The 56,817-nt window shown below is 71.6% G+C and carries 55 protein-coding genes (2 of these 55 running past the window's edge); 20 read left to right on the top strand and 35 right to left on the bottom strand.

Features of this window, described 5'->3' with window-relative positions:
• The 3 genes from ITJ55_RS08125 to rpoB all read right to left on the bottom strand — a co-directional run.
• A protein-coding gene (locus ITJ55_RS08125; RefSeq protein WP_194594966.1) for an ATPase, T2SS/T4P/T4SS family crosses the window boundary here: on the bottom strand, positions 1-1,103 show its 5' portion. It extends 559 nt beyond the left edge of the window; only the first 1,103 of its 1,662 coding nucleotides appear in the window; the start codon lies at positions 1,101-1,103; its stop codon lies off the left edge, out of view.
• 265 nt (positions 1,104-1,368) lie between these two features.
• A complete protein-coding gene (locus tag ITJ55_RS08120; RefSeq protein ID WP_194594965.1) occupies positions 1,369-5,250 on the bottom strand; it encodes a DNA-directed RNA polymerase subunit beta' in 3,882 nt (1,293 codons plus the stop codon).
• Positions 5,251-5,299: 49 nt separating this feature from the next.
• Positions 5,300-8,791 (bottom strand): DNA-directed RNA polymerase subunit beta, encoded by a 3,492-nt coding sequence (gene rpoB, locus ITJ55_RS08115; protein ID WP_194594964.1) that lies wholly within the window; start codon positions 8,789-8,791, stop codon positions 5,300-5,302.
• 320 nt (positions 8,792-9,111) lie between these two features.
• Here rpoB and ITJ55_RS08110 point away from each other — a divergent pair, with 320 nt between their 5' ends.
• Positions 9,112-9,969, top strand: a complete 858-nt coding sequence (locus tag ITJ55_RS08110) for a spermidine synthase (protein ID WP_194594963.1) — start codon at positions 9,112-9,114, stop codon at positions 9,967-9,969.
• Between the two features lie 203 nt (positions 9,970-10,172).
• Here the strand turns inward: ITJ55_RS08110 and csrA are convergent, their stop codons facing one another.
• The 13 genes from csrA to ITJ55_RS16500 form a co-directional block, all read right to left on the bottom strand.
• Entirely contained in the window at positions 10,173-10,421 is a 249-nt protein-coding gene (csrA, locus tag ITJ55_RS08105; protein ID WP_194594962.1) for a carbon storage regulator CsrA, read from the bottom strand.
• A 128-nt stretch (positions 10,422-10,549) separates the two neighbouring features.
• On the bottom strand, positions 10,550-11,821 hold the full coding sequence (locus ITJ55_RS08100; RefSeq protein WP_194594961.1) for a hypothetical protein: 1,272 nt from the start codon (positions 11,819-11,821) through the stop codon (positions 10,550-10,552).
• Between the two features lies 1 nt (position 11,822).
• Positions 11,823-13,874, bottom strand: a complete 2,052-nt coding sequence (locus tag ITJ55_RS08095; protein ID WP_194594960.1) for a flagellar biosynthesis protein FlhA — start codon at positions 13,872-13,874, stop codon at positions 11,823-11,825.
• Positions 13,871-15,163 carry an EscU/YscU/HrcU family type III secretion system export apparatus switch protein gene (locus ITJ55_RS08090; RefSeq protein WP_194594959.1) on the bottom strand — a complete coding sequence of 431 codons (1,293 nt, stop codon included), beginning with the start codon at positions 15,161-15,163 and terminating at the stop codon, positions 13,871-13,873. The genes ITJ55_RS08095 and ITJ55_RS08090 overlap by 4 nt, the downstream gene beginning before the upstream one ends.
• A gap of 1 nt (position 15,164) precedes the next feature.
• Complete coding sequence (locus tag ITJ55_RS08085) at positions 15,165-15,917, bottom strand: flagellar biosynthetic protein FliR (protein WP_255354550.1); 753 nt, start codon at positions 15,915-15,917, stop codon at positions 15,165-15,167.
• A gap of 8 nt (positions 15,918-15,925) precedes the next feature.
• The gene (fliQ, locus tag ITJ55_RS08080; RefSeq protein ID WP_056259768.1) at positions 15,926-16,201 is read right to left on the bottom strand and encodes a flagellar biosynthesis protein FliQ; all 276 of its coding nucleotides are present in this window, start codon (positions 16,199-16,201) and stop codon (positions 15,926-15,928) included.
• Complete coding sequence (gene fliP, locus ITJ55_RS08075; protein WP_370544078.1) at positions 16,201-17,247, bottom strand: flagellar type III secretion system pore protein FliP; 1,047 nt, start codon at positions 17,245-17,247, stop codon at positions 16,201-16,203. Before fliP ends, fliQ begins: the two co-directional genes overlap by 1 nt.
• Positions 17,244-17,876, bottom strand: a complete 633-nt coding sequence (locus tag ITJ55_RS16365) for a flagellar biosynthetic protein FliO (protein WP_194594958.1) — start codon at positions 17,874-17,876, stop codon at positions 17,244-17,246. The genes fliP and ITJ55_RS16365 overlap by 4 nt, the downstream gene beginning before the upstream one ends.
• 2 nt (positions 17,877-17,878) lie before the next feature.
• Entirely contained in the window at positions 17,879-18,604 is a 726-nt protein-coding gene (gene fliN, locus ITJ55_RS08065; protein WP_194594957.1) for a flagellar motor switch protein FliN, read from the bottom strand.
• Positions 18,601-19,548: a FliM/FliN family flagellar motor switch protein gene (locus ITJ55_RS16505; RefSeq protein ID WP_235491442.1), complete on the bottom strand. Its 948-nt coding sequence runs from the start codon at positions 19,546-19,548 to the stop codon at positions 18,601-18,603. Before ITJ55_RS16505 ends, fliN begins: the two co-directional genes overlap by 4 nt.
• 75 nt (positions 19,549-19,623) lie before the next feature.
• Entirely contained in the window at positions 19,624-20,646 is a 1,023-nt protein-coding gene (locus ITJ55_RS08055) for a flagellar motor protein MotB (protein ID WP_194594956.1), read from the bottom strand.
• Positions 20,643-21,470, bottom strand: a complete 828-nt coding sequence (locus ITJ55_RS08050) for a MotA/TolQ/ExbB proton channel family protein (protein ID WP_194594955.1) — start codon at positions 21,468-21,470, stop codon at positions 20,643-20,645. Before ITJ55_RS08050 ends, ITJ55_RS08055 begins: the two co-directional genes overlap by 4 nt.
• 2 nt (positions 21,471-21,472) lie before the next feature.
• Positions 21,473-21,892 carry a flagellar FlbD family protein gene (locus tag ITJ55_RS16500; RefSeq protein ID WP_194594954.1) on the bottom strand — a complete coding sequence of 140 codons (420 nt, stop codon included), beginning with the start codon at positions 21,890-21,892 and terminating at the stop codon, positions 21,473-21,475.
• 213 nt (positions 21,893-22,105) lie between these two features.
• Between ITJ55_RS16500 and ITJ55_RS08040 the strand changes: the two genes are divergently transcribed.
• From ITJ55_RS08040 to ITJ55_RS07990, 12 genes are all read left to right on the top strand, one after another.
• A complete protein-coding gene (locus ITJ55_RS08040; RefSeq protein ID WP_056259776.1) occupies positions 22,106-22,405 on the top strand; it encodes a hypothetical protein in 300 nt (99 codons plus the stop codon).
• Positions 22,402-23,658 carry a hypothetical protein gene (locus ITJ55_RS08035; protein WP_194594953.1) on the top strand — a complete coding sequence of 419 codons (1,257 nt, stop codon included), beginning with the start codon at positions 22,402-22,404 and terminating at the stop codon, positions 23,656-23,658. Before ITJ55_RS08040 ends, ITJ55_RS08035 begins: the two co-directional genes overlap by 4 nt.
• Positions 23,655-24,296 (top strand): hypothetical protein, encoded by a 642-nt coding sequence (locus ITJ55_RS08030; protein ID WP_194594952.1) that lies wholly within the window; start codon positions 23,655-23,657, stop codon positions 24,294-24,296. The genes ITJ55_RS08035 and ITJ55_RS08030 overlap by 4 nt, the downstream gene beginning before the upstream one ends.
• Before the next feature lie 314 nt (positions 24,297-24,610).
• The gene (locus ITJ55_RS08025; protein WP_194594951.1) at positions 24,611-25,621 is read left to right on the top strand and encodes a hypothetical protein; all 1,011 of its coding nucleotides are present in this window, start codon (positions 24,611-24,613) and stop codon (positions 25,619-25,621) included.
• Entirely contained in the window at positions 25,618-26,139 is a 522-nt protein-coding gene (locus tag ITJ55_RS08020) for a hypothetical protein (protein ID WP_194594950.1), read from the top strand. Before ITJ55_RS08025 ends, ITJ55_RS08020 begins: the two co-directional genes overlap by 4 nt.
• Before the next feature lie 80 nt (positions 26,140-26,219).
• A complete protein-coding gene (locus ITJ55_RS08015; RefSeq protein ID WP_194594949.1) occupies positions 26,220-26,765 on the top strand; it encodes a hypothetical protein in 546 nt (181 codons plus the stop codon).
• A gap of 100 nt (positions 26,766-26,865) precedes the next feature.
• Entirely contained in the window at positions 26,866-27,453 is a 588-nt protein-coding gene (locus ITJ55_RS08010; RefSeq protein ID WP_194594948.1) for a hypothetical protein, read from the top strand.
• A gap of 33 nt (positions 27,454-27,486) precedes the next feature.
• Positions 27,487-27,612: a hypothetical protein gene (locus tag ITJ55_RS16265; protein ID WP_255521254.1), complete on the top strand. Its 126-nt coding sequence runs from the start codon at positions 27,487-27,489 to the stop codon at positions 27,610-27,612.
• Between the two features lies 1 nt (position 27,613).
• Complete coding sequence (locus ITJ55_RS08005; RefSeq protein ID WP_194594947.1) at positions 27,614-27,793, top strand: hypothetical protein; 180 nt, start codon at positions 27,614-27,616, stop codon at positions 27,791-27,793.
• 370 nt (positions 27,794-28,163) lie between these two features.
• Positions 28,164-28,787: a YitT family protein gene (locus tag ITJ55_RS08000; RefSeq protein WP_228498213.1), complete on the top strand. Its 624-nt coding sequence runs from the start codon at positions 28,164-28,166 to the stop codon at positions 28,785-28,787.
• A gap of 116 nt (positions 28,788-28,903) precedes the next feature.
• Complete coding sequence (locus ITJ55_RS07995) at positions 28,904-29,173, top strand: DUF4190 domain-containing protein (protein WP_194594946.1); 270 nt, start codon at positions 28,904-28,906, stop codon at positions 29,171-29,173.
• 454 nt (positions 29,174-29,627) lie between these two features.
• Positions 29,628-30,998 carry a reverse transcriptase family protein gene (locus ITJ55_RS07990; RefSeq protein ID WP_370544077.1) on the top strand — a complete coding sequence of 457 codons (1,371 nt, stop codon included), beginning with the start codon at positions 29,628-29,630 and terminating at the stop codon, positions 30,996-30,998.
• Between the two features lie 146 nt (positions 30,999-31,144).
• Here the strand turns inward: ITJ55_RS07990 and ITJ55_RS07985 are convergent, their stop codons facing one another.
• From ITJ55_RS07985 to ITJ55_RS07930, 12 genes are all read right to left on the bottom strand, one after another.
• Complete coding sequence (locus tag ITJ55_RS07985) at positions 31,145-32,314, bottom strand: flagellar hook protein FlgE (RefSeq protein ID WP_194594945.1); 1,170 nt, start codon at positions 32,312-32,314, stop codon at positions 31,145-31,147.
• 164 nt (positions 32,315-32,478) lie between these two features.
• Positions 32,479-32,925, bottom strand: a complete 447-nt coding sequence (locus ITJ55_RS07980) for a flagellar hook assembly protein FlgD (protein WP_194594944.1) — start codon at positions 32,923-32,925, stop codon at positions 32,479-32,481.
• Between the two features lie 12 nt (positions 32,926-32,937).
• A complete protein-coding gene (locus tag ITJ55_RS16360) occupies positions 32,938-34,968 on the bottom strand; it encodes a flagellar hook-length control protein FliK (protein WP_194594943.1) in 2,031 nt (676 codons plus the stop codon).
• Positions 34,965-35,774 (bottom strand): C40 family peptidase, encoded by an 810-nt coding sequence (locus ITJ55_RS07970; protein WP_370544076.1) that lies wholly within the window; start codon positions 35,772-35,774, stop codon positions 34,965-34,967. Before ITJ55_RS07970 ends, ITJ55_RS16360 begins: the two co-directional genes overlap by 4 nt.
• The gene (locus ITJ55_RS07965) at positions 35,771-36,229 is read right to left on the bottom strand and encodes a flagellar FliJ family protein (protein ID WP_194594942.1); all 459 of its coding nucleotides are present in this window, start codon (positions 36,227-36,229) and stop codon (positions 35,771-35,773) included. Before ITJ55_RS07965 ends, ITJ55_RS07970 begins: the two co-directional genes overlap by 4 nt.
• Positions 36,229-37,569: a FliI/YscN family ATPase gene (locus ITJ55_RS07960; RefSeq protein WP_194595570.1), complete on the bottom strand. Its 1,341-nt coding sequence runs from the start codon at positions 37,567-37,569 to the stop codon at positions 36,229-36,231. The genes ITJ55_RS07965 and ITJ55_RS07960 overlap by 1 nt, the downstream gene beginning before the upstream one ends.
• Positions 37,570-37,655: 86 nt before the next feature.
• Positions 37,656-38,426: a hypothetical protein gene (locus tag ITJ55_RS15985; RefSeq protein WP_228498077.1), complete on the bottom strand. Its 771-nt coding sequence runs from the start codon at positions 38,424-38,426 to the stop codon at positions 37,656-37,658.
• Positions 38,427-38,596: 170 nt separating this feature from the next.
• Complete coding sequence (gene fliG, locus ITJ55_RS07950) at positions 38,597-39,652, bottom strand: flagellar motor switch protein FliG (protein WP_194594941.1); 1,056 nt, start codon at positions 39,650-39,652, stop codon at positions 38,597-38,599.
• Positions 39,649-41,334: a flagellar basal-body MS-ring/collar protein FliF gene (fliF, locus tag ITJ55_RS07945; RefSeq protein WP_194594940.1), complete on the bottom strand. Its 1,686-nt coding sequence runs from the start codon at positions 41,332-41,334 to the stop codon at positions 39,649-39,651. The genes fliG and fliF overlap by 4 nt, the downstream gene beginning before the upstream one ends.
• Complete coding sequence (gene fliE / locus ITJ55_RS07940) at positions 41,334-41,690, bottom strand: flagellar hook-basal body complex protein FliE (RefSeq protein WP_056259807.1); 357 nt, start codon at positions 41,688-41,690, stop codon at positions 41,334-41,336. Before fliE ends, fliF begins: the two co-directional genes overlap by 1 nt.
• Positions 41,690-42,085: a flagellar basal body rod protein FlgC gene (locus ITJ55_RS07935; RefSeq protein ID WP_043596823.1), complete on the bottom strand. Its 396-nt coding sequence runs from the start codon at positions 42,083-42,085 to the stop codon at positions 41,690-41,692. Before ITJ55_RS07935 ends, fliE begins: the two co-directional genes overlap by 1 nt.
• On the bottom strand, positions 42,085-42,429 hold the full coding sequence (locus ITJ55_RS07930; protein ID WP_054145348.1) for a flagellar basal body protein: 345 nt from the start codon (positions 42,427-42,429) through the stop codon (positions 42,085-42,087). Before ITJ55_RS07930 ends, ITJ55_RS07935 begins: the two co-directional genes overlap by 1 nt.
• Before the next feature lie 194 nt (positions 42,430-42,623).
• Here ITJ55_RS07930 and ITJ55_RS07925 point away from each other — a divergent pair, with 194 nt between their 5' ends.
• Positions 42,624-42,908: a hypothetical protein gene (locus ITJ55_RS07925; RefSeq protein WP_194594939.1), complete on the top strand. Its 285-nt coding sequence runs from the start codon at positions 42,624-42,626 to the stop codon at positions 42,906-42,908.
• Positions 42,901-43,866 (top strand): hypothetical protein, encoded by a 966-nt coding sequence (locus tag ITJ55_RS07920; protein WP_194594938.1) that lies wholly within the window; start codon positions 42,901-42,903, stop codon positions 43,864-43,866. The genes ITJ55_RS07925 and ITJ55_RS07920 overlap by 8 nt, the downstream gene beginning before the upstream one ends.
• A gap of 155 nt (positions 43,867-44,021) precedes the next feature.
• Here the strand turns inward: ITJ55_RS07920 and ITJ55_RS07915 are convergent, their stop codons facing one another.
• Both ITJ55_RS07915 and ITJ55_RS07910 read right to left on the bottom strand, forming a co-directional pair.
• Complete coding sequence (locus tag ITJ55_RS07915; RefSeq protein ID WP_194594937.1) at positions 44,022-44,732, bottom strand: response regulator; 711 nt, start codon at positions 44,730-44,732, stop codon at positions 44,022-44,024.
• Entirely contained in the window at positions 44,729-46,795 is a 2,067-nt protein-coding gene (locus ITJ55_RS07910; RefSeq protein ID WP_370544075.1) for an ATP-binding protein, read from the bottom strand. The genes ITJ55_RS07915 and ITJ55_RS07910 overlap by 4 nt, the downstream gene beginning before the upstream one ends.
• A 196-nt stretch (positions 46,796-46,991) precedes the next feature.
• Here ITJ55_RS07910 and ITJ55_RS07905 point away from each other — a divergent pair, with 196 nt between their 5' ends.
• Positions 46,992-47,474 (top strand): hypothetical protein, encoded by a 483-nt coding sequence (locus ITJ55_RS07905; protein WP_194594936.1) that lies wholly within the window; start codon positions 46,992-46,994, stop codon positions 47,472-47,474.
• Between the two features lie 262 nt (positions 47,475-47,736).
• On the top strand, positions 47,737-49,263 hold the full coding sequence (locus ITJ55_RS07900; protein WP_194594935.1) for a CitMHS family transporter: 1,527 nt from the start codon (positions 47,737-47,739) through the stop codon (positions 49,261-49,263).
• Positions 49,264-49,318: 55 nt separating this feature from the next.
• On the opposite strand, the gene ITJ55_RS07895 is transcribed toward ITJ55_RS07900, so the two are convergent.
• The 5 genes from ITJ55_RS07895 to ITJ55_RS07875 all read right to left on the bottom strand — a co-directional run bounded on the left by ITJ55_RS07895 (position 49,319) and on the right by ITJ55_RS07875 (position 53,824).
• Positions 49,319-49,660: a hypothetical protein gene (locus ITJ55_RS07895; protein ID WP_194594934.1), complete on the bottom strand. Its 342-nt coding sequence runs from the start codon at positions 49,658-49,660 to the stop codon at positions 49,319-49,321.
• The gene (fliS, locus tag ITJ55_RS07890) at positions 49,650-50,111 is read right to left on the bottom strand and encodes a flagellar export chaperone FliS (protein ID WP_194594933.1); all 462 of its coding nucleotides are present in this window, start codon (positions 50,109-50,111) and stop codon (positions 49,650-49,652) included. The genes ITJ55_RS07895 and fliS overlap by 11 nt, the downstream gene beginning before the upstream one ends.
• Before the next feature lie 2 nt (positions 50,112-50,113).
• Positions 50,114-51,508 (bottom strand): flagellar filament capping protein FliD, encoded by a 1,395-nt coding sequence (gene fliD / locus ITJ55_RS07885; RefSeq protein ID WP_194594932.1) that lies wholly within the window; start codon positions 51,506-51,508, stop codon positions 50,114-50,116.
• Between the two features lie 203 nt (positions 51,509-51,711).
• Entirely contained in the window at positions 51,712-52,887 is a 1,176-nt protein-coding gene (locus tag ITJ55_RS07880; protein ID WP_194594931.1) for a flagellin, read from the bottom strand.
• A gap of 115 nt (positions 52,888-53,002) precedes the next feature.
• Positions 53,003-53,824 carry a sigma-70 family RNA polymerase sigma factor gene (locus tag ITJ55_RS07875; RefSeq protein WP_194594930.1) on the bottom strand — a complete coding sequence of 274 codons (822 nt, stop codon included), beginning with the start codon at positions 53,822-53,824 and terminating at the stop codon, positions 53,003-53,005.
• Between the two features lie 477 nt (positions 53,825-54,301).
• On the opposite strand from ITJ55_RS07875, the gene ITJ55_RS07870 reads away from it, so the two are divergent.
• The 3 genes in view from ITJ55_RS07870 to flgL are tightly spaced (at most 3 nt apart) and all read left to right on the top strand, a layout consistent with a single transcriptional unit that may run on beyond the window.
• Positions 54,302-54,805 (top strand): flagellar protein FlgN, encoded by a 504-nt coding sequence (locus tag ITJ55_RS07870; protein ID WP_194594929.1) that lies wholly within the window; start codon positions 54,302-54,304, stop codon positions 54,803-54,805.
• A 1-nt stretch (position 54,806) separates the two neighbouring features.
• Positions 54,807-56,231, top strand: a complete 1,425-nt coding sequence (gene flgK / locus ITJ55_RS07865; protein WP_194594928.1) for a flagellar hook-associated protein FlgK — start codon at positions 54,807-54,809, stop codon at positions 56,229-56,231.
• Between the two features lie 3 nt (positions 56,232-56,234).
• Positions 56,235-56,817: the 5' portion of a flagellar hook-associated protein FlgL gene (gene flgL, locus ITJ55_RS07860; protein WP_194594927.1), read on the top strand. Its footprint extends 302 nt past the window's final position; only the first 583 of its 885 coding nucleotides appear in the window; the start codon lies at positions 56,235-56,237; its stop codon lies off the right edge, out of view.

Raw genomic sequence — 56,817 nt, 5'->3', positions numbered from 1 at the left:
AGGGCGCTCGCGAAGGTCAGGCCCGCCTTGGGGTTGACCTGCACCTGGTTGATGCCCCTCATGCGGTACTCGACCGGGTCCTCGACCGTGATGACGTTGATCTCGGGGCGGGCCACGGCGTTCAGCGTCGTGTAGAGCGTCGTCGACTTGCCCGACCCCGTGGGGCCGGTGACGAGGATCATGCCGTACGGCTTCGAGTACGACTCGGCGTAGACGTCGAAGTTGCGCTCGAGCAGGTTGAGGTCGCGCAGGCTCATCGACGTGTTCGAGTTGTCGAGGATGCGCATGACGACCTTCTCGCCCCACACGGTCGGCAGCGTCGCCACGCGCAGGTCGATCTGGCGGCCTCCGTGGCGCACCGACATGCGGCCGTCCTGCGGTTTGCGGCGCTCGGCGATGTCGATCTCGCTCATGATCTTGAGTCGCGAGATGACGCCGTTCTGGATCGCCTTCGGCGCCGGCTGCATCTCGTGCAGCACACCGTCGATGCGGTAGCGGATGCGCACGTCGGTCTCGGACGGCTCGATGTGGATGTCCGAGGCGTGGTCGGTGATCGCCTGGCTGACGAGCAGGTTCACGAAGCGCACGATCGGCACGTCGTCGTCGGGGCCGTCCGTGATGTCGGCCGTCGTCTCGTGCGCCTTCTCCTCTTCGAGGGTCGACGTGAGGTCGTTCAGCTCGTCGTCGGCCCGCAGGTACCGGTCGATCGCGGCGCGCAGGTCGTTCTTCTCGGCGACGACGGGGTCGACGCCCATGCGGAGGCCGGCGCGGACGTCGTCGATGGCGAACACGTCGCCCGGGTCCTCCATGGCGAGGATCAGCGCGCCGTCGCGCACCCCGATCGGCAGCACCTTGTGGCGGCGGCAGACGGCCGCGGGCACCATCGTCACGGCCGACCGGTCCACCGGGTAGTCGATCAGCTCGACGAAGTCGAGGTCGGCTGCCGTCGCCCGCGCACGGGCCACCTGCATCTCGGTGACGACCCCTCGCGACAGCAGGTCGCGGATCGAGGCTTCCTCCTCGGCGGGGCCGCGCGGGATCACGTCGAGCTGCTCGATCGGCAACAGCCCGTGCAAGATCAGGATCTCGGTCATGGAAGCCACGCGTACCTCCTCGGAAGTACAGGGCCTCGGGGGTAGGACGACGAGGCCGTTCGACGCTCGGGGTCGGGACCGAGCTTGCCTCACGCTACGGCCGGGGCGTCGTCGCCGACACGTCCCAGAGCGGGTGCCCCTCGAAGGGGTGCAGGCCTCCCGGGGGCACGACGAAGGGCCCCGGGCCGCACGAGGTGCGGGACGGGGCCCTTCGAGGTGAGGCCTTCGGGAGGCGCGGTGAGGGTCAGACCCTCACCGCGCCTCCTTCAGTCGCTCAGTTGTAGGTGCCGGGCGTGAAGTCGTCCGACGAGAACGAGTCGAAGTCCACGAAGCTCAGGTCGGCTTCGTTGAACGAGGCATCGTCGGTGAAGACGCGGTTGGGGTACCGCTCGGCCTTCGCCTCTTCGGTCGCCTCGACCGACACGTCGCGGTAACGCGACAGGCCGGTGCCCGCGGGGATGAGCTTTCCGATGATGACGTTCTCTTTCAGACCGACCAGCGGGTCGCTCTTGCCTTCCATCGCCGCCTGCGTCAGGACGCGGGTCGTCTCTTGGAAGGACGCGGCCGACAGCCACGACTCGGTCGCCAGCGAGGCCTTCGTGATGCCCATGACCTCTTGACGAGCGGACGCGGTCCGCTTGCCCTCGGTCAGCGCCGCACGGTTGATCTCGTTGTACTTCGACCGGTCGACGAGCTCACCGGGCAGCAGGTCGGTGTCGGCGTGGTCGACGACGGTGACCTTGCGGAGCATCTGACGGACGATGACCTCGATGTGCTTGTCGTGGATCGGCACGCCCTGCGAGCGGTAGACGTCTTGCACGCCACCCACGAGGTGCTGCTGCACCGCGCGGACGCCCTTGACGCGAAGGACCTCTTTCGGGTCGACCGCACCGGCGATGATCTGCTCACCGAGCTCGACGTGCTGACCGTCCTCGACGAGGAGGGTCGAACGCTTGAGCACGGGGTAGATCACTTCTTCGTCGCCGTTGTCGGGCTGCAGGATGACGCGGCGAGCCTTGTCGGTGTCTTCGATCGTGATGCGACCGGCCGAGTCGGCGATCGGGGACGCACCCTTGGGGGTGCGGGCCTCGAACAGCTCGGTCACGCGGGGCAGACCCTGCGTGATGTCGTCGGCCGAGGCCGAACCACCGGTGTGGAAGGTGCGCATGGTCAGCTGCGTGCCGGGCTCACCGATCGACTGGGCCGCGATGATGCCGACGGCCTCACCGATGTCGACCAGGTTGCCGGTGGCCAGCGACCGGCCGTAGCACTGGGCGCAGACGCCGACGGCGGCCTCGCAGGTGAGGACGGATCGGACCTTGATGGTCTCGACGCCGGCCGCCACGAGCTCGTCGATCAGCACGTCTCCGACGTCGGCGCCGGCCTCGGCCAGCACCGTGCCCTTGGCGTCGACCGCGGCAGCCGCGAGCGACCGTGCGAACACGGTGTTCTCGACGGTCGCGTCGCGCACCATGACGCCGTTGGCGTCGGGTGCGGCGATCGGCATCTCGAGGCCACGCGAGGTGCCACAGTCGTCTTCACGGATGATGACGTCCTGCGACACGTCGACGAGACGACGGGTCAGGTACCCCGAGTCGGCCGTACGGAGGGCCGTGTCGGCCAGACCCTTGCGGGCACCGTGCGTCGCGATGAAGTACTCGGCCACCGACAGACCCTCGCGGTACGACGAGATGATCGGGCGGGGGATGATGTCACCCTTCGGGTTGTTCACCAGGCCTCGCATGCCGGCGATGTTGCGCACCTGCAGCCAGTTACCACGAGCACCCGACGTCACCATGCGGTTGATGGTGTTGTCGACCGGGAAGTTCGACCGCATCTCGGCGGCGACCTCGTTCGTGGCCTCCGTCCAGATCTTGATCAGGTCGGCACGACGCTCGGCGTCGGAGATGAGGCCCTTGTCGAACTCGGACTGCACCGCCGCGGCCTGCTTCTCGTAGCCCGCGACGATCTCGGGCTTGCGGGGAGGCGTGAGCACGTCGGACAGCGCCACGGTGACACCCGAACGCGAGGCCCAGTAGAAGCCCGCGTCCTTGATGTTGTCGAGGGCTGCCGCGACGGCGACCTTCGGGTAGCGCTCGGCGAGGTCGTTGACGATCGTCGAGAGCATGCCCTTGTCGGTCACCTGCTGCACGAACGGGTAGTCCGCCGGCAGGTTCTCGTTGAAGAGCGCGCGACCGAGGGTCGTCTCGAGCAGGATGTCCTGCCCGACCTCGTAGCCCTCGGGAGCCTCGCCCTCGGCGAAGTGCACGCCGTTCATGCGGATCTTGACCATCGCGTTGAGGTCGAGCGAGCCCTGGTCTTTCGCGAGGATCGCCTCGGCGACCGACGAGAAGGCACGGCCTTCGCCCTCGGCACCCTCGGTGACCGTCGTGAGGTAGTGCAGGCCGATGATCATGTCCTGTGCGGGCAGGGTCACCGGTCGGCCGTCGGACGGCTTCAGGATGTTGTTCGACGCGAGCATCAGGATGCGCGCCTCGGCCTGGGCCTCGACGGACAGCGGCAGGTGCACGGCCATCTGGTCACCGTCGAAGTCGGCGTTGAACGCCGCGCAGACGAGGGGGTGCAGCTGGATGGCCTTGCCCTCGACCAGCTGGGGCTCGAACGCCTGGATGCCGAGACGGTGCAGGGTGGGTGCACGGTTCAGCAGCACGGGGCGCTCACGGATGATCTCTTCGAGGACGTCCCAGACCTGCGGGCGCGAACGCTCGACCATGCGCTTGGCCGACTTGATGTTCTGAGCGTGGCTCAGGTCGATCAGGCGCTTGATGACGAACGGCTTGAAGAGCTCGAGGGCCATCTGCTTGGGCAGACCGCACTGGTGCAGCTTCAGCGTCGGGCCGACGATGATGACCGAACGACCCGAGTAGTCGACGCGCTTGCCGAGCAGGTTCTGGCGGAAGCGACCCTGCTTTCCCTTGAGCATGTCGCTCAGGGACTTCAGGGCGCGGTTGCCGGTACCGGTGACGGGGCGACCACGACGGCCGTTGTCGAACAGGGCGTCGACGGCCTCTTGCAGCATGCGCTTCTCGTTGTTCACGATGATCTCGGGGGCACCGAGGTCGAGCAGGCGACGGAGGCGGTTGTTGCGGTTGATCACGCGACGGTAGAGGTCGTTCAGGTCGCTGGTCGCGAAGCGGCCACCGTCCAGCTGCACCATCGGGCGCAGCTCGGGCGGGATGACCGGGACGACGTCGAGGACCATGGCGGCCGGCGAGTTGCCGGTGGCCAGGAACGAGCTGACGACGCGCAGGCGCTTGATGGCGCGGATCTTCTTCTGACCCTTGCCCTCGGAGATCTGCAGGTGGAGGTTCTCGGCCTCGGTGGTGAGGTCGAAGGCCTCGAGGCGCTTCTTGATCGCCTCGGCGCCCATGTGGGCCTCGAAGTAGATGCCGAAGCGGTCCTGCAGCTCGTGGAAGACGGCGTCCTCGGGCTTGAGGTCGCCGACCTTGAGGTTGCGGAAGTCCTCCCACACGCGCTCGAGGCGGTTGATGTCCTCGTCGAACGCCTTGCGGGTCTGCGACATCTCTTTCTCGGCGCCGTCCTTCGCACGACGCTTCTGGTCGCTCTTCGCGCCTTCTTCTTCGAGGACGGCCAGGTCGTCCTCGAGCTTCTTCAGGCGGTCGGCGATGCGCGTGTCGCGCTGCGACTCGAGCTGCTTGATCTCGAGGCGGAGCTCGTTCTCGAGCCCGGGCATGTCGGCGTGACGGCCCTCTTCGTCGATCGAGATGACCATGTAGGCCGCGAAGTAGATGACCTTCTCGAGGTCTTTCGGGGCCATGTCGAGCAGGTAGCCCAAGCGCGAGGGGACGCCCTTGAAGTACCAGATGTGCGTGACGGGGGCGGCGAGCTCGATGTGGCCCATGCGCTCACGACGCACGGACGACTTCGTGACCTCGACGCCGCAGCGCTCGCAGACGATGCCCTTGAAGCGGACGCGCTTGTACTTGCCGCACGCGCACTCCCAGTCACGCGAGGGTCCGAAGATCTGCTCTCCGAAGAGGCCGTCCTTCTCGGGCTTCAGCGTGCGGTAGTTGATGGTCTCCGGCTTCTTGACCTCACCGTGCGACCAGGCACGGATGTTCTCGGCAGTGGCGAGGCCGATCCGCAGCTCATCGAAAGTTGTTGCTTCGATCAAAATTTAATCCCTTGTCAGATGTATCGACGTGTCGTTGTGGGAAGGGGGCTTAGATCTCGTCGACGTTCGACGATTCGAAGCGGGAGGAGATGTTGATGCCGAGCTCTTCGGCGGCACGGAAGACCTCGTCGTCCGTGTCGCGCAGGCTGACCGTCTGGCCGTCGGCCGAGAGGACCTCGACGTTCAGGCAGAGCGACTGCATCTCTTTGATGAGGACCTTGAAGCTCTCGGGGATGCCGGGCTCCTGGATGTTCTCGCCCTTGACGATGGCTTCGTACACCTTCACGCGGCCGAGGATGTCGTCCGACTTGATGGTCAGGAGCTCTTGCAGCGCGTACGCGGCGCCGTAGGCCTCGAGGGCCCAGACCTCCATCTCACCGAAGCGCTGGCCACCGAACTGTGCTTTACCACCCAGCGGCTGCTGGGTGATCATCGAGTACGGGCCCGTCGAACGCGCGTGGATCTTGTCGTCGACGAGGTGGTGCAGCTTCAGGATGTACATGTAACCGACCGAGATCGGGTTCGGGAACGGCTCACCCGAACGACCGTCGAACAGGCGCGCCTTGCCGGACGAACCGATCAGACGCTCACCGTCGCGGGTCGGCAGGGTCGAGTCGAGCAGACCCTCGATCTCGCGCTCGGCGGCACCGTCGAACACCGGGGTGGCGACCTTCGTGCCGGGAGCGGCGCTGAGCGCCTCTTCGGGCAGGTTCTTCGCCCACTCCTGGATGCCCTCGACGTTCCAGCCCTGCGCGGCGATCCACCCGAGGTGGATCTCGAGCACCTGGCCGAAGTTCATGCGGCCGGGCACGCCGAGCGGGTTGAGGATGATGTCGACGGGGGTGCCGTCGGCGAGGAAGGGCATGTCCTCGACGGGAAGGATCGTCGAGATGACGCCCTTGTTGCCGTGACGACCGGCGAGCTTGTCACCCGCGGTGATCTTGCGCTTCTGGGCGATGAACACGACCACGCGCTGGTTGACGCCCGAGCCGAGCTCGTCGTCGCCGTCCTGCGAGTCGAACACCTTGACGCCGATGACCGTTCCCTGCTCGCCGTGGGGCACCTTCAGGGACGTGTCGCGGACTTCGCGGCTCTTCTCGTTGAAGATCGCACGCAGCAGGCGCTCTTCGGCGCTGAGCTCGGTCTCGCCCTTGGGCGTGACCTTGCCGACGAGGATGTCGCCGGGGCGCACCTCGGCACCGATGCGGATGATGCCGCGCTCGTCGAGGTCGGCCAGCAGGTCGGGGCTGACGTTGGGGAGGTCACGGGTGATCTCCTCCTTGCCGAGCTTCGTGTCGCGGGCGTCGACTTCGTACTCTTCGATGTGGATCGACGAGAGCGTGTCGTCCTTCACGAGGTTCTGCGACAGGATCATCGCGTCCTCGTAGTTGTAGCCCTCCCACGGCATGAACGCGACGAGCAGGTTCTTGCCGAGCGCGAGCTCGCCGTTCTCGGTCGCGGGACCGTCGGCGATGACCTCGCCGACCTCGACGCGCTGGCCGGCGTCGACGATCACGCGGTGGTTGTAGCTCGCACCCTGGTTCGAGCGGTCGAACTTGCGCAGGTAGTAGTCCTGCGTGCCGCCGTCGTCGAGCTGCACGGTGACGACGTCGGCCGACACCTCGGAGACCACGCCTGCGGCGTCGGCGGTGACGACGTCACCGGCGTCGATCGCGGTGTAGCCCTCCATGCCGGTGCCGACGAGGGGGCTCTCGCTGCGGACGAGCGGGACGGCCTGACGCTGCATGTTGGCACCCATCAGGGCGCGGTTCGCGTCGTCGTGCTCGAGGAACGGGATCAGCGACGTGGCCACCGACACCATCTGGCGCGGCGAGACGTCCATGTAGTCGACCTCGGCCTTGTCGACGAGCTCGACCTCGCCGCCCTTCTTGCGGACGAGCACCTTGTCGTCGACGAAGTCGAAGGCGTCGTTCAGGGGCGCGTTCGCCTGGGCGACGACGTAGTCGTCTTCTTCGGAGGCGGTGAGGTAGTCGATCGTCGTGGTGACGTTGCCCTTCTCCACGCGACGGTACGGCGTCTCGATGAAGCCGAACGAGTTGATGCGGGCGAACGACGCCAGCGAACCGATCAGACCGATGTTCGGGCCTTCAGGGGTCTCGATCGGGCACATGCGGCCGTAGTGCGAGGGGTGGACGTCGCGGACCTCGACGCCGGCACGCTCACGCGACAGACCACCGGGGCCGAGCGCGCTGAGGCGACGCTTGTGCGTCAGACCCGACAGCGGGTTGTTCTGGTCCATGAACTGCGACAGCTGCGAGGTGCCGAAGAACTCCTTGATCGCGGCGACGACGGGGCGCACGTTGATCAGGGTCTGCGGCGTGATCGCCTCGATGTCCTGCGTGGTCATGCGCTCGCGGACGACGCGCTCCATGCGCGACAGACCGGTGCGGACCTGGTTCTGGATCAGCTCGCCGACCGCGCGGATGCGACGGTTGCCGAAGTGGTCGATGTCGTCGACGTCGAGGCGCAGCTGGACGGGCTCGCCGTCGCGCGTGCCGTTCATCGACTTCTCTTCGGCGTGCAGCGACACGAGGTACTTGATCGTCGCGACGATGTCGTCGACGGTCAGGACCGAGTCGCCGAGCGGCGCGTCGATGCCGAGCTTGCGGTTGATCTTGTAGCGACCCACCTTGGCCAGGTCGTAGCGCTTGTGGTTGAAGTAGAAGTTGTCGAGGAGCGCACGCGCGGCCTCGGCAGCGACCTGCTCGCCCGGGCGCAGCTTGCGGTAGATGTCTTTGAGGGCCTCTTCTTTGGTGAGGATGGCGTCCTTCTCGAGGGTCGCCTCGATCGAGGCGAAGCCCTTGAACTCCTCCATGATCTCTTCGCTCGTCAGGCCGAGGGCCTTGAGGAAGACGGTGACGCTCTGCTTGCGCTTGCGGTCGATGCGCACGCCGACCTGGTCGCGCTTGTCGATCTCGAACTCGAGCCAGGCACCACGGCTCGGGATGACGCGAGCCGAGTAGATGTCTTTGTCGCTGGTCTTGTCGGAGGCGCGCTCGAAGTAGACGCCCGGGCTGCGGACGAGCTGCGAGACGACGACACGCTCGGTGCCGTTGATGATGAACGTGCCCCGCTCGGTCATGAGCGGGAAGTCGCCCATGAAGACCGTCTGGGTCTTGATCTCACCCGTGAGGTGGTTCATGAACTCGGCGTTCACGTAGAGGGGCGCGGCGTAGGTCTTGCCACGCTCTTTGCACTCGTCGATCGTGTACTTGGGCTCTTCGAGCTCGGGAGCCGTGAACGAGAGCTGCATGGTCTCGCCGAGGTCTTCGATCGGCGAGATCTCTTCGAAGATCTCTTCCAGGCCCGAGTGGAGGGCCAGGTCGGTGCGACCCTGCTCGGTCGCCTCGGCGAGGCGGTCCTTCCAGATGTCGTTGCCGACGAGCCAGTCGAAGCTCTCGGTCTGCAGCGCCAGAAGGTCGGGGACCGTCAGCGTGTCGGTGATCTTGGCGAACGAGAGCCGCGATGCGTTGCGACCGTTCTTGGGTGAATTGGTGGATGCGTTGTTCGCAGCAGCCAAGGAAGTAACCTCCGTGGACCCCGTCGGGTCATCACTGTCGGACAGTATGTGGTGAGTGTGTGAACGGCCCTACCCGGCGGACACCATCCACCCCGCCGTCATATTCGGGGGTGGGTGTCTCGAGACGTTGTCGACCGCAATATGACGACAGGACGCACGGGGAGCGCAAAGGTCCATACTAGGTCGCCCCGGACACGCCTGGCAAGCCCTGTCGTTGACCTTTCGCTCGAGCTTCGGTATAACCCGGGCGCATGCACAGGCATTCCTCGGGATCGGAGGCCGCGCGCGCCTCCTGGTCCCGGTGATGGGAGGCTGGACGCATGGCCGCACAGCACGACGAACCGCCCGTCGAGATCTCGATCGGAGCGGGCCTCGCCCGAGTGGACGAGGACCGCCACCGGCCGGGCTCGTACACGCTCGTCGTCGACGGCACGCCCCAGTCGCACGTCGACCTCGACGACCCGACGCACCTGGCGTTCGAGTACGTCCGACGCATCGGCCACGCCGTCGACCTGTTGCCCGAGGGCCCGGTGACGGCGTTGCACCTCGGGGCGGGCGCGCTGACCCTGCCGCGCTACGTCGAGGCCACCCGACCGGGCTCGCGCCAACAGGTGATCGAGCTCGAGGCCGACCTCGTGGCCCTGGTGCGCGAGACGCTGCCGCTGCCGCGCGGGGCCTCGATCCGGGTGCGCTACGGCGACGCCCGCGAGGTGATGGTCAAGCTGCCCGCGGGCCTGCGGGGCACGGTCGACCTGCTGATCGTCGACGTGTTCGGGGGCTCGCAGATCCCCGCGCACGTGACGTCGCTCGAGTTCTACACGGCGGCGGCCGAGTTCCTGTCGCCGACCGGCATGCTGATCGTCAACTCGGCCGACGGCGCCGGACTGGCCTTCGCCCGGGGGCAGGCGTCGACCCTGGCCACCGTCTTCGATCACGTCGTCGCCGTCGCCGACCCGGCCACGCTCAAGGGCCGCCGCTTCGGCAACGTCGTGCTGATCGGATCGCCGTCGCCGCTGCCGACCGACCGCATGCCGCGGCTCTACTCGTCGGACCCGCTGCCGGCCAAGGTCGTCCACGGCCGCGAGCTGCGCGACTTCGTCGCCGGGGCGCCCGTCGTCACCGACGCCACGGCCGTGCCGTCGCCCGAGCCGTCGCGGAGCGTGTTCGGGGCGCGGTGACGGGCACCGCAGAGCGGAGACCGCAGGCCGAACGCCGCATCCTGTTTGCCGCATCCCGCCACGATGTGGGCACGACGCCACGAGAAAACGTGGCGGTGTGTCCATTTCGTGGCGGCGTGAGGGCGTGACGGGACGGACTCGCGACGGCACGAGCGCGGCGCGGCACGGGCCAGGCGCGGTGGGGCCGAGCGACGAGCGCGGGCCTAATGGTCGGCGCGGGGCGCGGGGGCGCCGAGGGCGGCGCGCAGGCGGGCCTCGGCGTCGTCGGGGGCCTTCGCCGCCTCGACGTTGGCCTCGGTCACGGCCTTGATGACCTCTTCGCGCTGGATCTTCACGCCGCGGGGCGCGTCGATGCCGATGCGCACGCCGTCGCCACGGGAGTCGAGCACCGTGATGACGATGTCGTCGCCGATCACGATGCGTTCTCCGACCTTGCGTGTCAGCACCAGCATCGGGCCAGCTTACTGAGCGCAGGGCCGTCCGGTCGCGACGACAGGCAGGAGGCGCGGGTCGGCGACCGTGGGACGGCAGCGGCCACGGGGCACCACCGCGGCAGGACGGCGACCGCAGGAGGCGCGGCTCAGCGGGTCGCGCCTCCTTCGCGCCAGCCCACCGGCACGCCGAGCAGGTGCACCGTGCCCGGGGTCGCCGTGTCGTCCTCGCCGACCACCGCGGCCGCCACCACGGGCGCGACCGCGCGGACGGCCTCGACCCAGCGGGCCGTGTCGTCGTGCTTGCGTCCGACGTCGACCGCGACCCAGACCTGGTCGGCGGCGATCGCCTCGAGGGTGGCGGGGGCGGCGGCGTCCCAGGCGAGGGCCGTCACGACGGCCGAGTTCTCGTGCACGCCGGTCGCTCGGGCCAGGATGCCGCTGCGACGGTCGGACACGTCGACCGATCGGAGCCCGAAGGTCGACGCCATCTGGGCGGCCACGCGGAACGCGTCACCGGGGCGACCGACCACGACGACGAGGTCGCCTGCCCCGCGCGACACGTCGGGGGCGGGCGGCACGCCCGGGGTGGCCACGGCCCGGGCCTGCGCGGCGAGGGCGTCGGCGGCGGCCGCGAGCGAGGCGGCCGTGCGGCGGGGAGCGGCCCCGTACGGCGCGTCGGGGTGGGCGGCGTCACCGTCGGCGAGGGCGGCGGGGCCCGCACCCGTGGCACCGGCAGCGGCACCGGCACCGGCGGCAGCAGCGGCAGCACCGGCAGCACCGGCCGCCGGCGCGATGCCGTTGAAGGTGAGGTCGTCCATGATCGAGGCGAAGGCGTCGGTGCGCGTCGACACGTCGGCCGGGGGTGCGACCGGCACCGCACCTCCTGCGGTCGACGCCGAGGGGGTCGACGCCGAGGCCGTCGACGCCGAGGCCGTCGACGCCGAGGCGGTCGACGCCGAGCCAGCTTGCCCGCCCGCCGCGGCGGCCGCCCGGGCGGCCCGACGGGGGCCCACGGGCGTGGCCGACCCGGTCAGCACGTCGTCGAACCCGTCACGCACCGGGGCGCTCGGGGCGACCGCGTCACCGGGGGCCATCGACGCCGACCACGCGGCCCGGGGCACGGGCGTGCCCGACCGCAGGGCGTCCTCGGCCTCGTCGGCCGAGGCCAGCAGCGCCGCGATGCCCGCGCGTTCGGCCGGCACCGGCGTCGTGATGCGCACGCGCGCGACGGGCAGGTCGATCGCGGGGTCGGGCACCTCGACGGTGACCTCGTAGTGCTTGCGGGCGAAGAAGCCGGCGACTCCCCCGACGGTGACCTTCTGGGCCGCGACGATGCGCGCCGAGGCGCCGTGGGTCGCGCGCACCTCGCGGCGCAGCTCGTCGAGCGAGTCGCCGGTCATGACGATCGTGGTCGCCATCTCAGGCCACGATCGAGTCGGTCGCGCGCACGACGCCGACGGTCTCGATGGTCGACCCGGCGGCGGTGGCCTCCTGGTACGAGAGCACGGGCAGGCCGTTCTGCTGGGCCGACACGAGCCGGTGGATCGCCGGTCGCAGCGCCGGCGCGCAGACCAGCACCGCGCCGAGCCCCTGCGCCTCGACCGCCTGCACGGCTTCGCGCAGCGACCCGAGCACCTGCTCGACCCGGTGGCCGTCGAGCAGGATCTGGGTGCCCTGGTCGCTCGGCCGCAACCCCTCGAGCATCGACTGCTCGAGCGTCGGGTCGATCATGATGACCCGCAGCACACGGCCGTCGAGGTACTGCGCCGTCAGCGCGGGGCCCAAGGAGGCGCGGGCCGCCTCGACGAGTCCCTCCGGGTCGGTCGACACCTTGGCCCGCAGCGTCAGCCCCTCGCAGATGCGGGCGAGGTCGTTGATCGGGATGCGCTCGGCGAGCAGCCCCTGCAGGACGCGCTGCAGCTCGGCGAGCGAGAGCATGTTCGGCACGAGGTCGTCGACCGCGGGTGCGTTGACCTGCTTGACGCCCTCGGTGAGCACGCGGACGTCCTCGCGGGTGAGCAGTCGGGCGGCGTTGTCGGCGATGATCGACGACAGGTGGGTGACGAGCACCGAGACGCGGTCGATCACGGTCGCGCCGGTCATCTCGGCGCTGTGCCGCATCTCGGCGGGCACCCACTTGCCGGCGAGGCCGAAGACGGGTTCGACGGTGGCGGTGCCGGGCAGCCCGTCGAGCTGGTCGCCGAGGGCGAGCACCGAACGGGCCGGGGCCTGGCCGCGGCCGGCCTCGACGCCCGCGATGCGGATGGAGTACGTCGCGGGCGGCAGGTCGACGCTGTCGCGGGTGCGGACCGGCGGCACGACGATGCCGAGGTCGACGGCGATCTTGCGGCGCAGCGCCTTGACGCGACCGAGCAGGTCGTCCGAGCCGCCGCCGACCATGTCGACCAGGTCCGGCGCCAGCAGGATCTCGAGGGCGTGGACCCGCATCTGCTCGAGCAGGTCGTCGGTGGTGTCGGTGGGGGCGACGACCGCCGCCTGCTGTTCTGCGAGGGCCGCGCGCGCCTCCTCGGCCTTGGCGGCCACGCCGAGCCGGTAGGCGACGACGAGCAGGGCGCCGCCGATCAGCAGGAAGGCGACGATCGGCATGCCGGGGATGAACCCCATGCCGATCGCGGCGACGCCGGCGACGGCGAGCGCGATGCGCGACTGGCCGAGCTGCGACGCGGCCTGCGCGCCCATCTCGGTGTCGGCGCCCGAGCGGGTGACGATCATGCCGGTCGAGACGGCCATCAAGAGGGCGGGGATCTGCGTGGTCAGGCCGTCGCCGATGGTGAGCAGGCCGTAGTGCGACAGGGCGTCGCCGATGGCCATGCCGTTCTGCAGGGCACCGATCGCGATGCCGCCGACCAGGTTGATGATGATGATGATGATGCCGGCGATGGCGTCACCCTTGACGAACTTCGACGCGCCGTCCATCGCACCGTAGAAGTCGGCCTCGGCGCTGACGTCGGCGCGACGCTGCTTGGCGACCTCGTCGGTGATCAGGCCGGCGTTGAGGTCGGCGTCGATCGCCATCTGCTTGCCGGGCATGGCGTCGAGGGTGAACCGCGCGCCCACCTCGGCGACGCGCTCGGCACCCTTCGTGACGACCACGAACTGGATCACGACCAGGATCAAGAAGATCACCGAGCCGATGATGATCGAGCCGCTCACGGCGACGTGGCCGAACGCGGCGATGACGTCGCCCGCGTAGCCGTCGCCCAGCACGAGCCGCGTCGACGCGACGTTCAGCCCGAGGCGGAACAGCGTCGCGACGAGCAGCAGCGACGGGAACACCGAGAAGTCGAGCGGCTTCTTGACGAACAGGGTGGTCAGCAGGATCACCAGCGCCAACAGGATGTTGAGGATGATCAGCACGTCGAGCAGCGGTGCGGGCACCGGCACGACGAGCAGCAGCACGATGCCGACGATGCCGACCGGGACGGCGAGCTTGGGCAGGGTGGACTTCATCGGGTGCCTCCAGAGGTGGCGGGGCGGACGGAGCGTGGGGGCGCGGGAGGCGCGGTGCGGGAGGTCGCGGTCGTCGCTGAGCCCGAGGCGGTCGCGGAGCCCGAGGCGGTCGCGGCCGTCGCGACCTCGCGGGCGATGCGGATGCGGCGCGGCACGGCGTCGGCCTCGAGCGACTCGGGGGCGAGGACGCCGGCGACCTCGTCGGCCGTCGTGACGCGGGGCGGGGTGTGCGTGCCGGTCAGCGTGCCGCGGGCCTTGAGCGCCATGACGAAGGTGAGCACGCGGGCGACGGGCGTGTAGAGGTCGACCGGGATCTCGTCGCCGAGGCCGCAGGCGGCGTGCAGGGCGCGGGTCAGGGGCACGTCGACGACGAGCGGCACGCCGTCGGCGGTGGCCTGCTCGCGGATGCGGGCCGCGACCGTGCCGGCGCCCTTCGCGACGACGCGGGGGGCCGACTTGCCGGGCTCGTACTTCACTGCGACGGCGTAGTCGGTCGGGTTGACCATGACCACGTCGGCGTCGGCGATGGCCCCGATCATGCGGTTGCGGCTCATCGCGAGCTGACGGGACCGCCGCTGCGACTTGACCAGGGGGTCGCCGTCGCTCGACTTGTTCTCGTCCTTGACCTCTTTCTTGGTCATGCGCGTCTTCTTGCGGTTGCGACGCATGACGACGAAGACGTCGGCGAAGGCGAGCAGCAGGCCGGCCGCGATCGCCGCCTTGATCAGGATGCCAGTGCCTGCCTTGGCCTCCTCGAGCACGGCCGAGACGCTGAGCCCGCCGCCGCTCATCAGCACGGGCATGAGGCCCTGGATCGCGAACCAGAGCACGAGGCCGACGACGGTCGTCTTGATGAGGGCCTTCGCGCCGTTCCAGAGCGCCTGGGTGCCGAAGGTGTTCTTCAGGCCGTTGAGCAGGTTGAACTGCTCGTAGTTGCCGGTCATGCGCTTGATGTGGACGCCGCCCTGCACGATCGCGGTGGCGAGCACGGCCACGCCGACCACGGCGAGCATCGGCCCGATCGTGGCGGCCATCGACCCGGCGCCCTGCATCAGCTCGGTGACGACGGTCGACGAGTCGGGGTGCGCGATCGCCTGACGGATCGAGAAGATCTGGTCGACGCCGGCCGACGAGGCCCGCTCGATGGTCGACGGGATCATGACGGCGGCCGCGCCGACGCCCACCCAGGCGCTGAGGTCCTGCGACCGGGACAGCTGGCCCTTCGAGTGGACCTCTTTCATGCGCTTGTCGGTCGCGGCCTCTGAGCGCTCGCCGGAGTCGTCCGCCATGTCAGCCCACCCCCAGCAGCATGTCGGCGGCGTCGCCGGTGAGCGAGGCCACGACGCCGGGCAGCGCGAGGAACACGCCGCCGGCCAGCATGACCGTCATGAGGATCTTGAGCGGGAACCCCATCGCGTAGGCGTTGAGGGCGGGCGCGACGCGCGAGAGCAGGCCGAGGCCGACGTCGGCGAGGAACAGCACGACGCAGAGCGGCCCGGCGATCTGGATCGTCGAGAGGAAGAGCTGGCTGACGCCCGTGGTGAGCAGTTCGACCGGGCGGGTGAGGTCCATGCCGAGGCCGAGCGGGACGGCGTCGAACGAGCGGGTGAGCCCGCCGATGATCAGCTGGTAGCCGCCGGTCGCGAACATCAGGGCCAGCGCGGTCATCTGGAACAACCGGGTGAACTGCGCGCCGTTGACCATCGACTGCGGGTCGAACGCCTGGGCGAGCGTGAAGCCGCCGAAGAGGTCGATCAGGCTGCCGGCGGCCTGCACCGCCGCGAAGGCGACGAACACGAGGAACCCCAGGACGGCGCCGACGACGATCTCGAGGACGAGCGCCATGACGAATGGGCCCGTCTCGAGCGAGACGTAGCCGGGCGCCACCCGGGGGGCGACGGCGAGCGCCAGGCCGATGCCGAGCATCGCCTTCACCCGCGCCGGGAACGCCCGGTACGAGAAAGGAGGCGCGACCACGATGAACGCGGTCATGCGGACGGCGGCGAGCAGCGTGGCCTCGAGCCAGCTCAGGTCGAACGACACGGTCGCCCCTACCCGCCGCTGAGCAGCTGCGGGATGCGGTCGAAGACGGTCGTCGTGAACGACACCATCTCGCTGATCATCCAGTGCCCGCAGACGACGAGGGCGATGCCCACGGCGACGGCCTTCGGCACGAACGAGAGCGTGACCTCCTGGATCTGGGTGATCGACTGCAGCAGCGAGATGGCGAACCCCACCACGAGCGAGGTGATCAGGACGGGCGCGGCGAGCTTGCCCGTGATGATGAGGGCCTGCATCGAGAGGTCGAGGACGGCGTTGGAATCCATCAGGCACCCACCTGGTAACTCTCGATGAGGCTCTTGATGATGAGTCCCCAGCCGTCGACGAGGACGAACAGCAAGATCTTGAAGGGCAGAGAGATCATCACCGGCGGCAGCATCATCATGCCCATCGACATCAGCGCGGCGCTGACGACGAGGTCGATGACGAGGAAGGGGATGAAGATGACGAAGCCGATGATGAACGCGGCGCGCAGCTCGCTGATCATGAACGACGGGATGAGCGTCAGCATCGGCACGTCGGCCTGGGTGTCGGGGTTGGCCTGCCCGGCCGAGCGGGTCATCAGCGCGAGGTCCTCTTCGCGGGTGTGGGCGAGCATGAACTCGCGCAGCGGCGCGATGCCGGCGTCGATCGCACCCTGCAGGTCGAGGCGGCCGTCGAGGTAGGGCTGCACGGCGTCCGTGTTGATGTGGGTCAGGATCGGAGCCATGATGAACAGGCTCAAGAACAGGGCCAGCCCGGCGAGCACCTGGTTCGGCGGGATCGACGGCAGCGCGAGGGCGTTGCGGGTCATGGCGAGCACCACGAAGATCTTCGTGAACGACGTCATCATGAGCAGCAGCGCGGGGGCGACGCTCAGCAGCGTGATGCCGATCAGGGTGACGACGGCCTGACTGGGGGCACCGTCGGGGCCGTTGATGTCGATGTTCAACCCACCCGAGCCGGTGCCGTCGGACGTCGTCTGGTCGGTGTCGGTGAAGTCGGTGGGGGTCGTGCCGGTGGTGCCCTCGGTGCCGGTGCCCTCCGTGGCCGGGGCCGTGGGGGCGGTGGGGGCCGTCGGGGCGACCGGTGCGGCGTTCGCCTGCTGACCGATCAGCATGACGAGGGCCGACGCCACGACGAGGGCGAGCAGCGTGACGACGACCGCCCGGGCGAAGCGCGTCTCGGCGAAGCGGACCGGGGCCGTGCCGACCACCGGGCGGCCGAGCGGGGCGCCCTGCAGGCCGTCGCGGAGCGTCGGGCGGACGAGCCGACGCAGGGCGACGGCGAAGGAGGGGCGGGTCGAGGGGGCGGACGACCGACGGCCGGTCATCCGGCTCGCCCGCTGCGGATGGCCGCTGCCGCCTGGCGCCACGTGTCGGGGGCCAGGATCGAGCCCTCGATCGACTTCGCGGCACGGCCGCGGCCGCTGCGGCGCTCGGCGAGGTCGCGGGGCCGCGAGGCGGAGGCACGACGGGCGGCACCGCGGGGGCGGAGCAGTTCGGCGGGAACGGTGTCGACGGGGGCGGAGTCGAGGCGGGTCGCGTCGGCGGGACGGGCCGGCAGCTCGTCGCGGGCCGCGGCACCTTCGGCGGACAGGACGGACGCGAAGGCGACGGGCGCGATCGGGGTGACCCGCGCCTCCTGGGCCTCGGGCGCGACATCGTCGGCGCGGGGCTCGGGGACGAGCGTGAGGGCGCCGGCGTCGACCGGACGGTCGGCCGCGGCCAGCACGGTCACCGACGACTCGGTGACGCCGAGCACGAGGCGCTCGCCCTCGACGTCGACGACGACGACGCTCGCCTTCGCCCCGACGCCCTGACGGGCGACGACGGAGACCTGCGACGTGGCGCGGGTGCCCGCACGACCGCCCTTCACCAGGCGCTTCTGCAGCACCCAGAGCAGGGCGAGGACCACGCCCAACGAGAGGATGACCCGCAGGCCGACGACGACGGTGTCCACGATCAGGCGATGCCGTCGGCGACGTCGAGGATCTTGGTGATGCGGACGGCGTAGTCCTGGTCGACGACGACGACCTCGCCGTGCGCGATCAGGCGGCCGTTGAGCAGCACGTCGGCGGGCGCGCCGGCCGAGCGGTCGAGCTCGATGACGGCTCCGGGCTCGAGGCCGAGGACGTCGCGGACCGACATGCGGGTGCGGCCGATCTCGACGGTCAGCGCCATCTCGACGTTGTTGATGCGGCCGAGGTTGCCGGTCGACACCGCGCCCGCGCTCGGCGACGCCGACGACGGGCCGGCGATCGTGCCGGTCTCGCGCAGGCGCAGGGCGAACCACCCGGCGGGCTGGCCCGCGGCCGTGAGTTCGAAGACGACCGTCTCGGGGTCGGCGAGCAGGGCGTCGGCCGACTCGCGGCGGCTCTCGCCGAGCACTCCGGTGCCGAGCACGCCGGTCGCCGCCTCGAGGGCAGGGCGCAGCACGTCCGAGACCGACACCAGGGGGTTGTCGGTGCCCGCGGCGGCGGCGAGCTGGTCCATGTCGGCCAGGACGACCGCGGTGTCGGCCGAGACCGACCCGACGAACGACGTGACGACGACCGACGAACCCGCGGCGCGCAGCCCGGGGGCGGACGCCGCGTCGACGGCCACGGCACGCAGCGGCGTGGGGGTCGGCAGCTGGGCGACCAGCGCCTCGGCCGCCGCGGTGTGCAGGGTGATGGTCGTGCCGGTCATGAGGTTCCTTCTTCGGTGCCGGTCAGGGAGGTGGAGACGACGATGCCGGCCAGTCGCGAGCCCGCGGCCCCGACGGCGGCACGCCCGACGGCCTGACCGTCGACGCTGATCTCGAGGGGGCGGTGCTGCGGGTGCGGCAGCGGCAGCAGGTCGCCGACGGCCAGCCCGAGCACGACGCTCGGCAGCACCGCGGCGGGGGCGAAGGTCAGCGAGACGCCGACCGGCACCGAGGCCAGCTGGGCGCCGAGCAGGTCGCGGGCGTCGGCGGCGTCGATCGTCGGGTTGGACTCGCCGAGCTGCGACAGCAGCACGTCGGCGGGGATCGCGACCGTGCCGGGCGCCACGCGCTCGCCGACGCGGATCTCGAACGAGGCCACGATCATCAGGTCGGACTTCTGCGCGGCCTGGGCGAACTGCGAGTTGTACTGGAACCCGCCGACGCTGATCGGGTCGGCGAGCATCGTGCCGAACGAGTAGCGCAGGTCGTCGAGGGCGTCGTCCATCAGGCGACGGACGAGGGCCTGCTCGACCGGCGTGAAGGTGCGCTCGGGCAGCGCCGTGGGCTTCACCGCGCCGAGCATGTGGCTGACCCAGGTGAGGGCGGCCGACGACGGGAACTGGATGACGGCCTTGGCCGAGACGCCCTCGAGCGCACAGAGCACCATCGCGGTGGTCGCCGGCAGCGACGAGGCGTACTCGTCGTAGGTGAGCATCTGCACCTGCTCGCAGGTGACCGACGACAGCACCCGCACCTTGGCGGTGAGCTGCGTGCCCCACTGGCGGGCGAAGGTGTCGAAGGCCAGCTCGAGGACGCGCGAGTGCTCACGGGCGAGGGTCGTCGGGCGGCGGAAGTCGTAGACCTCGACGGTCTTCTGCGGGCGCGCCGACGCACCGACCGTCACGGTCGTCGCGGTGCTGCCCGTCGGGGCGTCGAGGAGTGTCACGGACGGAGCTATCGGCCCACCCCACCTGAGCGTTAGCCCAGGATCACGCGTACCCCCCGTACTGGGTCGTCGGGGTCAGTGCCCCGAGGAGTCCTCCTCCTCGGTCGCGTGCTCCTTCGTCTCGGCCTTCGGCTTCTCCTGCGCGGGGGCCTCTGCCGTGGTCGAGGTGTCGGCCGCCTGCTGGACGGTGGGGTTGCGACCGTCGGTCACCGCGCCTCCCCCGGCGGCCGCCGCCTGTTCGAGCTGCGGCAGCAGGGCGCTGACCGCGTCGGACTGGTTCGACAGGACGACGATGTCGACGCGACGGTTCGCGGCGAGGTCGGCGTCGGCCGTGCCGGTGCTGAGCGGCCGCGACGAGCCGTAGCCGACGGACTGGATGTGGTCGGGCGCCATGCCGCCCCGCTCGACCAGGTCGCGCAGCACCTGGGTGGCACGGGCGGACGAGAGCTCCCAGTTGGTGGCGAAGGGAGCGGTCGAGCTGCGCTGGTCGGCGTGGCCCTCGACCGACACGTCGTGGCCGGCGGTCTTCAGGACCGGGCCGATCGCGTTCATCACGCTGACGGCGGTGCCGCTGAGGTCGGCGCTGTTCGTGCCGAAGAACGTCTCGGACCCGATCAGGCGGATCGTCAGCCCGCGGGCGTCGACCGCGAACTCGACGTCGCTGCTCAGGCCCGAGCCCTCGAGGTTCGCCGCCACGGCCGCCTTGATCGCCGTGAGGTCGTCGAGCTCGGCCTGCGCCGCGGTCGAGGCGGCGGCGGCCTGCTCGGCGGTCTGCTCCTCGCCCGACGCGGCCGTCTTGCTCATGTCGGTCTCGGTGCCGGTCGAGTAGCCCGCGCCCTCGGGCGTGACGTCGTCGGCGGCGACCACCGTGCCCGAGGCCGTGTCGATCTTGCCGACCTCGGTCTGGCCGAAGCCGGTCGCGAGCGAGTTGCGCAGGGCCATGTACTTGTCCTGGTCGACGGTCGACATCGCGTAGAGCACGATGAACATGCACATGAGCACGGTGATCATGTCCATGTACGAGGCCATCCAGCGCTCGTCGGGGTGCTCGTCTTCACCGTGCCCCTTCTTCTTCCGGGCGCCGCGCGAGCCGCTCATGCCGCCAGCCCCTGGTCGTCGCCGGCCTTCTTCGCGCCGACCTTCGCCTTGGCGCCCTTGCCCGCCGCGCCCTCGAGCGCGTGGGTCGGCACCATGGCCTTGAGGCGTTCGCCGAGGAGGCGCGGCTGGCTTCCCGCCTGGACGGCCAGCACCCCCTCGAGCAGCAGGGTCATGCGGGCCTCGTCGAGGTCGGCGAGCTTCTTCAGGCGGGCGCCGAGCGGCAGCCACAGGAAGTTCGCCGTCAGCAGGCCCCACAGGGTCGCGACGAACGCCGCGGCGATCATGTGGCCGAGCTCGTCGGGCTCGGCGAGGTTCTCGAGCACGTGGGTGAGGCTGACGACCGTGCCCACGATGCCGACCGTCGGGGCGTACCCGCCGAGGCTCATGAAGAACTTGCTGGCGGTGCGGTCGGCGGCGAGGCGGGACTCCATCTCGTCCTCGAGCAGGATGCGCAGCTCTTCACCGTCGGTGCCGTCGGCGATGTTCTGCAGGGCGCCCTTCATGAAGGGGTCGTCGAGCTTCTCGGCTTCCTGCTCGAGCGAGAGCAGGCCCTCGCTGCGGGCCTTCTCGGCGAGCGAGACGACGCCGTCGATGACCGACTGCGGCGGGACGACCTTGCCGGTGAACGCGCGCGGGATCTTCTTGAAGCTGAGGATGGCGTCCTTGATCGTCGTGCCGGCGATGCCGACGCCGATCGTGGCACCGAAGACGAGGATGATCGGCGCGGGCAGCAGCAGCCCGGCGATGCTGACGCCCTCGAGCTGGATCATGCCGAACAGGGCGCCCAGCGCGAGGACGATGCCGATGATCGTTGCGGGATCCACGGTCAGCGTCCTTGCGTGGTGTCGGACGGGGTGTGCGTCGCCGGGGCGTGCACCGCGGGGGCGTGCACGGCGGGAGCCTGCACGGGGGGACGGAACTCGGTGACGCGACCCGCGCCTCCTGAACCGGTCGAGCCGCTCGAGCCGCTCGAGCCGCGGACGATGCCGAGCTGGGGGCCGGTCGAGGTGCGGTTGCCGAGCGCCTGACTGGCCGGCGCGGTCGCGGAGGGCTCGTCGTAGGCGAGCGAGACGATGCGAGCCCGGTAGCGGGCGATCATCTCGATGACCTCGGCCATCGGCTCGGTCACGACGTACTTGGCGCCGTCGACCATGATCAGGACCGTGTCGGGCGTCTCGTGGATGCGCTCGATGAGGTCAGGGTTGACAGCGAATCTGCTGTCGTTGAGTCGCGTGACGACGATCATCGGCCCGTCCTAGGTCTGTGTCCGCTGCCTCCGTCCGTGGGGGCAGGTGTCGCTGCTCGTCCTGAGCGGCTACGGAGCACTATCGGCCGGTGGTGGCGGCCCGTTAGGTGTGGGGTCCGGCGGCACCGCAGGGAGTTGTCCACAGGGCTGCCGCTGCGGCCATCACGTTCGCTATGGTGTGTGACATTGTTCATATCGACGAGGGGAGCCGCCGTGGCGCGGTACATCGACATTGATCTGGAGGCGCTGGCCGCGTTGTCGCGCGACCTCCAGACCCTGCACGCCGAGCTGTCGTCCGGCAGCGCCGGCGCCGCGAGTGACGGCATCGGCTCGCCACGACTGCGGTCGGCCGTCGAGGCGTTCTCCGACGACTGGGCGATCGCCCGCGGGCGCATGCTCGAGTCGGTCGCGGCGGTGGGCGCCATGGCCGAGAGCGCCGGCAAGACCTTCACGCAGGTCGACGGCGACCTGGCCCGGGCCCTCGAGCCGTCGGACGCGGCGGGTGCGTCGTGAGTCGCCCGTGGGACTGGAGCCCCCTCGACCTGGCCGCCGACCCCGTCCCCGGTGATCCGACCGAGATCCGGTCGTCGGCCGTCGCCGCTCGGGCCACGGGCACGTCGATCGAGACGCAGTCGCGACGGTTGCGGCGGTTGGCGAAGGCCGACGGGTGGGACTCCGAGTCGGGGCGCACCTTCACGACGTCGGCCGAACCCCTCGCCGACGCGATCGACCGGGCGAAGCAGCGCTACCTCGATCTCGCCGCCGCGCTCGACACGTACGCGGACGGCCTCGACGACCTGCAGCGGCAGGCCGATCGAGCCCGCCTCGACGCCGACGACGCGAAGGAGGCGCGGCGCACGGCCGACAGGTTCGTCGTCCCCGGCGAGACCGACCCCGTCGAGGTCGAACGACAAGAGGCGGCCCGGACGCGAGCCGTCGACCTCGCCGACGCCGACCTCGCCGACGCGAAGGCGGTGATCACCCGCCTCGTCGGCAGCGGAGGCGACGCCTCGGGCGAGTACGGCGCCCTCAACGACCGCGCCATCGCGGCCATCCGCCTGGCCGGCGACGACGAGCTGCGCGACACCTGGTGGGACGGGGTGAAGCAGGTGGTGCACGATGCGCAAGGAGCCCTGAACATCACCAAGGACGTCCTCAGCGTTCTCGGCTTCGTCCTCGGCCTCGCCGCGATGTTCGCCGGCCCCTTGGCTCCGTTGTTGCTCGGGCTCTCGATCGCCGTGGCCGCCCTCTCACTCCTGATCACGCTGGCCCAGGCCGTGGCAGGCGACGCGACCCCAGCAGACGTGCTCGGTGACATCGCCAACCTCGGCATGGCCTGCGTCGGCCTGGGCGGACTCCGCGCTGTCAGCCGGGCCGTGACGGCTACGAAGACGTCGGTGACCCACTCCGGGGCGGCCGTCCGAGCCAACGCGGCCGCACCGAAGCATGCGAATGCCGTCAGGGCGCAGGCTCGTCGTGAGCTCTCGGCCCGAGCGGACGCCATCGGACGCAATCCGACGGTCCGATTCGTGGACGAGCTGGTGGGCGGCGGTGGCCTCGAGCTCTTCCTCGTCCGACGCCTGGCACGGGGTGGGCCTTCCGCCACCGCCCATTACGGCCCTGGGATGCTCTGGGCTGGCATCAGCGGACCCGTGGGACTCGTGGGACACGTGGGAGACGTGGTCACCGTCAAGACGATCGTGTCCGACCTCGCCGACGGGTCGTATCGACAGAAACGACGCGAACCGGTCGTGGGCTCCCTGTGAGCGAGACGGCCTTCTCGCTCACGTTTCCCGTGTCCTGGCGACGTGCCGATCTGAGGAACGACAGCTCGGTCGAATGCGAACGACTGGCCAGGGCAGCGTTCGACGGACTCCCGGACAGGGATTCTCGTGACGTCGCGTCGGCGCGGCGCCGCTACCGAGAGGCACTCGTGACACCGGTCACGCGGGCACGTGCGGTCGGCGCACTCGATCTGTACCTCTTTGCCGGGGCATCTCGGACGGGCATCGGACCGATGTCGCTCATGTCGCTCGTCGTGCGTGCGGGCCCGCAGGAGTGCGACCCGGCCAGGGCGTTGCTCCGACTGGGACTGCCTTCGTCTTCCATCGGAACTCTCGAGGACGTAGAGATCGCCTGGTCTCGATGCGTCCAGCGGGTGAGCCGATCGGTGCACGAGTGGACAGGTATCCTGCACGACGCGTTCGGCCTCGATGCGACCGCTGCGGCAACAGCGAGAACGTCGGCTTCCTTGTCGCAGGGCACCGTCCACTATGCGACGGACATCCGGGACTCACCGGGAAACTTCCTCGTCCTGTCCGGGTCCACTCTCGGGACGTCGCTGCTCGGAGCGCAGATCGCCCATCTCGACTCGATCGTCAGGACGTTCTCGTGGACGGACTGACGTCGACACCGGCCATGCTCGCCTACGTCACCGCGACGTCGAGGAGCCCCCTCCTGGCAGGGTCTCGAGCGCACGTCGCTGCAGGACTCGACGACCGGGACGCCCTCGTCCTCGCCGATGCTCGGGGGCGCCTCCGGGTGCTCTCCCCCAGAGACGATGTCATCCGGGTCGGCTGGAGTTCGTCGGAGTCGCAGACGTTTCCGCTGACGCCGTTCGGCCAGGAGGGCGCAGCGTGGATCGAGACCCGACAGGGCACTTTCGTGTGGCCCCTGCACGAATGGTGGCCGGGGCACAGGTACCTGCATCCCGACCTCATGATGCGGAGTGCCGGCTTCGCGTCCCTTGCAGAGCAGCTCGACGTACCCCTGGTCGCTGCCGACCCGTTCTTGTCGGGGACCCCGGCCCCCGGCGACCTCGTCCTCGTCGGCCTCCGACCCACTCGAGAGCAGCGCTTCTGGCTCGGCGTCGAGGTGGCTGCGACGATCGCGGTCGTCCTCGCGTTCGTCGTGGTCGCCGTGACCTCCTGGCTGACTGTGCAGCTGAAGGACGCGTCACCCTTCGTGGTCGGTGAGACCGTTCTCAGCGTCGCGCTCGTCTGCACGGGTGTGACGGTCTCGGCGTCCTGTCTCGAATGGCTGCCCGTGCCGACGAGGCGCCACCGCCGCGAACACGCCGTCCGCCCCCGATCGCCGCGACGCTTCGCGCGCCGAGCCTGTCTCTGGGCGGAACCAGACGGGCTGCACCTGCGAGATCAACTCTCCGTGGGCATGGCTTTCGTCACAGGCACCCGTCGGGGGGCCTCCGACACCGAGTTGGTGTCGTACACCCTTCGTTCTCGCAAGACGGCGGGGTCCCTCGCGCTCGTCGACCGGTCGGGGGTCGAACGAGTGACGTTGCCCATGACGCTGTGGGCCCCGGACGACACCAGTCGCAACCGTTTGTTCGAAGTCCTGGACTCGGCCGGACTCACGAAGACGCAGCTGCCCGGGCGAGCGCCCCAACAGGCCTGTTCATTCGGGCCCGCGTTCAACCGGGGGCTGCACGTCGACGCAGCCGCCGGGAACAGCGCCTTGCAGACACGAATGCTCGCCCCGAGCATCCGCCTCATCGCCCTGTCGATCGTGGGAGTGGTCTTCCTCCGCTCCGGCGCTGGCCCGACTCTCGAGTCCTCGCAGACCGAGCTGCTCGTCGGGGTGGCGACGGCCTCCACGGTCATCTCGGTCGTCGCGTTCACGAGCGTTCTCGCCCGCCTGATCGCCATGTCCCGATCGACGTCTCGGAACACTCGAGAGGTCCTGGGCTCACGAACTGGGGATGCTCCATGAACATCACCTTCACCCATGACGACGCCTGGCGACTCTTCCACGACAGGCACTCGCCCCAGCGGGTCGATCTGTCCGACGGTGAAGGGCTGCAGGGTGCGGAAGAGCTCATGGCCGCATTGGTGGACTTCGACTTCGCCTTGGCGCGCATCGACGCCTCAACCGGCCTGATCGGCTGGGCCGCCCTGGTCATCGTGCAAGACGAAGAGGAAATCTCCTGTCCGCACCTCGATGCTCTCGGTCGAGGCCGGAAGATCTACCGACCCGACCACGACCACCCCTCGACGATCATGGGCCCCGCCTGCCGAACGGAGAACGTGCGCATCCTCGGACCCGGCCTGGACCCCACGTCGTGTGCCGTCGTAATGCGCGTCACGTGGTCCTGGCTCGTCCCCGACGCGGACGGTGCCCGCCAGGTCGTTCTCCTCGTCACCGAATGCCCCCACCCCCGACCCGCGGATCTCGTCGTACCCGAGGTCGACGACATCGCGCGGCACCTCCGGATCTCGAGGTCGGCGTGAGTGATCAGGCGTCACCGACGTGGAAGGGCAGCGGTGTGAATCGTGTTCTGCGTCTACGGTTGCGACACTACGCACGAAACGTGATCATCTCAGTCGGGTCAACGGGCCTGATCCCGTTCACCGTCCGGGATTCAGCGCTGGGCTGGGCGCTTGCCGCAGTAGTCCTGGCATTCGTCCTCGGTGGCATCAGCGTCTACATGTTGACCACCCGCGTCATCTTGCTGGACGACGGATTGAGCTACTCACGCTTCTTCGTGACTCGACACATCGCGAGGACACGCCCGACTTCGGGGATCTTTGCCAACGTGGACGGCCCTCGGCCCGTTCTCCGGCTCATTCTGGGACGGGGCAGGCAGCCGATCATGCGGCTGACCGGCGCCTATTGGTCCACTCCCGACCTGGAACGGATCTCGCGCCACTTTCCACTCAGGTACTCCAACGGGAACGGCCTGTTGAGCCCTGCAGAGGCAGGCGCCTTGGCGCCCGGCATGCTGTCGCCGTTCCAGCGGCACCCCTGGGCGACGCTCGTCATCACCGTGTGCCTGACGATGGTCGCCGCGGTCCTTCTCGGCCTGGCCATCTGGTCACTCAGAACTCCCTCGGTCGTCGCGGCGTCGAGCGCATGACGAGCGAGCCAGCCGCTTTCGTCAACCATCTCGCGAGAGGCCTGTCTTGGCGTCCTGAACCCCGATCCCCACACCGAACCTCCCCACAGAAAGAATGTGCATGAACGCCACGACCACCCCGCCCGTGACATACCGCCCCGACTGGTCGCACTTCTGGTCGAAGGCCAAAGCTCGCCTGATCTTCATTCCCGTGGCGTTCCTCCTCGGCGGTTACCGCCTGGGTGGTGCGTTCATCCCCGTCGTCATTGCGACGATCGCCATCGCAGGGATCGGACTGTGGCTGTATCTGCGAACGACGCGCCTCACGGTGTCCGACAGTGCCGTGAGCAGACGCAGATGGGGACGCACCACGACGGTCGAGCTCGACGGCTCACAGCGCGGCATCCTCTGCACGCTCAACCTGGGTGTCCAGAACCTCGCTTACCTCGCCGTTCGGGACGGCAGGGGCCGCCGCCTCGTCATGACCGAGGCCAACTGGCCCGGACAAGAGCTACTCGCGATCGCCCAGCACGCACGGCTCACGATCATGCCCGCCGATCAGGTCTTCTCGGGCAAGAAGGCCGCCCAGATCGTCCCGGGCGTCATCCCGATCACGACGCGACGTCCGGTGCTCTGCGCCCTCCTGGCAGTCGTCGCCTTGCTCGCTGTCATCGTGCCGTTCGCCATCGTGGTGGCCGGCGCGGCCTGATCACTCCGACAACTCAATCGAAAGGCGTCAGAGGTGAAGAAGCTCAGGACTGTCGGTGTCATCACCGGTCAGCGCCTGGCCGGCGAACCGGCCCGCGCCCTGATGTACCGCGTGGTCGTGGCGGACGTGCTGTCCTGCGTCGGCGGCCTCTTCGCCTGACATGCGCGCCGTCCCGAGCACCCTCGTCCTCATGGTCGTCGTCGGCCTGACCTTCGCCGTGGCCACGGCCCTGCCCGGCGGAGATGTGCCGAAGGGCATCGTCCTGTTCGTGGTGACCACGGCCGTGTCATGGCTCATCGCCACAGGGAAGCTCTTCGGAGCACACCGCGAGAGGGACTAGCCGCACCGTCGATGGGACGAGACGCCGTCGAGTGCGGCGGCGTCTCGTCCACTCGACCGGGCGGCAGGCCGCGCGGCAGGCGGGCGCGGCGCGTCACGTGCGCGAAACGAGGGGCTGGCAGGATGTGCCGGTGACCCACGAACCCCTCGACGAGTCGCGCCCCGGCACCACCCCCGCCGCCCGCGCCGACGACGTCACCACCGCCTCCTCCCCCGCCGCCCGCGGCTACGACGCTGTAGCGGCGAGCGCCGCCAGACCGGGCGCACCCGACGCTTCACCGGCCGCCCCCGAGTCGTCGCCCGCCGGGCTGCCGGACGCCGCGACACCCGACGCAGCCGCCCCCGCCCGCCACGGCATCGACGACCCGGCCCTGACCGGGTCGATCGAGACCGTCGACACCACGAAGCACACGCTCGGCGAGAACGTGATGGGCGTCGTGACCGGGGTGTTCCTCGCGTCGTTCGGGCTGTTCCTGCTGAAGGCCAGCGGGGCGGTCTCGGGCGGCACGGCAGGCCTCGCCCTGCTGACCAGCTACGCCACGGGCTGGACCTTCGGCGTCCTGTTCGTCCTGGTCAACGTGCCGTTCTTCGCACTCGCGGTGTGGAAGAAGGGCTGGCCGTTCACCCTGCGCACGGTGCTGACCGTGGTGATGCTGTCCGCGTTCTCGTACCTGCACCCCCTGATGTTCGACATCGACGGCATCAACCCGATCTACGGCACCCTCGCCGGCAACCTGCTCGTCGGCGTCGGCCTGCTGATCCTCTTCCGCCACGGAGCCAGCCTCGGCGGCATCAATATCCTCGCCCTGGTCCTGCAAGAGCGGGCCGGGCTGCGCGCCGGCTACGTGCAGATGGGCTTCGACGTGCTGATCGTCCTGAGCTCGCTGACCGTCGTCTCGCCCTGGATCGTTTTGCTCTCGGCCCTCGGCGCCGTCGTGCTCAACCTCGTGCTGGCGATGAACCACAAGGCCGGCCGGTATGTCGGCCACACGTGATCACAACTTTCTGTCAGACTTCCGTGCACGACCGGTCTGTTTGAGGCATTCTCGTCTCAAAGCGGTTCGTTCTGTCTTGCCCCACGTCACCCGACGTCACACCTCTAGGAGCCCTCATGTCCAACACCGCCATGCCCCAGTCCGCCGGCAGCGCCGCGCGCTACAACGTCCTCTCGATCGTCGGGTTCATCCTCGCGTTCGTCTTCAGCCTCGCGGGCCTCATCGTCAGCCTGATCGCCCTGTCGCAGATCAAGAAGACCGGTGAGCGCGGCCACGGCCTCGCCCTCGCCGGCGTCATCCTCAGCATCGTCTTCATCATCCTGAGCATCGTCTACGTCGTCGCGGTCGTCCCGGCCGTCATGTCGCAGCTCCCCGCCGGGTCCTGATCGACGGGCGACCCGTGAACGGGTCGCCACCCCGGCATCGCAGCCGGGCAGCCGAGGAGGCGCGGTGTCTGCAGGGCAGGCACCGCGCCTCCTTCGCGTCCCGGGCGGACACCCCGGCCGGCACCGGCTCCACCCCGCGAGGGATCGCGGGCGTCGGTGGCCTCCGTTAGCGTGACCGCATGCGACGGTGTCTCGGCGAGGTGGGCGGCACGCGCGTCGTGCCTTCCTCTCCGGGGCTACCCCGGGGCACGCAGATCGACCACGGCACCGCTCCGCAGGCCCGAGACCGCGCTCCGCGCGGCGAGGGGCCCGCACCGATGCACGAGTCGCCGAGGCACCGCCGCACCCACCCCGACGCCGCCGTTCCCGACGCCGCCGCCCGCGCCACCTGCCGGCGGACCTCCGACCGGCGAACGGAAGCCGAGCGTGTAGCCGTCGCACGGACGGCGACCGGGTGACCGGCCCCTCCCCCGCGTCGGCGGCCCTGGCCCGCGAGCCCGACCCGGGGCCCGACGCCGTGTCCGTCGCCCTCGCCGACGCCCTGCTCGCCGCCGAGTGGACGGTCCGAGGGCTCACGGCCGCGGCCGGCGAGGCGATCGACGGGCCGACCCGGTTCTGGCGCCCCCTGGCCCGCGGGCTCGTCCGCGCCCTGCCCCGCGCACCCCACGACGACCCGCGGACCCTCGTCGCCCTGATCGCACGCGACCCGTCCTTCGGCGACGCGGTGGCCGAGGCGAGGGTGCACGGCCGCCCGCTGCGCATCGTCCACCACGCGCCGGTGACGCAGGAGGCGCACTCGGCCGACCCGCGCCTCCTGCGCTTGGGCACCGTGGCCGACGTTGCCCGACTGCTGCACCTGACCGTGGGCGAGCTCGACTGGTTCGCCGACCCCGGTCGCTGGAACCGCCGCGTCGAGCGCGGACCCCTGCAGCACCACCGGTACGAGTGGCGGGCCCGACCCGGACGCACGCCACGGCTGCTCGAGGTGCCCGGCTTCCGGCTGCGCGACCTGCAGCGCATCGTGCTCGACGAGGTGCTCGCCGCGGTGCCGTTGCACGACGCGGCCCACGGATTCGTCCCGGGGCGAGGCGCGATCAGCGGTGCCCGCCGACACGTCGGCCGCGAGGTCGTCATAGCCCTCGACCTGACCTCGTTCTTCGCCAGGGTGACCGCCGGGCAGGTGTTCGGCGCACTGCGTCGCGAGGGGCTGACCGACGCCGTCGCCCACGTGCTCACCGGGCTGTGCACGAACTCGGTGCCGCCGGGCGTCCTGTCGGGCATGCCCGCCGGCGGCAGCCCCGAGCAGCGCTCGGCCCTGCGCCACGCGCTCGCGGTCACCCACCTCGCCCAGGGCGCACCGACCTCGCCGGCGCTCGCGAACGTCGCCCTGAGACGACTCGACTCGCGGCTGGACGGGTACGCCCGCGCGGCCGGGGCGACCTACACGCGCTACGCCGACGACCTCGCCTTCAGCGGCGACGCGGCGCTCGCCGGGCGAGCCGACGCCTTCGTGCGGGGCGTCGGACGCATCGTCGGCGCCGAGGGCCACGAGCTGAACCCGGCGAAGACCCGGGTGCGCGGGGCCGCCACGCGGCAGGTCGTCACCGGGATCGTCGTCAACCAGGGCACGAACACGGTGCGCTCCGAGTACGACCGATTGCGGGCCGTGCTGCACAACGCGGCCCGCACCGGCCTCGAGGCGCAGAACTGGGCCGGGCACCCCGACTTCGCGGCCCAGCTGTGGGGGCGCATCGGCTGGGTCGAACAGCTCAACCCCGAGCGTGGGGCCCGGCTGCGCGCCGCGTTCGCGCGCGTCCCCCGGTGACGCGCGCCGCGCCTCCTGACCGGCACCGCGCCTCCGCATGACGAACGCACCGCGTTTCGTGCAGCGCACCGCGACGAGATCGGGTGCGGTGCACGGAACGCGGTGCGAAGGGTGCGGTGGGCAGCCGCAGCGGCAGGCGGCTGCGACTAGCGCTTGAGGTTCGTCAGCTCTTGCAGCACCTCGTCCGAGGTCGTGATGATGCGGGCGTTGGCCTGGAAGCCGCGCTGGGCGACGATCAGGTTGGTGAACTCCTGCGAGAGGTCGACGTTCGACATCTCGAGCGAGCCGCTGGCCAGCGAGCCGATGCCGGGCGAGCCGGGGGCGCCGACCGTCGCGGCACCCGAGTTGGCGGTCGCCCGGTAGCCCGAGTTGCCCTCCTTCTCGAGGCCGCCGGGGTTGGCGAAGGTGGCGAGGGCGACGCGGCCGAGGGCGACGGTCGAGCCGTTGCTGAACTGGCCCATCAGGGTGCCGTCCTTCGAGAGCGAGAAGCCCTGCAGGGTGCCGGCCGCGCGACCGTTCTGGTCGGTGATCGACGTCGTGTTGAGCGCCGCGAAGCCGGTGACGCCCGACAGGTCGACGGTGACGCCGTTGAGGTTCAGTGCCGCCGCGCCGGTCTGCTTGCCGTCGGTGAAGGCCAGCGAGGTGGTGGCCCCGCCGTTGCCGTCGGTCGCGCTCGCGTCCCAGCCGCCGGTCGTGCGCGTGAAGGTCAGCGTCAGGGTGCGCTCGAGGCCGTTGGCGTCGAAGACCTTCGTGTCGCGGACGATCTTGTCGCCGACCGCGGACTCGCTCGGCAGGTTGCCGCCGACGGTCGCGCTCGAGGTCGCCGAGGCCGGGGCCGCCGCGTTCAGGGGCAGCGTGATGTCGCCGAGCGCGCCTCCGTCGTTGATGACGCCGTTGGTCGCCGAGTAGCCCTGCACGATCTTGCCGTCGCCCGAGACGAGGCGGCCGTCGGCGTCGAAGTCGAAGGCGCCGGCCCGCGTGTAGACGGTGTCGTTGCCGAGGCGCGTGACGAAGAAGCCGTCGCCCGAGATCATCAGGTCGGTCGCCTTGCCGGTGGCCTGCGCCGAGCCCTGCGAGAAGTTGGTCGAGATGCCGGCGACCTGCACGCCGAGGCCGATCTGGGCGGGGTTCGTGCCGCCGATGCCGGCCTGCGGGCCGCCCGCGCCCTGCGTGATCTGCGACAGCGTGTCCTGGAACTGGGTGGTCGACGACTTGAAGCCGGCGGTGTTGACGTTGGCGATGTTGTTGCCGGTGACGTCGAGCATCGTCTGGTGCGACCGGAGGCCCGAGATGCCGGAGTAGAGGGAGCGGAGCATGGGTGCTGCCTTTCAGCTGGGGAGAACTCTGGAGGCGCGTCCTGCGCGGGTGGGTCCGGTCGCGTCCTGCTCCCGGTGTGGTTCGAGGGGTGCTGCGGGTGGTGCGGGTGTCACGGGGTTTGGTGTCGCGGGTGGTGCTGGTGGTGCGGGTGGTGCGGGTCGAGTCACGCCTTCGTGGCGGCGATGCCCGAGACGAGATCCAACGCGACCTCCTTCCCGCCGACCGTGACCTTCGGGACGGCCTCGGCGAACGACACGCTCGTGGCGGTGCCCGTCACCTCGACGCCGTCGGCGCCCGTGTAGCTGACCTCGCGACCGACGAGGTTCGAGGCGGCGATGCGCATCTGCAGCGAGAAGTTCTCGTTGGCCGTCGTCGTCTGGGCCGTGACCTGCTCCATCATCGCCAGCTGGGTGGTCTGCGACATCATGGCGTTGGTGTCCATCGGGGTCGACGGGTCCTGGTTCTTCAGCTGCGTGACGAGCAGCTTCATGAACATCTCGCTGTCCATCGTGTTCGACGTCGAACGGCTCGAGCCGCCCTTGGCGGCGTTGGCGGCGGCGATCTGGGTCGCGACGTCGACGGTTCCCGATATCTGGTCGATCGAGGGCATGGGGTCTCCGGTTCAGGCCAGGACGTCGATCGACGTCGAGAGGGACGAGGAGGCGGGGGCACGGTCGACCGCACCCGTCGCGTCGAGGGGGTCGGTGGCGTCGCGCAGGGCGCGGGCGGAACGGGCGTCGGCGGTGCGCGCCTCGGCGGCGTCGCGCGCCTGACGGCCGGAGCCGCTGTCGGCACCGGCCTGGGCGCCGGCCGGTCCGGCCTGGCCCGAGCGGTCGCCCCGGGGGTCGGACGGCTGGTTCTGGGACGAGAGGTCGACGCTGGTCTGCTGACCCGCGCCTCCTTGGCCGGAGCCGGCCGCGTTCGCGGCCGTCGCGAGGTCGCGGCGCAGGTCGCCGAGGATCGCCCGGACGGCGTCGCGACCGGCGTCCGACGCCGCGAACATCTCGACGTGCAGGCCGTGCGCCGAGACGTGGGCGCGGACGGTGACCGGTCCGAGCGCCTCGGGGGCGACGTCGACCGTGACCACGTGCACGCCGGGGCCCGCGGCCGCCAGCGTGAACAGCGGGCGGGAGAGCTGCTGCGTGAGCGGTGCCGGCTGCGCGGCCGCCGGGGCCGGCGTCGCGGACGAGGAGGCGCTGGTCGCGGGGGCCGCGGACGTCGCGCCGACCCCGGGGACGGCGAGCACGATCGGGTCGACGGGTGCGGTCGCCGGGGTGGGCGCCGAGACGGTGGCGGCAGCGGGTGCCGTCGACGACGACGGACCGGATGCGCCGGTGGCGCCGGACGTGAGGGTGGCTGACGCCGGGAGGGAACGCGCGTCCGACGACGCGTCGGTCGAGGGGGCAGGGCTCGCGAGTGCTGATCCGGTACGGACCGGATCACCGGTGACCGAGAACGCGTCGGGGCGGACGGACGATCCGACACGGGCCGGATCGAGCGGGCTCGCCGGAGTCGACCCGACGGGCGTGCCGGCTGCGCCCGTGCTCGCTGCCCTCGTGCCGGCCGCCCCCGCGCTGGCTGCCCCCGTGCCGGCCGCCCCCGTGCCGGCGGTCGCGGACGACGCTGAGGCCCCGGCGGACGAGAAGGCGGTCGCCGGCGCGACGGTCGCGGACGCGGTGGTGGCGGACGCGGAGGAGGCTGGCGCGGCGGGCACGGAAGCACCGGTCGGGGAGGCAGCGATCAGGGACGCAACCGTCGGGGACGCGGCGGCAGCGGCTCCGGTGGAGGTGACGGCGAACGACGACGCGGGGCCCGAGCCAGCGACGGACGGGTCGAGCAGCGCTCCGGTCCCGGGCGCCTCGGAGGCGGAGGCGGGCTCGGTGGATGTCGGCGAGACGGCCGATCCGGTACGGACCGGATCGTGGGTCTCGAGCGAGGCGTCACCGGGGGTCGACGCTCCGGTGCGTACCGGATCGCCGAAGGCGGAGGGGTGGGACGAGAGCGCGGCCGAGGCCGTCGGGGCCGCGGCCGGGTCGGAGAAGGCAGCAGAGGAGAGGGCCGCAGTGGAGAGGGCCGCGGCGGCGAGGGCGGAAGCTCCGAGGCCCGTGCCAGCCAGACCGGCAGCAGTCGCGGGAACCGTCTCGCCGGCGGCGACCGTCGTCCCGGCGGACTCGTCGTCCGTCGTCGGGGTGGACTCGTCGGTTGCCGTCGCGGTTCCGGGCTCGCCCGTTGCGGACGTCGGTGCCGAGGCCGCACCGGCGAAAGACCGGCGCCACGGTGAGACGGACGCCCGGTCGAGCGACGACGACGACGGAGCGACGGCCTCGTCCGAGACGGGGGTCGAGGCCTCCCGGTCGACCGGGGCGTTCCGGTCGGCGAAGCGGGCGGCGTCTCGGGCGGGGTTCCGGTCGGCGTTCCGGTCGGCGTTCTTCTCGACCGTGCGGCCGTCACGCTCGGCGGCCCGGGCGTCACGACGGTCGGCGGCCCGGGTCGAGGCGTGCTCGTCGCGCATGGCCGCGCCGAAACCGGCCGCGGCCCGGTCGGCGTCGCGGGTGGCACCGGCGCCCGGCGCGCGCGACCCGGCGGGGGCGCGCAGCGACGACGCGTCGGACAGCGCGGGAGGCGCGAACGGCAGTGCACGGGACAGGCTCACGAGGCCACCCCCGCGCTCATCAGCTTCTGCAGGGCCGCGGTCGTCAGGTCGGTCCCCGACGACGCCGAACCCGACGCGCCGGACAGACCCGAGAGACCCCCGAGGCCCGACAGACCCGACGAGCCCGACAGACCCGAGAGACCGGACAGGCCCGACAGACCGGACAGGCCCGACAGCGCCGACGACGCGCTCGACGCCGACGCGGCGCCCGCCGTCCCCTCGGCCGGCACGATCCGCCTGATGGTGCTGAGGTCGGCGTCCTTGTACCAGTTGTCGACGATCTGCACGTCCTTGCCCGGGCGGGGTGCGTGCAGCACCTTGCCGTCGCCGAGGTAGATCACGATGTGCCCCTCGCCCTTGGGCACGAGCAGGTCGCCGGGCTTCGCCTCGGCGAGCGACGACACCTCGGCGCCCATCTTCGCCTGGTCGGGCACGACGCGCGGCATGCTGACGCCGAGGTCCTCGAACACGGTCTGCACGAGACCCGAGCAGTCCATGCCCGTGCGGTCCTCGCCGCCGAACACGTACGGCACGCCGAGGTACTTCTTCGCGGCCTCGACGACGTCCGAGCCGTCGGCACCGCTGCCGCCGGCGACCGATCCGGCCACGGCGTCCACGGAGGCGCTGGTCGTCGTCGCTCCCGTGCCGGAGGTCCCGGCGAGGGCGTCGGCGAACGCCGTGGCCGACGTCGTGGACGCGGCGGTGGCCGTCGCGGTCGTCGCCGCACCGGTCGCTCCCGCGCGCAGCTGGGCGATGGTCGACTGGATGTCCTGGATTCGTGACAGGACCTCGGTCACGGGGCTCACGCCGCGCCTCCTGGGTTCTCGGGGTCGGTGGGGGACGGCGGGCCGTCGGGCCGGGGGCGCGAGGCGATCTCGTCGAGCGCGATCTGCTCGTCGCGCAGGTCGGCGGCCGCCTCGGCCGCCACGTGCTCGGCCTCGAGCTTCTCGAGGCCGAGCGCGGCACGGCGGGCCTCGGTGAAGGCCGCCTGCGCGGCGTCCGCGTCGGCCTGACGCCGCTGCGTGACCGCGTCGAGCTCGGCGAGCATGCCGCGCGACGAGGCCCGCGACGCCGCCAGGGCGCTCAGCATGGCCGCGTCGGTGACCTCGGACGGCTCGTCGGCCAGGGTGCGCTTGGCGCGCATGCGCTCGTCGGCGGCCTCGCGGAGGCGCTCGTTGGCGTCGGCGAGGACGGCCCCGGCCTGGTCCTGCTGGGCGTGCCGCAGCCTCAGCAGGCCGAGCAGCGAGAACGGGCGTGCCATCAGATCACCCCGAAGCGCGAGGTGAGCGAGGCCAGGGCGTTCCACGAGTCGGCCGAGGCCGCGCGGTCGTCCATGCCCTGCTGCAGGAACGCGTCGATGGCGCCCTGGTGGTCGACGGCCGCGTCGACGAGCGGGTTCGTGCCCCGCTGGTAGGCACCGACGTCGAGCAGGTCCTGGGCGGCGCGACGCGCGGCCATGACCTTGCGCAGCGTGGTCGCCGCGGCGCGCTGGGGCGGGCTGGTCACCTTCGAGGCGACGCGCGACACCGAGCCGAGGGCGTCGACCGACGGGAAGTGCCCGGTGACGGCGAGCTTCCGGTCGAGCACGACGTGCCCGTCGAGGATGCTGCGGGCGGCGTCGGCGATCGGCTCGTTGTGGTCGTCGCCGTCGACCAGCACCGTGTAGAGGCCGGTCACCGAGCCGACGCGGTCCGTCCCGGCGCGCTCGAGCAGGCCGGCCAGCACCGAGAACGTCGACGGCGGGTAGCCCCGGGTCGCGGGCGGTTCGCCGACCGAGAGGCCGATCTCGCGCTGGGCCATCGCCACACGCGTGAGCGAGTCCATCATCAGCACGACGTCGGCGCCCTGGTCGCGGAACGACTCGGCGATGCGGGTCGCGACGAACGCGGCGCGCAGGCGCATCAGGGCGGGCTCGTCGCTCGTCGACACGACGACGATCGAGCGGGCGAGGCCCTCGGGCCCGAGGTCGTCCTCGAGAAACTCGCGCACCTCGCGGCCGCGCTCGCCGACGAGGGCGATCACGCTGACCTGGGCGTCCGAGCCGCGGGCGATCATCGACAGCAGCGACGACTTGCCGACGCCCGAGCCGGCGAACAGGCCGACGCGCTGGCCCTTGCCGACCGTGGTCAGGGTGTCGAGCACGCGCACGCCGAGCTGCAGGGGCGTGTCGATGCGGGCGCGGTGCATGGCCGACGGGGTCTCGTGGTCGAGCGGCACGAGGTCGACGCGGCCGCCGTCCGAGCCGACCAGCGGCCCCTTGCCGTCGATCGGTCGGCCGAGGCCGTCGAGCACGCGCCCGAACAGGCCGGTGCCGGTCGGGACGAGCAGGGGTCGCCCGGTCGACCGGACGGGCGTGCCCGTGGTGATGCCGGTCAGGCGGCCGAGCGGCATGCAGCGGACGCCGTCGGGCGTGGTCGCGACGACCTCGGCGAGGTTCGAGGCGTCGGAGCGTCCGTCGCCGACCGAGACGATCTCGCCGACGGCCGCGTCGAGGCCGCGCACCGTGAGGCCGAGGCCGACGGCCGAGCTGACCCGGCCGACGCGCTGCGGGCGGGCCGCGGCGCGGGCGGCGGCCAGGCGCGGGGCGACGACGGAGGGCACGCGGGGCCGACGCGCGTCCCCGGCGACCTCGGCGGTGGCGAGGTCGACGGGGCCCGTCGCGACGAGGGCAGGAGGCGCGGTGAGGGTCACGAGGCGCCCCCGTCCGCAGCCGGGTCGCCGAACAGCGCCGTCCGGGCCCGGTCCAGTGCCGTGCCGAGTCGGGCGTCGACCTGGCCGACGCGCAGCTCGGCCTCGGCGTCGCCGCGGGCGAGGGAGGCGTCCGCCACGAACGCCACGTCGGCGGCCACGGAGTCGAGCGTCGCGGCGTCGAGCCGGGCGAGGTCGGCGGGGTGCAGGCGGACGGTCACGACGTCGCCGGGGTCGGTCACGGCGAGCGCCCGGGCGACGGCCGCGCGGGCGGTGCGCCCGGTGCGCGGGTCGGCCGGGGCGGGGTCGATGGTGCGGGTCGACGCGTCGGTGGCACCCGCGCCCCGGGCGGTGGCGTCGGCCCCGGGCGACACGGCGTCGACGGGTTCGGAGGCGCGCAGCTCGTACCCGAGGACCGCCTCGGCGAGCTCGAAGGCGGTCGCGACCAGCGCCTCCTCGGCGTCGTCCAGCACCGGGGCGACGCGGGCGTCGAGGGCCCGGGCCGAGGCGGCCAGGGCGCCGACGGCCGACACGGTCGCGGCCTGCAGCCGGTGCAGCAGGTCGGAGTGCTCGGCCTCGAGCACGGCGCGGCGGGCGGCGAGCTCGAGTTCGGCGGCACGGAGGCCGGCGGCGTACCCGGCGGCGTGACCGCGGGCCTCGGCCCGGGCGTCGTGCGCCTGACGGGAGGTGGCGGCGTCGGACCCCGGCAGCGAGACGGACGGGTAGCTGACGCGCGCGAAGGCCGGGGCAGCGCCCTCGGGGGTCATCACGGAATCGAGCATCACGGGCCGTTCGGCGTTCGGGGGTGACGGCCGATCCGTGGCCTGGGGTGGGGTGAGCGATCCGTGCTCAGAGGCGACTCTCGGCCTGTGGCCGGTGGGCGTTAGCCCTTGCCCCGAAGGGGGGCCGCCGTCCCGCGCGGTGCGGGACGGCGGGCGGGCTACTCGACGAGGGCGTCGTCGTCGGAGCGGTGCATGGTGATGGAGCCCATCGCCTCGAGTTCGCGGATGGCGCGCACGACCGACGCCCGCGCCTCCTCGATCTGCGACTTGCGGACCGGGCCCATCGACTGCAGCTCGTCGTCCAGCAGTTCGCGGTTGCGTTCGGAGACGTTGCCGCGGATGACCTCGGTCACCGCGGTCGGCGCGCCCTTCATCGCCGTGGCGAGGATCGCCGCGTCGATGCCGCGCAGCACCTGCTGGATGTCGCGCGACTCCAGCTTGACGACGTCCTCGAAGGTCAGCATGCGCGAGCGGACCTCCTCGGCCAGCTCGGGGTCGCGTTCGTCGAGGCCCTCGAGCAACGCCTTCTCGGTCGCCACGTCGCTGCGGTTGAGGATCTCGATCAGCGGCTGGATGCCCCCGACCACCTCGACCTGTTCGCGGGGCGCGACGACGGCACCCGCCCGCACCTTGAGCGTGGCCGCGACGATGCCGACCGACTCGGGGGTGGCCGTGCCCATCGTCGCGATGGCCTGGGCGACGTCGGCCCGCAGCTCGACGTCGAGGCCCGACATCACGGCGGACGCCTGCTGGGGGCGCAGGTGCGCGAGCACCAGGGCGATGGTCTGCGGCAGTTCGCCGTCGAGCAGCGTCACCACCTGACCGGCCTCGGCCTCGTCGAGGAACTCGAACGACTTGCCGGCCATGTTCGATGCCATGCGCTCCATGACGCCGGCGGCGCGCTCCGAGCCGAACGACGCCTCGAGCAGCCCGACGGCGACGTCGTGGCCGCCGCGGCGCTGGTAGCGGCCGCTGACGCTGAGGTCGTGGAACTCGGCCACGGTCGCGTCGGCGAGCGACGGGTCGACGCGTCGCAGGCGCACGATCTCGGCGGCGATCTCTTCGGCCTCGACCTCGCTGAACTCCTTCATGACGGCGGCCGCGCGGGCCTGGTCCATCTGCATCAGGATGACGGCGACCTTCTGCGACCCGGTCAACGGCTTGCCGACGCCGGGCGCCGCAGGGGCACCGAACGCGGTGGGGACGAGGCTCATGCGGGCTGCCGGTCGTCCATCAGGCCGCGCAGCAGCTCGGCCGTCTTGCCGGGGTCACGCTCGGCCATCGCGTCGATCTCGGCCCGGCGGCGCTCGGCCGAGACGAACTCGGGCGAGGGCGTCGGGGCGTCGACCTCGAGCAGCTCGGTCCTCGCCTCGCCCATGCCGGGCAGGGTCAGGCGCGAGGTGGCGACGGCGTCGTCGAGCGACAGCGGCATCGTGGCGTCCCAGGTCTGGGCGCCGTTCTGCGGGGCGAGCTCGCCGAGGTCGACGTCCTCGCGGTCCTGGCGACGGCTGCGGCGGGCGAAGACGATCAGGCCCACGATGGCGGCGATCGCGATGGCCGCGACGATGCCCACGGTGCGGATCGTGCCCCACATGGCCTCGCTCGCGCTCGCCGCGTCGGCGGCCTTGAGCGCCTCGGCGGCGGCGTCCGCGGCCGTCGTGTCGAAGTCGACCTGGGCGACCTGCACGGTGTCGCCGCGGGCCGCGTCGATGCCGGCGGCGGCGCTGACGAGGTCGCGCACGCTCTGCATGTTGACGCCGTTGGCCGCGGCCGAGTTCAGCGCGACCGACACGGTCTGCCGGCTGACCTCGCCGGCCGGAACGTTGAGGCTCTCGGTGACCTTGTCGACGGCGTTGTTCTTGGTGGTCGACTCGTTGGTGTAGCCACCGTCGGCGCCGGTGCCCGCCGTGGTCGTGCCGTCGGTGCCGGTCGGCACGGCGATGTTGTCGGGGCCGAGCACGCCGGTCGCGCCGGTGCCGCCGGCACCGTTCGCACCCGAGCCGTACTCTTCGGTCGAGCCCGACTCGTTGAGAGCGATCGGGCCGCTCTCGGGCTGCGAGAACGACTCGGTGACCTTGGTGCCCGAGCTCTGGTCGAGGTCGGCGGCGACCACGACCGACGAGTTGCCCGGGCCGACCATCTTGTCGAGCATCGCCTGCACCGAGGCCTGGACCTTCGACTCGTAGTCGCTCGCGTCGCCGCCCGCGCCTCCCACGGCTCCGCTGCCGACGGCCGACAGCACCGTGCCCGAGGCGTCGGTGACGGCCACGTCGGTGGCCTTCATGCCCTCGACGGAGGCGCTGGTCAGGTTGACGATGGCCTGCACCTGCTTGGAGTCCAGCGTCGCGCCGGCCCGCGTCTCGACGAAGACCGAGGCGGTGGGGTCGCGCTGCTCCGAGACGAAGACCGAGTCCTCGGGGATCGCGAGCTGGACGCTGGCGTTCTGCACGCCGTCCATCGCCTTGATCGTGTTGGCGAGCTCGCCCTCGATGGCGCGCTTGTAGGTGACGTCCTGCTGGAACTCCGACGAGGTGACGCCCATCGTGTCGAGCAGCGAGTAGCCGCCGTCCGCGCTCGCGGCGGGCAGCCCGGCCGCGGCGGCCTTGAGACGCTCGTCGTAGACGACGCCCTCGGGCACGAGGATCGTGCCGCCACCCGCGGTCAGCTGGTACGGCACGCCGTCGGCCTGCAGCAGTTCGACGATGGCGCTCGCGTCGGTGGGGTCGATGCCGCTGAACAGCGGCGTGTAGGTCGGCTTGCCCAGCCAGCTGACGAGCGCGACGACGCCCAGCACGAGGGCGGCGAGCAGGATGACGGCGATCGTGCGCTGCGCGACCGTGAAGCTCTTCAGGGCGGCACCCAGCTTGGCGAGCTGGCCCTTGACGGCGGTGGGCATCAGGCCTGCATCCTCATGATCTCGTTGAAGGCGTCGACGCCCTTGTTGCGGACGGCGCTGACCAGCTCGAGCGTCACCTGGGCGCGCGTCGCGGCGATGGTCGCGTCGTGGATGTCGGTCAGGTCACCCGTGACCGCCTTGACGGCGAGGGTCTTCGCCTCGGACTGCAGCTGCTGCAGCCCCTCGACGGCACCGGTCATGGTCGCGCCGAAGGTCGCGCCCGAGGCCGAGGAGGCGCCGGTCGTGCCGGTCGCGCCCGTCACGTCGGACGCCCCGCCGGCCCGCATCAGCGAGCCCACGTCGGCGTAGCCCGACTGCTGCACCGCCCCGAGGGCCTGGATTCCTGCGATGGGCATCAGCCACGTCCGATCTGGAGTGCGGCCTCGTAGGCCGTCTTGGCACGGTCGACCACGGCGGCGTTGGCCTGGTAGCCACGCTGCGCCATGATCAGGTCGCCCATCTGGGCGCCGAGGTCGATGTCGGGCATGCGCACGTACCCCTCGGCGTCGGCCAGCGGGTGGTCGGGGAGGTACGTGACGCGGCCGGCCTCGCTGCCGTAGCGGTCGGCCTTGACGAAGACGCCCGAGGTGCCGGCGCCCTCCTGCACCTCGACGTAGCGGGCCTGGAACGCGGTGTCGTCCATCGACTTGACGGTGTTGACGTTGGCGATGTTGTCCGAGACGGCGTCGAGCCACTTGCGGTGCACGGTGAGGCCGGTGCTCGCGATGCCGATCGCGTCGAAGGCGGTCATCAGTTCGTCCTGAACGCGGCACGGACGGCCGTCAGCTCGGAGTTCATGGCCTGCGTGGCGAACTGGTACCGCAGCACGGTGTCGACGTTCGACAGGGTCTCGGTGTCGAGGTTCACGTTGTTGCCGTCGAGGCGCGTGGGCTCGAGGCTGCGCGACGTGGACGCCTGGACCGCCCCGCTGCCGGCCGCGACCGACCGGCCCAGCGCCTCCTCGAACTGCACCCGCTTGGCGGTGTAGTTCGGCGTGTTGACGTTGGCGATGTTCGCGGCGATCGTCTTCTGGCGCAGCGAGAGACCGTCGAGGGCGCTCTGCAGCGCCGCTTGCGTCACGGATTCGAGTGGCATGCCTGTCCCGGTGGGGTCGGTGGAGTGCGGGGGGCCGATCCGTGGCCGGGGTGTGCGAGCGATCCGTGCTCACGGCGCTCTATCGGCGGGGCGTGGGGCGACGTAAGCGGCGGGCGGGCAGCTGCCCCGTACTGGGGGCGGGCGCCCCCTGCTGCTAGCGTCGCGCCCAGGACCCGGGGGACGGAGGCGCGCGCATGGACGAGGACGGCCTACGGCTGTTGGGCCTCGGGGACGAGCACGCCCCCGACCCGGACGAGAAGATCGTCGTGGACGACGACGACGCGGCCGCGGAGGCTGCCCTGGGCCGCCGGTCGGTCGGTGCCGCGGTCGGACTCGTGTTCCTCGCCCTCGTGGTCGCGGCGATCGCGGTCGGGGTCGTGCTGCCCCTGCTCCTGTGGCCGGTCGGCTTGTGGATCGGCCTCCAGCGGCAGCCCGTCGAGATCGCGTCGCTCTGGTGGTTCGTGGGACTCCGTGGGTGATCGCCGAGTGCTCTGCCTCGTGGTGCTGGGCCTCGCCCTCCTCACGGCGTGCAGCACGGGAACGACGGGCCCTCACGATGCGGACGACGGATTGTCCCTCGAAGAGACCGGCACGGTCGCCACGGAACTGATCGACGGCCTCCAGGCCCAGGTCGACCCGACGCTCGTGGCGAGCGTCGAGACCCAGGAGGACGGCGCGGCGGCGATCGGCGGCTCGGCGGACGACGCCGACGGCAGCATCCAGGAGTGGCAGGTGCTTCGGTACGTGAACCTCGTGCCGGACGCACCCCAGCTCGAGATCGCCGAGTCGGTGATCGACGCCCGCGTCGCGGACGGCTGGACGGTGGGTCTCGACCGTGAGACGTCGAACGCGGGAGGCCGCTGGGTCACCTTGACCTCGGACGAGGACCGCTACGACGGCTTCGAGCTGACCGTGCAGGCCGGCGACGACGGTGCGTCACCCGGCCAGAACTACGTCCTCCTCGGCGTCGTCGGACCGACGGTCGACGAGACGCCTACGGTGAGGTCGACCACCTCCATCGAAGAAACCGGCCGACGTGCCGACGACCTCGTCGACCGGGTGGTCGCGCTCCTCGACCCCGCGGTCGTCGAGAGCGTCGAGGTGTTCGAGGACGGGGACGCCGGCGTCGCCGGCACACCGAACGACCCGGACAGCAGCATCCGACAGTGGACCGTCGCGCAGTCCGTCGTGCTCGTTCCGGGTGCCTCACGGGACGCGACGACGGCAGCGCTGGTCGACGCCCTCATCGCCGACGGCTTCACCGTCTTCGAGGACGACACCACCCCGAGCGGCTCACGGCGGATCGTGACCGGACCCGGTGAGGGTGCGGACGAGCCCTACACCGTGACCCTCCGGGGAGGACCCGACAGCTCCGTCAACCGCCTCATCGACGTGCAGGTGAACGGCCCGGTCGTCGAGACCGCATCGGTGGACTGAGCCGGCCCGCGCCTCCTCGGCGGCTCGCCCCGACGAGCGGGGGCATCGCACCGTCGACTGGACGTCGCACCGCCGATGTGGGCGGTGCGACGTTCCGTAGGCGGTGCGCAGCGGCAGCGGGGCGGCGCGGCGGCCGGCAGGAGGCGCGGGTCGCGTCAGGGGCGCGAGTAGCGGTGCTCGGGGCGGCCGGTGGTGCCGTAGCTGAGCTTCATCGTGACGAGACCGTCGGCGGCGAGCGCCGCGAGGTACCGCTGCGCCGTCGCGCGAGAGACCCCGACCCGAGCGGCGACGTCCGCCGCCGAGAGCTCGGTCGGCCCGACGTCGGCCCCGCCGGCGGCACCGGCACCGGTACCGGTACCGGCTTCCGCGCCGAACTGCTCGAGCACCGCCTGCTCGGTCGCCGACCGCGACGGTGAGGCCGCCTTCGCCGCGTCGCCGGAATGGAGGATGCGCAGGGCCCGTTCGAGCGCCTCCTGGTCGACGGCCGTCCGCTCGTCGAGCACGTTGCGGTACCGCTGGTAGGCGCGCAGCCGGTCGACGAGCGTGCCCGACGCGAACGGCTTGATCAGGTAGCCCAGCGCCCCGCGCCGCAGGGCGCGCCGCACGGTCGCCGCGTCCGACGCGGCACTGAGCACGAACGCGTCGACGTCGACCTCGCGCAACAGGTCGAGGCCGCTGCCGTCGGGCAGGTGCACGTCGAGCAACAGCAGGTCGACGGGTCGTTCGGCGAGGACGCGGCGCACCTCGGCGACCGTCCCGACCGCGGGCAGCGCCCGCAGGCCGGGCAGCTGCTCGACCTGGCGACGGTGCAGGTCGGCGACGTAGAAGTCGTCGTCGACCACGAGCACGGTGAGTTCGGTCGTCACGGGGTGGTCCTCTCTGGGGTGCCGGGGGTGCCGGGGGTGCTGCTGCCACCGGGGGTGCCGAGCGTGCTGCTGCCGGGCGTGCTGCTGCCACCGGGGGTGCCGGGCGTGCTGCTGCCGGGCGTGCTGCTGCCACCGGGGGTGCCGGGCGTGCTGCTGCCGGTGCGCCGGGCGGTCGGCGCGTCGGCGGACGAGGAGGCGCGGGCCGGTCCGGACCCGCCCGTCACGACAGCCTCGCTCGAGACCGCGCCCACGAGCCTCGCGCAGAAGACCGCGCCGTGCCCGTCGCCACCCGGCGAGCCGAGCCAGACGTCGCCGCCCCTCCGCCGGGCGATGTCGCGCGACAGCGGCAGCCCGAAGCCCAGACCGTGCACGCGCGTGGGGTCGGCGTCGCCACCGGGGCCCCTGCCGGGGTCGGCGTCGGGCCCGCCGCCGGGGTCGTGCGGCCCGCGGTCGAACAGCAGCCCCGCCTCGGCCACGCCGTCGCCCGAGTCCATCACCGACAGGTGCAGGTCGGTGCCGTCGTCGAGCACCTCGACCTCGATCCAGGCCGGGGTGACGCGGCCGGCGACCGCGGCCCGCACGGCGTTGTCGACCAGGTTGCCGAGCACCGTCGTCACGTCGCCGGGCTCGACGACCGACCCCGTGACGAGGGTCTCGGGCCCGAGCTTCAGCAGCACCCCGCGCTCGGCGGCCTCGACGCCCTTCGCCCCGAGGAACGCCTGCAGGTACGGCTCGGTCAGCCGGTCGGCGTGGGCGACCGGGTAGCGCAGCGGACCGTGGTCGAGCACGTCGGCGAGGTAGGCGCGGGCCTGCTCGGCACGACCGAGCTCGAGCATGCCCGACAGGGCGTGCAGCCGGTTGGCGAACTCGTGTCGCTGCGCACGGAGGGCCGTCGTCATCGCCCCGACCGCGTCGAGCCGACGGGTGAGCGCCTCGACGGCCGTGCGGTCGCGCACCACGGCGACCCGACCGAGGTCGACCCCGTCGCGCGAGACCGGGCGCACGTCGACCAGCAGCACGTGGTGGTCGACCACGAGGGTCGTGTCGGTCGGCGTCGTGTTCGCATCGTCGGGCCGCGCCCGCGAGCCGGGAGGCACGCCGGCGCGGCCCGGGCCGAGCATCCCGACGAGCGCCTCGGGCAGGTCGAGCCCGGCGAGCGGGCGCCCCACGACGGCCGTCGGGTCGAGCCCGAGCAGCCGGGCCGCCTGGTCGTTGCACACCGTCACCACGCCGTCGCCGGACACCGCGAGCACGCCCTCGCCGACCCCGCCGAGCACGGCCTGCTGGTTCTGCACGAGGGTCGACAACTCTTCGGGCTGCAACCCGAGGGTCGCCCGGTCGAGTCGGCGGCGGATGAGCACCGATGCGACCACCCCGAGCGCGAGGGCGAGCACGGCGACCCCGACGACGGGCAGGGCGTCCCGCACGAGCGTGTCGTAGACCCGGGCCGGCGCGTAGCCGACGCTGACCTCGCCGACCACGTCCGACACGCCTCCGACGGAGGCCCCGGGCGCGTACACGGGCACCTTGGCCCGGGCCGAGTCGCCGAGCGTGCCACGCTCCCAGGCGACGACCTCCTCGCCCCGCAGGGCGGCGTCGGGGCTGGTGCTGACGCGCTCGCCGATGCGCGAGGGGTCCGGGTGCGCCAGCCGCACCCCGCGATCGTCGGTCACGACGACGAAGAGCGCCCCGGTGCGCTGCTGGGCCGCGACCGCGGTGCGTTGCAGGCCTCCTTGGGCCAGCGCCTCCTGGTCGATCTCGGTGCCGTCGACGCTCAACCGGGCGACCTGCTCGCGGACGTCGGCGTCGCTGGCGACGCTCTGCGCCACCGCGAGCGCCGTCGCCTCGGCCTCGCGGGCCAGCCGCTGGACGGCGATCGCCGCGAACACGGCGCTGGTCAGCAGCACGATGGCGGTGACGACGGCGAGCTGCAGCAGCAGCACCTCGGTGGCGAAACGACGCTTCCGGAGGCGCGGTGCCGCTCCCGGCCCCGCCTCGCGCCCCGCACCCGTCCGACGCCGCGCGGCCGTGCGGCGTCGCCGGGGTGAGCTGTCGTCGGTCACGCCCGCCAGGGTACCGGGCGCGTCCGACGCGACCCGCGCCTCCTCGGGTCCGGGTTCGCCTGCCGGCCGCGCGCCGATCGGCTCGATCCGCCGCCACCGCGCCGTGTTTCGTGCACCGCACCTCGTCTAGACGCGGTGTCGTGCACGGAACGCGGTGTCGTGGGCGGATCGGCCGGACGCTGCCTAGGCTCGGGCCATGCCGACCGAGCCGCAGCCGCAGCCGCAGCCGCAGCCGAAGCGGACCCGGGGCGGCCGGGTGAGACGTGTCGTCCCGCTGCGCACGGTGTTCCCGTGGTGGTTCCTGGCCGGCACGCTCGTCACGTTGGGCGTGGCGATCGTGCTCGAGACCGGCAGCGGCGGGGCGATCATGTGGGGGCCCGTCATCGGCCTCGAGATCCGGGACCGGTGGCAGCTCGCTGCCCGACGACAGGACGACGGCCTTCCGGTCGAGCGGCGTGACCTCGTCGGCCAGACCTGGTGGGAGCCGGTCATGGCCGTCGTCTTCACCATCGTCGCGGTCGGGCTCGGTCTGACACTCGCCCGGATCGTCTCGGGAGGCGCCCCGTGGATGCTCGTGGTCGGCCTGACGCTGCTGGCGATCGGCGCGGCCGCGTTCGGGGCCTATGCCCTCGTGGTGCGGCGGCTGGCCCGCCGGACCGCAGGGCCGCCCGCCGAGTGACGTCCCGCCACCACCGCACCGCGTTTCGTGCACCGCACCTCGTCTAGTCGCGGTGCGGTGCACGGAACGCGGTGTCGTGCCGGGGCCGGGTGCGTGTCGGCGGGTCGGGTCGGCAGGCGACGGACCAGGAGGCGCGGCTTCCCTGAGCAGAACGCGCAGAACGCCCCGAACGCGCGATAGTCGGCCAATGCGCACAAGCGCGACGGGGCTGCCCGGCCGCCGCTAGCGTGCCCGGACACACGAACTGGACGAAGGAGTCCTGATGCTCGTCATCCTCGGCTATCTGATGATCGCCACCTTCATGGTGCTGATCATGACCAAGCGGCTGTCGCCGATGCTCGCCCTGATCATGGTGCCGACCATCTTCGGCCTGTTCGCGGGGGCCGGTCTCGGCATCGGCGACATGGTGATCGAGGCGATCGGCGACCTGGCCCCGACTGCGGCGTTGCTGATGTTCGCGATCATGTACTTCGGCCTGATGATCGACGTCGGCCTCTTCGACCCGCTGGTGCGGTTCATCCTGCGCGTCACGGGCAACGACCCGGCGAAGATCGTGCTCGGCACGGCCCTGCTGGCCGGTGCGGTCTCGCTCGACGGCGACGGGTCGACCACCTTCATCGTGACGACCGCCGCCATGCTGCCGATCTACCTGAAGCTCGGCATGAGCCCGGTCGTGCTGACCTGCGTCGCCGGCCTGGCGAACGGCACGCTCAACATCGTGCCGTGGGGTGGGCCGACCGTCCGCGCCGCGGCCGCGCTGAACGTGGCGCCGTCCGACATCTTCGTGCCGCTGGTGCCGTCGCTGATCGTCGGCCTCGTCATCGTGTTCGCCTTCGCCTGGTTGATGGGCCTGCGCGAGCGTCGCCGCCTCGGCACCGTCGAGCTCGGCGGCTCGGTGCTCGCCGCGGCGGCCGAGAAGATGTCGCCCCTGTCGCGCGAGCTGGCCACGGCCGCCCGCGGCGGTGGCCCGGGCAAGGCGGGCGTCGGCGTCTCGATGTTCACCAGCCCCACGGTCGCGCTCGGCCTCCGCGGCGGTCGCGCCGACGGCAGCCGTGCCGACGCCCCCGGCGAGCGCGCGGTCGACAACCCCGGCACCGGCGGCAGCGAGAACGGCACCCCGATGACCGGCACGATGGCCGACACCATGCTCGACCCGTCGCGCGAGACGCTGCGACCGAAGCTGATCTGGTTCAACTTCGCGCTGACCGTCGTCGTGATGGTGCTGCTCGTGCTCGACCTCTTCCCGCTCGCCTACGTGTTCATGGTCGGCGTCGCGGTCGCCCTGCTGATCAACTTCCCGAAGGTGAAGCAGCAGTCGGCCGAGATCGTGGCCCACGCGCCGAGCATCGTCGGCGTCGTCTCGATGGTCTTCGCCGCCGGCGTGCTGATCGGCGTGCTCAACGGCACGGGCATGGTCGACGCGATGGCGCAGTGGCTCGTGCAGGTGATCCCGAACGAGATGGGCCCGTACCTGGCCGTGATCACCGGGCTGCTCAGCTTGCCGCTCACCTTCTTCATGAGCAACGACGCGTTCTACTTCGGCATCCTGCCCGTGCTCGCCCAGAGCGCGTCGGCGTTCGGCATCGACCCGGTCGAGATGGCCCGCGCCTCGGTGATCGGCCAGCCCGTGCACCTGCAGAGCCCGCTCGTGCCGGCGATCCTGCTGCTCGTCAGCCTGGCGAACGTCAACCTCGGCGACCACCACAAGAAGGTGCTCTGGCGGGCGGCCGTCGTCTCGGTCGTGATGCTCGTCGTGGCCGTCCTCGTCGGGGTCATCCCCTTCGGCTGAGGCTCCGGGCCGGCTCCGGCCGGGCCGGGCCGGCCGGGCCGGTCCGTGCTCGGTCTCAGCCGGTCGCGTCGAGGTAGACCGGGCGCGACGGCTCGTGCGACGCCTCGACCGAGCGCACGGCACCGAGGTGCTGCAGCACGGCGGCACGGGCGGCCTCGAGGCGGTCGAGCACGCCGCGCTGGCGCTCCGCCAACGAGGAGGCGCGGCTCGCGAGCTCGTGCGGCAGCGGACCCAGCCCGGTCGGGGGCGTCCAGCGTCGCGGTGTCGTCGACGTCGGCCCGGCCGCCGTCGCGGGGCCGCCTGCCGAAGGCGACACGTCCGCCTCGGCGACCAGCGCCTCCAGGTCGTCCAGGGCGGCGCGCCACGCGGCGTGTGTCTGCTCGGTCCTAGGCGACACCGAGGGCTCCGGTGGGGGCGACCGTCGAGGTCTGCAGCGAGGCGCCCGCCTCGTGCCACGCCTGGCGGAGCGGTTCGAGCAGGCCGACGACCTCGCGCGTGAGCGCCACGTCGCGGTGCACGTTCGCGTTGATCAGGGCGGTCGACGCGTAGCCGTACAGCGCCAGCAGGCCCTCGCCGCCGTCCCACACGTCGATCTTGAGCGACGACGACAACTCGGCGACGATCGCCTGCGCGTGCACGAGCTGCTCGCCGGCGACGAGCCACGAACCCGCGACCTGGGCGGCCTCGGCGCGCGACAGGTCGAGCATGAGGCGGTCGTAGAGCATCGTGACGAGCTGCACCGGCGTGGCCGAGAGCACGGCGTCCGAGGTGTACTGCGCCCGCTGGCGCTGGGCGGTGGCGGCGGGGCCGCTCGCCGCGGCGAAGGCGGCGAATCCTTGTGCGTTCATGGTCAGCTGCTCGTCGATGCGGTCAGGGAGGTGATCTGGCTGCTGAGCCAGGTCGACTGCGCCTGCAACGACTGCAGCTTGACCTCGAGGTTGTTGTAGGTGGTCTGGAGTGTCGCGCGCCTGGCGGTGAGACGGAGGTCCCAGTCGGCGATGCGGACGCCGAGGTCCTTCACGACCGACTGCTGTCCGGTGATCACCTGGGTCAACGTCCCGGTCGTCTTGTCCGAGGCAGTGGTCGCGGCCTTGGCCACCCGGTCCGCCAGCGTGCTCAGCATCGACTGCGTGCCGGCCGGGTCGGCGGCCAGGGCGGCCGAGAACTTGTCCGCGTCGTACGCGAAGGTGCCGTCCCGCGAGATGCTGACGCCGATGCTCGAAGGCGATCGGCCGTCGACCGGAGCCGACGCGGCCGCCTGCAGGGCGGTCTGGGCCGCACGAACCGACGAGTCGCCCGTGTAGGCGCCACCCTTCACCGTCGAGGTGCCGGTCGCGCTCGTGCTGGTCGTCGTGGCCTGCCCGGCCGTGATTGCCGAGAGCACCGCGTTGAGGCTCGAGACGAGGCCCGACGCCACCTTGCCGGCGGCGGCGGCGTCGCGCCCGACGGTCACGGAGACCGGCGTGGCCGACACGGCGGCGGTCGAGACGGTCACCGAGACTCCGGGCAACAGGTCGGCGAAGGTGTTCGACGAGCTGGTCACGACCTGCTCGGCGGTGGTGCCGGCGTAGAGGGTGAGTGACGCGTCGCGGGCGGTCTTGACGACGGCGGCACCCGGCTCGGTCAGCAGGTCGGGGGCGGTCCCGGCGTCGACCTCGGCGGCCGTGCCACGATGCACCGAGAAGTCGCCGGCCGCACCGGTCGCGGTCGAGGTGAGCTGCAGACGGTACTGCACGGCGCCCGAGGCGTCCTTGCCCGAGGCGACCTTGAGGGCGCTGACGCTGGCGCCCGAGGCGTTCACGGCGCTGACGACGTCGTCGAGCGAGCCGGACGCGGCGGTGACCTCGACGGCCTTGCCGGCGGCCGAGGTGAAGGTCAGGACGGCGGGTTCGGCGGGCCAGGCGGTCATCGCCGCGGTCACCGCGGTCTTCGCCTGCGCGGTGGCGCCGACGACGAACTCGATCGAGCCGGCGGCGGCCCTGGCCCCGGCCGACGCGCTGACGGAGGTGGCGCTGCTCGTCGCCGTGAAGGCCTGCAGCGAGGCGGGCTTCGCCGCGGTCTTCGCGGTGTCGGCGAGTGCCGAGACCTGGGCGTTCAACGTCTGCATGGACGTGATGAAGCTGGTGGCGGCGCTGACCTTGTTCTTCAGCAGGGTCTGGGGGGTGCCCTCGAGTTTGATCAGGTTGTTGATCAGGCTGGTGGTGTCGAGGCTGCTCGCGAGCCCGTCGATGCCGACGCTGGCCATGGGGTGCTCCTGTCGCAGGTCGAGGGTCGGGGGTCGGGGGTCGGGGGTCGGGGGTCGGGGGTCGGGGGCGTGGTCGAGGTGAGCGACGCGGCCGGCACGCGACGGCCGAGAGGATCAGCTCTCGACTCGCCGCGTGCCGGTCACGCGTCAGGCCCGGGTGTCGTCCGGCGACCGCTGGGAGCGGCCGTCGGGACGCTCTCCGACTAGCGGAGGAGCGACAGGACGCCCTGGGTGCTCTGGTTCGCCTGCGCGAGCATCGCGGTGCCGGCCTGGCTGAGGATGTTCGAGCGGGTGTACTTGACCATCTCCTGAGCCATGTCGGTGTCGCGGATGCGCGACTCGGCCGCCGTCAGGTTCTCCTTCGCCACGTTCGTCACGTTGATGGCGTGCTCGAAGCGGTTCTGCACGGCACCGAGGTTCGAACGAGCCGTCGACACGTTGGTGATCTGCTGGTCGATGACCTTGATCGCGTTCTGGGCCGCGGCAGCGGACTCGAACGAGATGCCCGTCGAGGTGGTGCCCGAGGCGTCACCGGCCGCGATGCCGTCGGCAGGAGCCGTGACGTCGACCGTTCCGCCGTTGAGGGCGGTGACCGCGATGCCGGTGGCAGCACCGTCGGCGTTGCGGACCGTCGTCGCCTTGAAGTTCGCCGAGAAGGTCGCGTCGCCGTTCAGGGCGGTCGCGTACTCGTCGACGCTCTTGAAGGCACCGGCGGTGCCCGAGCCCTTGAGCGCACCCGTGGTGATCTCCGAGACGTCGGCCGTTCCGACCGACGACTTGAAGGTCGCGGTCGCGCCGCCGACGAGGTCGGCGGTGGTGACGGCGAACGTCGTGCCCGAGGCGGTGGAGCCGGTGCCGAGGGCGGCGGTGATCTTGGTGACGTTCGCACCCGACAGGTCGACCGTGATCTGATCCTCGGTCGAACCGTTGGCACCGACCTGGAACTTGAGGCTCTGGTTGCTGTCCAGCAGGCTCGTGCCGTTGAACTTCGTCGAGGTCGAGATGCGGCTCAGCTCGTCGGTCAGCGCCGTGACCTCGGTGCTGATGGCCTTGCGCGACTCGGCGTTGTTCGAGTCGTTGCCGGCCTGGACGGCGAGGTCGCGGACACGCTGGAGGATCGAGTGCACCTCGGTGAGGCCACCTTCAGCGGTCTGGACGACCGAGATGCCGTCCTGGGCGTTGCGTGCGGCGACGGTCAGTCCGCCGACCTGCGAACGCAGGCCCTCGGAGATCGCGAGGCCGGCCGCGTCATCAGCGGCACGGTTGATGCGGAGGCCCGACGAGAGCTTCTCGAGGCTCTTCGACAGGTCGTTCTGCGTGGCGTTCAGGTTGCGGTACGTGTTGTTGGCCGCGAGGTTGGTGTTGATCTGCATACCCATGGTGTTCTCCTCCGTGACTGGGTGGTGTTCGTCTGCCCGTCCGTGGGCTGACACCGGCTACTGTCGGCCGGCCGACCGCGGCTGTTAGTCAGCCGCAGAAGTTTTTTCGGCGGTCTCAGACCGCGGTGGCGACGGTGGTCGCCTCGGGCTCGCGCATGGCCCGGGCGATGCCGACGGCAGCGTTGGTCGCGACGCGCGACAGGTAGGCGCTGCGACGGGCCGGGGCGGTCTTCGAGAGCGGCGCGAACTCGACGTCGGGGTCGTCGGCGTAGTGCGCCTCGAGGGCGTCGCGCAGCAGCCGGACGGCCTCGGTGCGCTGCTGCGAGACGGCGGAGTGGGTGATGCCCAGCTCGTCGGCGATCTCGGTGACGGTCCGGTCGCCGAAGTAGACGCCCTCGACGATGAGGCGCATGCGCTCGGGCAGGGCCTCGACGGCGGCGGCCACGTAGCGACTGCGCTCCGACACGAGCAGGTTCTCCTCGGGCAGGGGGATGTCGGCCGCGAGGTGGTCGGCGACGGTGTCGTCGAGTGCCGAGACGGTGCGGGCCGCGTCGGTCAGGGCGTTCGCCGCGGTCTGACGGTCCACGCCGAGGGCGCCGGCGACCTCGTCCACGCTGGGCGTGCGACCGAGCGAGGCGGTCAGCGCCTCCTGCACCGCGAGGGTCTCCTTGATGCGCTTGCGGGTGCCGCGGCTGGCCCAGTCGCCCGAGCGCATGTCGTCGGCGAAGGCGCCGACGATGCGGGTGCGGGCGTAGGCGCCGAACGGGATGCCCAGGGTGGGGTCGAAGGCGTCCGCGGCCTGGACGAGGGCGACGGCACCGACCGACGCGAGGTCGTCACGCGAGAGGTGGGTGGCGCGGGCGCAGACCTCGGAGACGAGGTAGCCCACCAGCGGCAGGTTCTCCACCACCATGGCGTTTCGTTCGGTGCGGTTCATCGCGACTCCCAGTGCGAAGGGGACCTCTCGGTCCGGTGATCGTGACTCCGGGCGCGACGAAGAGCCCTCTGATCAGGGCACGTCGACAGGGTTCGCCGAGGAGGCGCGGGTCACCGTCCGAGAAGACGGCGGGACCGCGTGTGGTGCTGCCGAGACCGGCCCGTCGGGGCCCGTCGCTGCTCTGCAACGCTACCGAGCGGGAGGGGGGCGGCGGCAGGGCGGGACTGCCCCCAGTGCGGGGGAACGGGCGTCATCCCTTCGGGGGACACACCCCGTGCCCTCACCCCCGTACTGGGTCGGAACGCCCCTTCCTTCGAGCGGTGGTTTAAGGCTAGGCGCCGCTGGGAGGACGCTCGGGTCGGCCACTAACGCACGCCGCGCCTCCGCCGATAGTGACCCGTGCAGAGGACGTCAGGCAGTCCTCGCCGACGACTTGCCGTACACAGACCACCCGATGCCCCGACCGAGGAGGCCCCCATGGGCGCGAACGAACTCTCCGCGCTGCTCTGGCGAGAGCGCGAGCTGCTCGAGCTGCTGACCTTCAAGCTCGAGGAGGAGCAGTTGCTGCTCACCGCGGGCCGCAGCCGCTGGGTCGACCACGCGACCCGCGAGGTCGAGCAGGTGCTGGGTCGCCTGCGCTCGGCGGGGCTCGAGCGCAGCGTCGAGGTCTCGGCCGTCGCCCGCGAATGGGGAACCGACGAGGAGGCCCCGCTGCGCGAGATCATCTCGGCGGCCCCGGCCGGCCCGTGGGGCGAGATCTTCACCGCCCACCTGCGCGCCATGACCGAACTGACCGGACGCATCGCGCAGCTGCGCGACGAGAACGAGCGGTTCCTCCGGGCCGCGGCCCGGGCCACGCAAGAGACGTTGGCGACCGCCTCGACCGGCCCCGCGACCGCGACGTACGACGCGACCGGCCGGACCGGCCACGTGAACTCGGCCAGCGCCTCCGGCGGTCATCTGTTCGACGGGCGGCTCTGAGATGGGCAGCACCTTCGGCGGGCTCAACACGGCCTACCGTGGCCTGACCGCGGCGCGCACGGGTCTCGACGTGGTCGGGCAGAACATCGCCAACGTCAACACCGACGGTTACACACGCCAGCGGGTGACCCAGTCCTCGATCGAGGCGGCGGCCCGCGTCGGCCTGTACTCGACCGGGGTGCAACCGGGCCAGGGCGCGTCGGTCGACGGCATCGCCCGCATCGGCGACCGGTTCGCGGACGCCCAGGTGCGCGGCGCCGCGGGCGCCGCGGGCTACCAGGGGGTCCGGGCCTCGGTGACCGCCGCCCTCGAGTCGTCGTTGGCCGAGCCGGGCACGACCGGGCTCTCGACGCAGCTCACGAAGTTCTGGTCGGCCTGGCAGGACGTCTCGAACAACCCGTCGGCCGCGGCCCCCGCCGCCGTCCTGCTCGGGCAGGCGCAGACCATCGCGGGCACGCTCGCGAGCGGCTACAAGGCGGTGGACGACCAGTGGACGGCCCAGCGCCAGCAGGTCGACGGCCTCGCCTCGCAGCTCAACACGGCCGCGACCCAGGTCGCCGACCTGAACGTGCGCATCCGCACCGCCCAGCAGCAGGGCGTCAGCACGAACGAGCTGGTCGACGCCCGCTCGGTGCTGACCGAGAAGATCGCCACGCTCGCCGGAGGCACGGTGCGCGACAACGCGGACGGCACGGTCGACGTCCTCGTCGGGGGCAACGCCCTCGTGTCGGGCGACTCGGCCCGGCAGGTGCGCGTGACCGGCGACTACACCCTGGCCACCGCCACGGCGGGGGTGTCGCTCGAGTGGACCCACCGTCCCGGCGACGCCGTCGCGCTGGACGGCGGCAGCATCGCCGGCTCGCTGTCGGTGCTCGCTCCGGCCGAGCCCGGCGGCGCCGGCGGGGTCCTCGCCGAGGCGGCCGCGAGCTACGACGCCCTCGCGACCCAGCTCGCGACCCAGGTCAACGCGGTGCACGCCACCGGGACCACGGCCGACGGCACCACCGGTCATGCGTTCTTCGCGTTCACGGCCGGCGTCCCCGCGGCCCGCGGCCTGACCGTCGTGCCGACGAGTGCCGCGACGATCGCCTCGGGCAACGGCACCGGCGGCGCCCTCGACGGCTCGGTCGCCCGCGCCATCGGCCAGATCGGCCTCTCGACCGGCTCGCCCGACCGCGCCTGGGGGACGATCGTCAGCACCATCGGCGCCGTCGCGCAGACCGAGTCCGACCGCTCGACGCTGACCGACCTCTCGGCCACGTCGGCGAAGAACCGGCAACTCTCGACGGCCGGGGTCAGCCTCGACGAGGAGAACGTCAACCTGCTCACCTATCAGCACGCCTACCAGGGCGCCGCCCGCGTCATGACCGCGATCGACGAGATGCTCGACACGTTGATCAACGGCATGGGACGGGTCGGGAGGTAACCGATGATCACCCGCACGACCAACCAGATGGCCGTACTGGACGCCCAGCGGCACCTGACCGTCAGCAAGGCCCGGGTGTCCGAGGCCCAGGAGCGCGCCTCGACCCTCGAGCGCATCTCGAAGCCGTCCGACGACCCGACCGGCACCGCCGAGGCCCTGCGGGTCAAGGCGGACCAGGCCGCGAACGCGCAGTGGAGCCGCAACGCCGGCGACGCGAACGCCTGGCTCTCGACCGCCGACTCGGCCCTCTCGGCCGCCGACGACGTGCTGAAGCGCGTGCGCGACCTCACGGTGCAGGGCGCCAACACGGGTGCCCAGTCGCAGACGTCCCTCGACGCCATCGCCACCGAGCTCGACGGCCTGAAGTCCGACCTGCTCACCCGGGCCAACACGACCTACGCGGGGCGCAGCGTCTTCGCCGGCACCTCGGACGCGGGCGTCGCCTTCCGGGCCGACTTCGGCTTCACCGGCACCCCCGGGTCCGCCGTCACCCGCCAGGTCGGCAGCGAGACGAGCGTCCGGGTCGACGCCGACGGGGCCGCGGCGTTCGGCACCGGCGACGACTCGGTGTTCAGCCTGCTCGACC

The sequence above is a fragment of the Frigoribacterium sp. VKM Ac-1396 genome, assembly GCF_015350895.1.
GTDB lineage: Bacteria > Actinomycetota > Actinomycetes > Actinomycetales > Microbacteriaceae > Frigoribacterium.
This window is presented reverse-complemented; position numbering and strand designations above follow the sequence as displayed.

Coding starts and splice junctions, on each gene's coding strand:
- ITJ55_RS08110 (WP_194594963.1), top strand. CDS start 9,112: ATGGCCGCACAGCACGACGAACCGCCCGTCGAGATCTCGATCGGAGCG.
- csrA (WP_194594962.1), bottom strand. CDS start 10,421: ATGCTGGTGCTGACACGCAAGGTCGGAGAACGCATCGTGATCGGCGAC.
- ITJ55_RS08100 (WP_194594961.1), bottom strand. CDS start 11,821: ATGGCGACCACGATCGTCATGACCGGCGACTCGCTCGACGAGCTGCGC.
- ITJ55_RS08095 (WP_194594960.1), bottom strand. CDS start 13,874: ATGAAGTCCACCCTGCCCAAGCTCGCCGTCCCGGTCGGCATCGTCGGC.
- ITJ55_RS08090 (WP_194594959.1), bottom strand. CDS start 15,163: ATGGCGGACGACTCCGGCGAGCGCTCAGAGGCCGCGACCGACAAGCGC.
- fliQ (WP_056259768.1), bottom strand. CDS start 16,201: ATGGATTCCAACGCCGTCCTCGACCTCTCGATGCAGGCCCTCATCATC.
- fliP (WP_370544078.1), bottom strand. CDS start 17,247: ATGACCGGCCGTCGGTCGTCCGCCCCCTCGACCCGCCCCTCCTTCGCC.
- fliN (WP_194594957.1), bottom strand. CDS start 18,604: ATGACCGGCACGACCATCACCCTGCACACCGCGGCGGCCGAGGCGCTG.
- ITJ55_RS08055 (WP_194594956.1), bottom strand. CDS start 20,646: ATGAGCGGCTCGCGCGGCGCCCGGAAGAAGAAGGGGCACGGTGAAGAC.
- ITJ55_RS16500 (WP_194594954.1), bottom strand. CDS start 21,892: ATGATCGTCGTCACGCGACTCAACGACAGCAGATTCGCTGTCAACCCT.
- ITJ55_RS08025 (WP_194594951.1), top strand. CDS start 24,611: ATGATGCGGAGTGCCGGCTTCGCGTCCCTTGCAGAGCAGCTCGACGTA.
- ITJ55_RS08020 (WP_194594950.1), top strand. CDS start 25,618: ATGAACATCACCTTCACCCATGACGACGCCTGGCGACTCTTCCACGAC.
- ITJ55_RS08010 (WP_194594948.1), top strand. CDS start 26,866: ATGAACGCCACGACCACCCCGCCCGTGACATACCGCCCCGACTGGTCG.
- ITJ55_RS08005 (WP_194594947.1), top strand. CDS start 27,614: ATGCGCGCCGTCCCGAGCACCCTCGTCCTCATGGTCGTCGTCGGCCTG.
- ITJ55_RS07995 (WP_194594946.1), top strand. CDS start 28,904: ATGTCCAACACCGCCATGCCCCAGTCCGCCGGCAGCGCCGCGCGCTAC.
- ITJ55_RS07985 (WP_194594945.1), bottom strand. CDS start 32,314: ATGCTCCGCTCCCTCTACTCCGGCATCTCGGGCCTCCGGTCGCACCAG.
- ITJ55_RS07980 (WP_194594944.1), bottom strand. CDS start 32,925: ATGCCCTCGATCGACCAGATATCGGGAACCGTCGACGTCGCGACCCAG.
- ITJ55_RS07965 (WP_194594942.1), bottom strand. CDS start 36,229: ATGGCACGCCCGTTCTCGCTGCTCGGCCTGCTGAGGCTGCGGCACGCC.
- fliG (WP_194594941.1), bottom strand. CDS start 39,652: ATGAGCCTCGTCCCCACCGCGTTCGGTGCCCCTGCGGCGCCCGGCGTC.
- fliF (WP_194594940.1), bottom strand. CDS start 41,334: ATGCCCACCGCCGTCAAGGGCCAGCTCGCCAAGCTGGGTGCCGCCCTG.
- fliE (WP_056259807.1), bottom strand. CDS start 41,690: ATGCCCATCGCAGGAATCCAGGCCCTCGGGGCGGTGCAGCAGTCGGGC.
- ITJ55_RS07935 (WP_043596823.1), bottom strand. CDS start 42,085: ATGACCGCCTTCGACGCGATCGGCATCGCGAGCACCGGCCTCACCGTG.
- ITJ55_RS07930 (WP_054145348.1), bottom strand. CDS start 42,429: ATGCCACTCGAATCCGTGACGCAAGCGGCGCTGCAGAGCGCCCTCGAC.
- ITJ55_RS07925 (WP_194594939.1), top strand. CDS start 42,624: ATGGACGAGGACGGCCTACGGCTGTTGGGCCTCGGGGACGAGCACGCC.
- ITJ55_RS07905 (WP_194594936.1), top strand. CDS start 46,992: ATGCCGACCGAGCCGCAGCCGCAGCCGCAGCCGCAGCCGAAGCGGACC.
- ITJ55_RS07900 (WP_194594935.1), top strand. CDS start 47,737: ATGCTCGTCATCCTCGGCTATCTGATGATCGCCACCTTCATGGTGCTG.
- fliS (WP_194594933.1), bottom strand. CDS start 50,111: ATGAACGCACAAGGATTCGCCGCCTTCGCCGCGGCGAGCGGCCCCGCC.
- fliD (WP_194594932.1), bottom strand. CDS start 51,508: ATGGCCAGCGTCGGCATCGACGGGCTCGCGAGCAGCCTCGACACCACC.
- ITJ55_RS07880 (WP_194594931.1), bottom strand. CDS start 52,887: ATGGGTATGCAGATCAACACCAACCTCGCGGCCAACAACACGTACCGC.
- ITJ55_RS07875 (WP_194594930.1), bottom strand. CDS start 53,824: ATGAACCGCACCGAACGAAACGCCATGGTGGTGGAGAACCTGCCGCTG.
- ITJ55_RS07870 (WP_194594929.1), top strand. CDS start 54,302: ATGGGCGCGAACGAACTCTCCGCGCTGCTCTGGCGAGAGCGCGAGCTG.
- flgK (WP_194594928.1), top strand. CDS start 54,807: ATGGGCAGCACCTTCGGCGGGCTCAACACGGCCTACCGTGGCCTGACC.